Below are 47,604 nucleotides of genomic sequence, written 5' to 3' on the forward strand. Positions count from 1 at the left end.
GGCCGCCGAGGTGGCGGCGTTCGCCTTGTTCGCGCGGCCGGGCAGCTGGAGGTGGATGGGCCAGGCCGAGCCGTGCGGGTCCAGGACGTGGTCGCCGGAGAGCACCCAGCTCGGCGCCGGGCGGCGGAAACCGCACTCGCCGCAGAACCAGTCGTCCCCGGGGCGCTGCATGACGCCACCGCAGGACGGGCACGACCAGGCGTCGTCCTTCCACTCCTGGCCGGCGGCCACCCACACCACGTTCGGTGAGGAGGAGGCCGCCCAGACGACCAGCGGGTCGTCGGCGTTAGCGATGACGACGGCCTTGGAACCGGCCAGGCCCTCGCGCCACTTCTCGGCGAGCATGCGGGTCTCGGCCGCGCGGTCCAGCTGGTCGCGCGAGAGGTTCAGCAGGGCGATCGCTTTGGGGTCGACGTCACGGGCGACACCCGCGAGGTACTTCTCGTCGACCTCGATCACACCGAACCTGGCGTCGGACCCGCCGGCGAGCGCCGAGGTGATTCCGGCGGGCATGTTCGCACCCAGCGCGTTCGAGACGACCGGGCCGCTGGCCCGCAGCGCCTCGGCGATCAGCCGCGTGGTGGTCGTCTTGCCGTTGGTGGCCGACACGAGGACCACGTCCAGGTGCGTGGCGAGCCGCCCGAGCAGCTCGGGGTCGAGCTTGAGGGCGACCTTGCCGCCGATCACCGATCCGCTGCCGCGGCCTGCGGCCCGCGACACCGCCGCGGCCGCCTTGCCCGCCGTCACGGCCAGCTTGGCCCGCGGCGACAGCGGGTCCGTGTTGCCTGACATCTGTCGAGATCCTCCTTGCGTACGGCGCCGCGCCTGCCCCCGGCATCGTTTCGCTGCTCAGCCTATCGAGATCCACTGACAAGCCCGAATCACGGCTCCACCTCGGCACCTCGGCGGTGCCGCTCCGTCCCCTGGACCGTACTCTTGCCGCCATGCGACACGGCACGATCCCGGGCGCCTCGGGGCGCGTACGACCTCTGACCCTGCTCGGTGACCCCGTGCTGCACACGGCCTGCGAGGAGGTCACCGACTTCGGGCCCGAACTGGCGCGCCTCGTCGAGGACATGTTCGCGACGATGTACGCCGCGCGCGGCGTGGGACTGGCCGCGAACCAGATCGGCGTGGGCCGCCGGGTCTTCGTCTACGACTGCCCCGACGACGAGGACGTCCGGCACCTCGGGCACGTGGTCAACCCGAAGCTCGTCGAGGTGGACGGCGTGACGGTGCGCGGCCCGGAGGGCTGTCTGTCGCTGCCCGGCCTCGAAGCGGGCACACCGCGATTCGACCACGCCGTGGTCGAGGGTGTCGACGTGCGGGGAGAGCCGGTGCGGGTGCACGGGACCGGCTGGTTCGCGCGCTGCCTGCAGCACGAGTGCGACCACTTGGACGGCGGTGTCTACACCGACCGCGTCACGGGCTGGCGGCGCCGCAGGGTGCTGCGGGCCGCCGCGAAGGCACCCTGGAACTCCTGAGGAACTCGGGACCTGTCTCAGAACCCGGGCCCGCCGACACGGTTGCCCGCCGCGGCGAGCCGCCCCCACAGCAGGTCGGCGAGGCTGCGCACCAACTGGGCGCGGGAGCACGGCCGTTCGCCGAGCCACCAGTCGCCTGCCGCGTGCATCATGCCGACGATGCCGTGCCCCCACACCCGGGCGAGCTGGGCGCTCTCCGGGCCGAGGTCGACGCGCTCCTCGATGACCTCCGCGAGCTCCTCGCCGAGGCGGCGCAACAGCGGGGCCGAGTGCAGGCCGACGTCGAAGCCCTGCTCGCCGGGTGAGGGCGCCTCCGACGGATGCATGAGGAAGCGGTAGACCTGCGGGCGTGCCTCGATCGCCGAGAGGTAGGTGTCGAGCGTCGCCTCGACCCGCTCCCTGCGCTCGGCGGGCGCGTCGAGCGCGGCGCGCAGGGCTTCGAGGAGGGCGTCGGTGTGCCGCTTGGCGAGTGCGGCGTAGAGGCCGCCCTTGTCGCCGAAGTGGCGGTAGAGGATCGGCTTGGTGATGCCTGCCTCGGCGGCGATGGCGTTCATCGAGGCGCCGGGACCGTCGCGGAGCACGACCCGGTCCGCGGCCTCGAGCAGCTCCCGCCGACGCCGCTGATGATCCGCGGACCGTTGCTGATCGGTCCGCTGCGTGGTCTCCATCGTTTCTCCCCGCCCATGCTGAATCGGTGACGCACGCGCAACGTAACACCCGGCGGCCGGCGCCCATCGAACGGGCCATCGGGAGTTGACATGGCCTACTGGCCGGTAACAGACTGGGGTTACCGCAAGTAACGTCGCAGTCGATCGCACGCCGCAGTTGATCGCAGGTCCTGGAGGGGTCATGGCCGAGTTCACCATGGAGCTCAACGACGAACAGAAGGAAGTCCGGGACTGGCTCCACGGATTCGCCGCCGAGGTGATCCGCCCCGCGGCCGCCGAATGGGACGAGCGCGAAGAGACCCCGTGGCCCATCATCCAGGAAGCGGCGAAGATAGGGATCTACTCGCTCGATTTCTATGCCCAGCAGTTCTTCGACCCCTCGGGCCTCGGCATCCCGATGGCGACCGAGGAGATCTTCTGGGGCGACGCCGGCATCGGCCTGTCCATCATGGGCACCGGCCTGGCCGCCGTCGGCGTGCTCGCCAACGGCACCGAGGAGCAGATCGGCACCTGGATCCCGCAGATGTACGGCGACGTGAACGACGTCAAGGTCGCCGCCTTCTGCTCCTCCGAGCCCGACGCGGGATCCGACGTGGCGGCCATGCGGACCCGCGCGGTCTACGACGAGGCCAAGGACGAGTGGGTCCTCAACGGCACGAAGACCTGGGCGACCAACGGCGGCATCGCCAACGTCCACGTCGTCGTCGCGGTCGTCGACCCCGAACTCGGCTCGAAGGGCCACGCCTCCTTCATCGTCCCGCCGAACACGCCAGGCCTCTCCCAGGGCCAGAAGTTCAAGAAGCACGGCATCCGCGCCTCGCACACCGCCGAAGTCGTCCTCGAGGACGTCCGCGTCCCCGGCCACTGCCTCCTCGGCGGCAAGGAGAAGCTCGACGAGCGCCTCGCCCGCGCCCGCGAGCGCGCCAGGTCCGGCGGCGAGCGCGTCAAGAACGCCGCGATGGCCACCTTCGAGGCGTCCCGCCCGGCGGTCGGCGCCATGGCCGTGGGCACGGCCCGCGCCGCGTACGAGGAGGCCCTGGAGTACGCCAAGACGCGCACCCAGTTCGGCCGCCCCATCATCGACAACCAGGGCATCGCCTTCCAACTCGCCGACATGCGCACCCAGATCGACGCGGCCCGCCTCCTGGTGTGGCGCGCCTCCTGGATGGCCACCACCGGCAAGAAGTTCGAGTCGGCCGAAGGCTCCATGTCGAAGCTGTACGCGAGCGAGGTCGCCAAGAAGGTCACCGCCCAGGCCGTCCAGATCCTCGGCGGCAACGGCTACACCCGCGAGTACCCGGTGGAGCGCATGCACCGCGACGCCGCGATCTACACGATCTTCGAGGGCACGAGCGAGATCCAGCGGCTCGTGATCGCGCGGACGATTTCGGGGATGCCGATCCGCTAGCGCGACGTGACAGCAGGACGCGCGTAGAAAGGCGACGAAGAGGTGACGAAGAAGAAGCCCCTCGGCATAGTCAGCGAGGGGCTTCTTTGCTGTCCGAGACGAGGTCATCCGTCGCTTGGGAGATGTGCCGCACCGCCACCGAAGCCGCCGCGGGCAACCGTGACGACCGGCGACGAGCCGCTCCTGCCCGCCACCCAGAGGCGCGCCGCATAACCGACCCCTGTTGGGAAACGGACGCCTTCGCCAGACTCCCACCATGGGGGATTCCGCCATATGGATAGCCGTCCTGACCGCTGGCACCGCAATTGGGGCGAGCTGGGTCACCAGCCGTGGAAACGCCGACGCCGCGCGCGTGCAAGCGGAAGCCTCGGCCGCCGCGCAGCGAGCCGCTACGCACCAAGACAGGATGCGTGCAGCCCACCTCGCCTTCATCGAGCAGATCAACGCGATGGGTGACCTGTATCGCAAGGTGCCGACGATCCTCGGCATGAAATCTCTTACGGAACGAGAGGCTGCGTTGGCCCAGCACCTCGAGGAGATGCGGACTGGATACGGCGAGTTTCATCGACAGATCAACGTAGTCACACTCGACGGCAGAAGATCATCACAACCGGCAGCTGATGCCGTGCACGCCGCATCAACACACGTGTACAAAACACTCCAGGCCATAGCCGATGGAACACGAAACGCATCAGACTTCGGACCCGCGGTGTCCGCGTACTGGAAAACAGCGACAGCATTCATCCACGCTGCCCGAGAGTCTGGCCAGGAGCCCCCCGGCTAGCCCCGCGTCGGCCCGAGCAGGCAGATTCGACAGCAGCACGGCGGCGAGCTCCACATCCACCACGCCACCACGCATCACCGGGGCCGGCGGATCGTCGGCGGCAGGGGCAGCGGCGGAGAGATCCATGACCGGCGTAACGACGAGGGCGACAGCCGGGCGGGCACCGCTGCAGCTAATCTCATGTCACCCGCCCGCCCGCCCGCCCGGGCGGTACCATCCGACTGTCAGCCGGAATCACGATCCGTGAATCCCCAGCCGGGAGGACGGCATGAGCGACCAGCCGTGGACCATCGACGCCATCGCCCACGCGATCCCCGCCGCCGACACCCGGCAGACGTTCCTCCGCGAAGTCAACCTTACGCCGCTCCCCGACCTGCCCGACGTCCTCGCCCGCTGGCAGCGCTTCGTCGAGAACTGGCGCGACGAAGTCGCCCCCCGCCTCGACGACGTCCTCCAGTACGCCCAGACGCACGGCGGGCAGCTGCCGCCCGAGTACGCCGACGATGGCGGCACCGAAGACTTCCTCAACGAGCTGCGGGCGAACACACAGAAGCGGCAAAATAGCGCGGCGTGACCTACGAGCTCGTCGTCCCACGCGACATACGCCGCCAGATCGGCGCGCTACCCGTGGCCGACCAAGCCGAGCTCCTCGTCTTCTTCGACCGGCTGCAAGCCGACCCCGACCAGGCCACCGGAACCTTCGGCCTCGACATGCCTGCCCCCGTCCGCATGAAGACCGCCGGCCTCAGCCGCTTCATCGTCGCAGTCCTCATCGACGATCCCGCCGAACGAGTCACCGCGGTCAGGATCGAAGCCCCCTTCGCCGACTGATCCAGACAGACGCCTAACCCATGAGCGACACCGAAGAACCCCTGTACGACGGCCCCGACCCCTTCTTGCACGGAGTGGCGGCGAAATGGGGTCCCCTACCTACAGACACTGCCAGACGTCCCGCGGAGCCTCGACGCGATCCTCGCCAGAATCGACGATCACTGGAAAGCCAAAGCCTGGCTGGAGATCCAGGCCGCCGAGCACGGGCCCGCGCTCGACAAGGCCATGGCCCGCTGGTGGCGCGTCGCCCGGCAGTGGAAGAGCCCCGAAGAGCTGCGACAGATGATCGCCGACATCGAGAGCGGCAAAACCAAGGCGCTCCCCGCGTCTGAAGTGTTCCCCGGCTTCGACGAACGCGTCGCCGCTCTCGAAGCCCGGCCCGAAGCCGAAAAGCAAGCGGACCGCCTGCAGACTCAGGACGAGATGGCGCACCAGCACGACGAACGCGACGAACAATCCCACGCCTACCGGCCCCACCAACACGAAGACCAGCGCAAACGCGCCCTACGCGAACCGCCCTACGACAGTTGAGCCTCGCCGGCGTCGGAGGGCGATTGACGCCCTCGCGCGGCAGCAGGACGCTGCGGGCGCGCGGCGAAGGGCAACCTAGGTCATTTCGCCCGCGCCCAAAGGATCGGGGCAGCCGTGAAGAACTTCGTGATCCTGATGGTGATAGGGCTCGCCATACTCGCCCTGGAAGCCTGGATCGGCCAACACGTGGACTCAGGTTTCGGGACGCTCGTCCTGAAGCTCGTTGCGGGCGGCGTGATCCTCATGCTCGTAGGAGCCGCAGTCGGAATAGCACACGAAGCATCCAAGCCGCCACGAACACCACCACCGAAATACGGCGCACCACACAGCACCAGCCTCACGATCAACCATCTGCACTGAAGAGGCCAAAGCCCCCGCTCCGGGTCCGGAGCGGGGGCGACTTGCCGCCTGCGGCCAGCCGCGGGCGGGGCGCCGTCATCGGCTGCGGCTAGTCCAGGCGCTCGCCCAGCTTCGCCGACTGCCGCTCAGAGCCCTTCGTGTGCCACCACTCGTGGGAGTACAAGCACCTGGTGCACAAGTGTCGTTGGAGCGTCAGCTTCAGCAAAAAGATCAGCAGTACGGTCTGGGGCGGTAGCCCCCGGGCAAGTACGGGGCTGGGCTGATCCTCGTATCAAGCCGCAAGGGGTGATCACGGCGTACAAGCCGTCGGATGTCGCTGCAGCTTGTTAGGAAAGGAATGTCATGCCGTCAGCCGACGAGGCACGCGACCTGCTCGTTCCGCATCTCCTGGGGTGCTTGGACGATACGAGTGCCGAGCTTGAGGTGACGAGCCTCGATGTGGTGGAGCAGGGCCGATCGTTCACTCTGGTTGTGAACTGACGGCATACAAGCAGCGGTGGCGCGTTCGTCTGGGAAGCGACCGGTCGGCCATGGCGCTGTTCGATGGCGTGCCGGCTCACGATCTCGTTCGGAGTGTTGCGTCGGAGTTCCGCATCCGCTTGTTCGTCTTCGTCCCGCAGCGAAGGGGCACCATCGCGGGGCCTCGGTAGTACTTCTTCGCGATCTTCTTCTTCGGTTGTCCGGTGCAGGCGCCCGACGCGACACCCGCGACCGTTTCCGGGCCAGACGAGGCAGCGGCTGGCCCAACCGCCAGTGGTATCGCGAGGCAGGCCACAACGGCAACGAATTCCCCTCCGTGGTCATTGCTGCATGCACGTGAGTACCAGGAGGAACCCGCATAACAGGTTGCCCAACTGCACACATGACGTGAAGGCGATCAATGAATGACCGGCACGCCAACGAGACCCTCCGCCCTCGAGCAGGACTGGCGCTACACCAGGCTCCTCAACGCCAGCCTGCGGCCGCTGGAGGAACGCGTGCCCGCCTGCGGCAACTGTCAACGGGCAGATCGCCGTGCAGGAGGCAGACGGCAACGAAACCACCGTCGACTGCCTCGCGTGCGGCGGCGCCGGCCAAGTCGGGGCGCTTCAGGACAACGGGGACAGCGGGCGGTAGCGGGCGGCTAGCCGACCTCCGGCAGCCCTTCGTCCGGCTCGCTCGGCGGCTCAGGCCCACGCTCCGCCTTGCGGCCGTTCTCCTCCCGCATCGCCGTCAGCCACGGCCACAGATCCAGGGGCCCCTGCTTTGGGCAGGCCAGCGCGTGCTCGATCCGGCAGCGCTGGAACATGTCCGGCGGAGCCACCCCGTACAAGGCTGCCCGACCGTCCGACAGGACGATCCATCGATGGTCAGCCGGCACCGTGTGAGCCAGCGGTTCCATGTCCGGCTCCATCATCCGCCAGTCATCATCAAGCGTCCGTATCCGCTCCTGCGGGAGCCCGCAGTAGATGCAGTTGAACGTCTGCCCGTGGCCGATGCGCCGCGCCCCTTCAGCACTCCCCATACCGTGAGAGTGAGACTTCTGGCCGCATGCCGCACGGCTCGAACCAGACGGGGCGCCAGGGCCGCCGCAGGCGCGCGTCGGCAGACGAGGCACCTCGCCCTCCCTCTCGGCGCAAGCCACCCGCCCGCAGCGGCCGGACAGGCGTCCTAGACGCCACGATGCCCCCGCCCAGAACGGGCGGGGGCATCGCAAGACAGCCCGATCAGGCCGCGGTCGTGACGATCGGCGAACCCATCTTCGGCATGTCGACGTCGAAGACCTGCGCGAGCAGGTAGCGGGCTATCGTGTCGTGCTCGAAGTTGCTGCGGCCGGTCGGCATCGTCAGCACGATCTCCCCGGTCTTCCGCTGCACGGCGGCGCCGAGGAACCCGCGATCACTGATCGAGCTGGGGTAGACCTCAACTCCCGTCTCAGCGAGCAGGTCGGGCAACGGAGTGTCGAGCAGGTGGGCGGGCGAGAGGTCGGAGGCAGACTTTAAGCTCGACTGTGAATTCAGCGTAGGCTTCATGACTAAGTCCCTTCGATGGGATGGACTCATTGATCAGCTAGTTCACGCTAGCTGGTTCGGTGGCCCGGTGTTCGTGCACCGGGCCGCTTTGTGTTGCCGAGAAGCTAACAACCACTGCCTTCTCGCCGGTGCAGCCAGTACCGGGCAGTGACTCACGTGCGTCCTGCCCGGGCCCTCGGCAGCAACCGGAATGCATCCCCCGGGGCGGCTGTCGGCGGCAGGGAGGGCCCGCAACCTAGGAACGGTTCGAGGTCGAACTGCTGACGGCGAAGCCAGAATGAAGCTCCTTACGAGGAGGACTTCGACTAGGCGACCGCCTCTGACCTCATAACTCCTGACTGTCGGCACCTGCTTTTTCAATGTCCCCAGGAATCTACCGGCGCCAACAGGTATGAGGCACGGCGTTTGCGTACAATTCGGCCGGCGGCGAGAAGAGGTACACAGGCGCCCCGTGAAGCCTCTGAGTGACATATCTGGGGACCGGTCGGGGCGGGCACACGGGCATCGGCGTGATCGTGACGGGCTTCTTCACCTATCGGGGCACGCGTACAACTGCGGCGATTCAGGCAGCGCCAGCTGCGAAGGTTGGGGAGTTCGCGGTGTTGCAGGCGACGGTGGAGCGGGTCGATAGGAGAACGAGCAGCTTCGGGTACGGCAGCCACGGCTGGAGTCGATTGTGGGGCCTTCACTTGGTCCTTCGATGACCTGCGCTGTTGGTCCCGCCCCAGAGTCATCTCGTGTACGGCGTCCAAGGGCTAACCGCTGAGGGCACTGTTGATCGCCACCGAGCCGGCCTCACGCAGCCACTGATTGGCGATCGAATCCGGAGCCCTCACCAGGAGACCCATGACCGCGTCGTACGCCCGTCGCAGGGCTGTCGGATTCGGCTGCTGAGCCGATGCCTCGCCGTGCAGGGCTGCCGCTTCCTCGACGAGTTCCGCTTCGGCGATGTCGTCGAGCCCGAGTTCGGGAAGCCGTGTCAGCACGTCCCTTGCGAATCGCAGCAGCGAGTCCGGCTTCACGCCCCAGGTGTTGTTCATGGTGTTCTGCCGGCCTCCGATCTGGATGCCCTGGGCTCCGGACTCGACCGTCGTGTTGTACGTGTCGCCCGTCGGCGCGGGCCTGGGGTAGAGGAATTCTGACACTGTCATCCCACTTTCTGCGCAGTCGAGCCCGAGGCGGGTCAGGGAAATGCGGTGCGCCGTATGGATCTCCCGATAGCCGGGGTCCGTCCAGTGCGTCTTGTGGAACAGCTCCATCAGGTTTCGTTCAACCAGATACTGTGCGGCCTCGCGCAGGTCTTCGAGCGTCAGAGGAACGCTTTCGAACGACGCGTCAGGAGACCCCATGAAGTCGCCGCAGACCGGCATGCGGTCACCTGCTCGGTACAGTTGATGCGCCCAGCCCAGAAGCGCGTTACGTGTATGGACGGCACGGGCGGTCGGATCCTGAGCCGCCCGGGCCATGCGCAAGGCCTCACGCTCCGCAGCGACGGCTGTCATCCTGCCGCCAAGCCCTCGGAAAACACGGCGTAGTCCAGTCGCAGACCGCTCATCGGGACGATCCGTACTCAACGACCCCCTCCTCCCCCTCGATGCCCCTCACCTCGGACCGAACCGCAACGCGGGGAAACGTAACCTTGCTCTACCCCTGAACGAGCATCTTTCCCCTGATCCCACGCAGAGCGGTCCTTTTGTGCTAGAGATCTGCAATAGTTGCGAGTCCGGTCTTGGCGATGAGCCCCTAGATGAGTGGGGGCGGCACTGCATCCGTTTCAGGCGCGTCTTCACCAGCGCGGTGAGCTGGTCGAGGCTGTGTTTGGTGAGGTTGGCCAGGGACCTCTTCAGGTGCGACCACACGCCCTCGACCGGGTTGAACTCGGGAGCGTACGGCGGCAAACGGTAGGCGATCAGCCGCCGCATCGTGTGGCTGACATGCGTGTTCAAATTGTCCCAGACCAAGATGATCGGACCGCCGAGCTGCTGGTGAGCAGCGTCGAGCAGGCGGGTGTAGTCGGTTTCGGTGAAGCCCTTGCGCCCGGCCTTTGGCAGGGCCGCGATTTAGGTGGATGCGATAGATCGGCCGTGGCCGACGGCCGGCCTTGGTGCAGATCAGCGCCGCCATCGAGACCCGTTTGGTGCCCGCGGCGGTGACCTCCACGACTGGGGTGCGGCCTCGGCTGCCCAGGTGCGGCCCGTGGGCGGCTGTAGGCCCTGACCTGCCTCGCCCTCGAAGCAGACCCAGGCGCCCAAGTCCGCCGCCCTCCTTTTATGACGGGCCACCGCTTGTCCTTCCAGGCGGCGATCTTCGACTCGTCGGACGAGCCATCCAGGACAACCCGGTCCAACACCCAGAGAACCCGGCACAACGCCAGGCGGCACAGAGCCTTTGCCCAGGCGGACACGAACACGCAGCCCCGGTGGAGCGCATGCACCACGACGCCGCGATCTACACGATCTTCGAGGGCACGAGCGGGATCCAGCGGCTCGTCGTCGCGCGGACGATTTCGGGGATGCCGATCCGCTGGGCGCGCGCCGCGTCGGGACTCTTTTCCCCGACGGGCTTCGGGTGGCAGGCAGGCGCCCCAGCACTGGCGGGTCGTCGGCGCCGTCCTAGCAGGGGCGGCGAGGCGCGTCGTCCCTGTGCTTGGTGCGCCCGCTACGGCCGGTACACGTACGGCGTGGTCGTGCAGAGCGTGGTGAAGCCGAGGCGGTCCAGGATCGGGCGGCTGTCGTCGGAGGCGTCGACCTGGAGGTAGCGGTAGCCGCGCTCGATGGCGATTCGGGCGCGGTGGGCCACCATGGCGCGGTAGATGCCCTTGCCGCGCCATTGGGGGTCCGTGCCGCCGCCCCAGAGGCCGGCGAAGTCGGTGCCGGGGCGGAACTCCATCCGCGCGCCGCAGACCGGACGGTCGCCGGCCATCGCGACGACCGCGACGATCTCGTCGGGGGCCGTGGCGAGTTGGGCGAGCACCCGTCGGGCGAGGTGTTCGCTCAGTGCCGCGTCGTCCGCGCCGAAGGCGGCGAGGTGCGCCTCGGACATGAGCCGTACGCCCGCTTCGTCCGTGACCGGCAGCAGCCGTACGCCGTCGGGCAGTTGGGGTCCCGCGGGCAGGGACGCGGCCTCGGCGACCATCACGGTCTCCACCGGGTCGGCCTGGAACCCGGCCGCGAGGAGGCGGTCGGCGAGGTCGGCGGGCCGGTCGTAGGAGTGCAGCTTCCACTCGAACTCCCGCCCGGCGGCGGTGTAGTGGCGCACCTGTTCCGCTATCACGGCGTCCGCGGTCGACGCGTCGATGTCGGCCCACAGGACGCCGTTCCAGTCGTGTGCCGAGCCGGTCACGCGGACGACGTCACCGGTCCGTTCGACACGCGTGTCCCCGCCCTCGCCCTGTGAGTCGTGCCGAATCTGCCGGTCGTAAGCGGCCAGTACCGCTGCATGATCCATGGGGTCACCTCAGCAGGGCGGCCGGGTGGCGGCAAACGGTTTTCGGTGGGCCGCGGGCGGCGGCGGGGAGTCAGGCGTGCCATCGGCAGCGCACGGCCGCCGTGGCGAAGCCGGGGCCGAAGGCGATGGCCGCGCCGTGCGCGCCGTCGTCGGGCGGATCGGCGTGGGTGCGTTCCAGGACGCGGAGAATGCTCACGCCGCCGAGGTTGCCCTCCTGGCTGAGCGTGGCCGTGGCGTGCCGTGCGGCGTGTTCGTCCAGGCGCAGGGCCGCCACGGTGTCGGCGATGATGCGGGGGCTGCCCGGATGGATGACGGCGAAATCGGGCCGCCGCGGCCCGAGCCACTCCAGGAGACGGGGCATCACGTCGGTGACGGCGGCCAGCACCTGTTTCGTGGAGTCGAAGTGGATGCCGTCCGTGCCGATCCGGCCGCGCTGCCGTTCGAGACTGTCCGGCAGGACGTACTCGAAGGTGTCCTCGATGGCGACACCGGGGCCCAGCGGGGTGTCGGTGACGACCGTCGCGGCGGCCGCGTCACCGAACAGCGCCTTGTAGATCATCGATTCGATGGTGGTGTCGCTGTGGTGGTAGATGCTGGACAGCACCTCGGCGGCGACCACGAGGACCTTGCTGCCCGGTCGCGCGGCGACGAGGTCGGCGGCGCGGGCGAGCGCCTGGGTGCCGCCCGGGCAGGCCACGGTGGTGAGCGCGACGCGACGCAGGTCGGGGCGGAGTCCGAGCCGTGCGACCAGGCTGATGTCCAGGTTGGGGACGGCCCAGCTCGTGGTGTGTGTGGTGACGATCGCGTCGATGTCCCGCGCGGCGAGCCCCGCGCTGTCCAGAGCCGTGACCGCGGCCCTTTCCGCCATGACGAGCGCGTCGTCGAAGGCGGCGCGGGCACGCTCCCCGACGTCGGCGGTGCCGGAGACGGTGGGGGAGTCGAGCGGGCGCGTGAAGTAGCGGGTGTGGACACCGCTGTTGCCGATGACGCGGAGTATCGCGCGCAGGCGCGGGTGGTCGGCGTGGTGCGCGCGCACGTCGTCGGCTATCTCGGCCGTAGTGATCTTGTGGTCGCCGACGACGGTATGAGGTCGCAGTACGTGAGCAGTCACAAGGCGGCTCCCCGGAGGATCGGCAGAGCGGGTGGCGGTGTGGCCAAAGTACTGCAGTGTGGCCCGAGTGCCCTGTTGAGCGCCGACTGCTCCGTGGTCCGTCTGTGGTCCGTCCGTGGCCCGTCCGTGGCCCGGCGCGTCACTGCGAGCGGAGGATGGGCGCGCGCGAGTGCGTGCGCTGCGCGCCCCGGTGGAAGACCAGGATCATCAGCCGTGAGCCGGGCGCCGTCAGGGGCTGAGCCGCACACATGGTGACCCAGCCGGGGCCCTCCAGGGCGTGCAGCAGAGGGCGCTCGTCACCGTCGGGATGCGGGTGCGAGTTGCCCGCGGTGTAGAGATCGGCGATCTCGGGATCGGCGAGGATCTCCTTCTCGATCTGCCGCAGTATGTCGTCCTCGGGCCTGGTGGCGAGCGCCGCCCGCAGCTGCGGCAGCACCATCGGGGCCCAGGCGCTGTGCCAGTTCATGAGCGTCTCGCGGCCGTGCGGGTCGAGAAGCATCCAGCGGAGCGTGTTGCCCGGCACCTTGCCGCTCGGGAACATCCCCGCGAAGGCCGAGTTGTAGGCGAGCATCTCCCACGACGCGTCCGTCACGTAGGCCATGTGCCCGATCCCGTCGACCGCCTCCTGCCAGACGCCGGGCACCTCCTTGCCGGAGGAGAGGTGGAGCGGGCCCGGTGGGTCCTGGAGCAGCGCGTAGCGACAGAGGGACACCCACTCCTGTTCGTTGAGCCCGAAGAGGCGGGCCACGTCCCGGAGCAGCGAGGTCGGCGGATTGGGGTAATTGCCGGACTCGAGGCGGTGATACGTCCCGAACGTACGGTGGAGCAACTGGTCGACCTGGTGCTGCGACAGGCCGGGGGCGCGCCGGCCCTGGCCTGTCGGGCGGGCGAAGCCGTGCGATTCGGGAGCTATGAGGGCGCGTCGTTCGCGGAGCAGAGCGCGGAGCGCCGTCTTGTTCATGGTGGGTAATCCCTCTTGGTGCACGCCGAGTTGGAGCGTGATCAGTCTAAATATTCACATCGGCTTTGGTAGTAAACATTGCCCGAAGAAAACGATCAGTCGCTGCGGCATCATGGAGCGTGCGGGGTCACCGACCTGCAGGTTTGATCGTCGGATGACGCCCGTGCGCAACAGCGGGGCATCTTGTCCGGGGAGTTTGAGAATGGCTGAAATTCCCCGGCATTGGGTACCCCCTAGGCCTACTGGGCCGATGTGGGAAGCGTGTGGGACGCCTGTTCGTATTTCGACCCGAGCGGTTGGCGGTCTCGGAATCGGAGCAGCGCGGGACCGCGCGGCCCTACTTCCCGCGGTGGTTCCGTAGGATCCCGGCTGCGGTCGGTGCCGTCACTCGCCATTACGTAGCGGCCACGGTACCGGCCGCCCGTGGTTGTCCCCGGACGGCCGGTGTGACTCTCGATCACGTGGTCTCGGCGTGCTGCTCCTCCGCCTCGATGCGCTCTTCCGCCTGCGCCAGGATCTCCGTGACCCGCAGCCCGAACCGGACATCGCACGGATGCGCCGTGCCGCTGCCCGCGGACTCGATGAGCTCGTCGACCGCCGTCCGCAGCGCCTCTCCCGGCTCCTCCCACGGCGGCAGCACGACGGTGCCGCTCTCGCCGCGCAGCTCCACGGTCAGCCCCGCGCACTTCGCCGGCGCCGTCAGGCTCAGCGTCGCCGTGCTGGACGCGCCGCTGGTGTGCCGCAGGATGAGATGCGCGGTGTCCGCGGGGCCCGGCGCCGCCGTCACGGCGCTCACGTCGCCCAGTACGGGTATCAGCATCGACAGGGCGTGCGGGCCCACGTCCCACAGGCCGCCCCGGCTCGCACGCCACGGTGACGAGAACGGCGCGGTGCCGTCCGGGGCGTAGAACGAGCCGTACCAGTCGGCGCGGCCGGTGAACCAGCCACCCGTGGTGACCTGCTCGGACAGCCAGGCCGACGTGTCGGCGGCGAAGCGCAGCGTGAAGAAGACCACGGACGCCACCCCGGCGCGCTCGACCGCCGCGGCGAGGTGCTGTGCCCCGTCCGTCGTCGTGGCCACCGGCTTGTCCAGCAGCAGGTGGCAGCCCGCGGCCGCGGCCCGTGCGGCGAGCGGCGCCTGTACGTCGGGCGGTACGGCGAACGCCACGGCGTCGCTCGCGGCGAACAGCTCGTCCACGTCGGCGTACGCCGTGGTCTTGTGTGCGGCGGCGAGCGTGGCCGCCGCCTCGGGGCGGCGTCCCCAGACACCGCTGAGGTCGACGCCCGGGTGGCGGGCCAGTGCGGGGGCGTGGGTGGCGGAGGCCCAGGGGCCCGTGCCCACCAGGCCGATACGGAGTCGGTTCATGGGCGGCAGTATGACCGAAGCCGCCCGGCGCCGACCTGCCCCGGAGGCGCCGCCCCGTCCGTCGGGGCGGTTCACGGCCACCACGCGGGTGCCCCACGGCCCCACGTGTCCCGAGCCGGGCCCCGAGTCACGATTCGAGCCGCTTCGAGCCACTGCGACCCGTACTTCGGGAGCGCTTCGGCTCGCGCCTCGAGTGCGGAGTCTCCGCTTCCGCCGATCACCGGTGAAATCCCCGGCGGTGAATGGCCATTCACCCGCTATGGTGAATTCGAATTCACCTCAGCGGGCGGGGGGAGACGCCGTGGGGCCCGTCGAGAGACCGGGTGACGCGAGAGGCCCGCGGGCCCGGCCGGCCGTTCCCGTCCTGGCGTTCGGCGGCATCCTCATGGCCGTCACGCAGACGGTGGTCGTGCCGCTGCTGCCCGATCTGCCCCGGCTGACCGGCAGCTCCGCCGGGGCCGTGTCCTGGCTGGTCACGGCGACACTCCTGTCCGGGGCGGTCCTCACGCCCGTCCTCGGCCGTGCGGGTGACATGTACGGCAAGCGCCGCGTGCTGCTCTTCGCCCTCGGTCTGATGGCCGCGGGTTCGGTGCTCTGCGCGCTCACGTCCGACATCCGGCTGCTGATCGCGGCGCGTGCCCTGCAAGGCGGCTCCGCCGCGGTGGTGCCGCTGTCCATCAGCATCCTGCGCGACGAACTCCCGCCGCGCCGTACCGCTTCCGCGGTCGCCCTGATGAGCTCGACGGTCGGGATCGGCGCCGCGCTCGGTCTGCCGCTGGCCGCACTCATCGTGCAGTACGCGGACTGGCACGCCATGTTCTGGGCCACGGCGGCGCTGAGCACCCTCGGCCTCGTCCTCGTCCGGTGGGCCGTGCGGGAGTCGCCGGTACGGTCCCCGGGGCGCTTCGACACCCGGGGCGCGCTGGGCCTGGCGGCAGGGCTTGTCTGCCTGCTGCTCGCGGTGTCGCAGGGCGGCCAGTGGGGGTGGGGGAGCGGTCCGGTCCTCGGGCTGTTCGCGGGCGCCGCCGTCATCCTGCCTCTGTGGTGGCGCGTACAGCTGCGGACGGAACAGCCACTCGTGGACCTGCGTCTGGCGTCCGGGCGCCGTGTGGCGCTGCCGCACGTGACCGCGCTGCTGGCCGGATTCGCCTTCTACGCCAACTCGTTGCTGACCGCGCAACTGGTGCGGGCGCCCGCAGGGAGCGGTTACGGCCTGGAGCTCTCGATCGTGGCGGCCGGTCTGTGTCTGCTGCCCAACGGCATCGTCATGCTGGTCCTCTCGCCGGTCTCGGCCCGTGTCTCGACGGCACGCGGACCTCGGGTGACCCTCGCCGTCGGCGCCGCGATCATGGCGCTCGGCTATCTCGTACGGATCGTGGAGAGCCGGGAGTTGTGGGTGATCGTGGCGGGCGCCGCGGTCGTGGCGACCGGGACGACCTTCGCGTATTCGGCGCTGCCCACGCTGATCATGCGGGCGGTGCCGGTCGAGCAGACCGCGTCCGCGAACGGGGTGAACGTCCTGATGCGGACGATCGGCCAGAGCGTCTCCAGCGCGGCGGTCGCCGCCGTACTCGTCCGGTACGCGTCACCCGTCGACGGCGTCCAGGTCCCCACGCTCGGCGGCTACCACCTCGCGTTCACCCTGGCGGGGACGGTCGCGCTCGTCGCATGCGCGACCGCCCTGGCCATACCCTCGGAACCGGCACCGAAGGCGGACCCGGCAACCGCCCGGCACGGTGGGCCCGCCGAGGAGACGGCCCTGGACGGAAGGTGACGATGGCGGCCACTGCGGCAAGTGCGACGACGGCACGCGGGGCGGGTACGGAGGCTGCGGAGCACTCGGCCCCCGCCCCCACCGGCCGCAGAGACGCCGAAGCGACCAAGGGGGCCATCATCCGTGCCGCCCGGCACCTCCTCGCCCGGCATGCGCACGGTGACATCACCCTCAAGGCCGTGGCCGAACGCGCTGGGGTCAGCGCGCCGTTGGTCCTCAAGTACTTCGGCAACAAGGACGCGCTGTTCTCCCAGGTCATGTCCTTCGATGCCGACGCCGAGGGGTTCCTCGACGCACCCGTCGCAGAGCTCGGCCGGCACATGGTCCGCCACCTGCTCACCGGGCAGGCGGAGCGCGGCGCGGACCCGATCCTGCGCATCGTCTTCGCGCCGCTCCACGGGGAACAGGGCGACATCCTGCGCGCCAACTTCCGTGTGCAGGTGGCGCATCGGCTGAGCGAGCGGCTGCCGGGCCCGGACGCCGGGCTGCGCGCCGAACTCGCCGTGGGCATGCTGCTCGGCCTGGGCGTGATGTACGGCATCGCCCGCGGCCCGCACCTGCGCGCCGCGGAGATCGACGAGATCACCGACCGGTACGCGCCCGCGGTGCAGGCCTTCCTGACCCCGCGCTGACCCGCGCCTTCGGCTCCGCCGTGCCGGTCCGGCCCGCGCCCCGCCGTACGACGACCACCGCCGCGAGTCCCACGGCCAGGCCCGACGCCGTCTGCGGGCCGAAGGGCTCGCCGAACATGAGGGCGCCCCAGAGCGCGGTCACCGGCGCCATCAGGAACATCAGCGTGTTGACCTGGGTGACCCCGGAGCGCCGCAGGATCAGCCAGTACAGGCCGTACCCGCCGAACGTGGAGAGCGCCACCAGCCATCCGATGGCCGCCCAGAAGGACGCTTCGGCCGGCGGCGTCGCGGCTCCCGCCGCCAGCGCGAGCCCCGTGAAGATCACGGCACTGGTGACGCAGTGGACGGTCAGCGACACCGCGGGGCCGACCGTGCGGGACGCGCGCCGGTCCAGGAACGTCGCCGCCACCAGCGAGAACATGCCGAGAAACGGGACGAGGTAGGCCCACCACGGGGCGTCCCCGCCGCCGGCGAAGTCGGCCGCGGTGACGATGACGACTCCGGTCACGCCGAGCCCGAGCCCGATCCACTGGGTGCGGGAGACGTACTGGCCGAGCAGCGGCCCGGCGAGGGCGCCCGCGACCAGTGGCTGGGTGCCGTCGATCAGCGCGGTCGTCCCGCTGGAGACGCCGAGCTGGATGGCGTAGTACACGGTGAGCAGGTAGCCGCTCTGCGACAGGGCTCCGACAGCCGCCTGCCGCCCCAGGTCACGCGCCGTCAGACCCCGCCAGGAGGCCCGCGCCACGACGAGGGTGACGAGCCCGAGCACCACGGCCAGCGGCAGGAAGCGCCACATCAGGACCGTCACCGCGGACGCGCTGCCCGCGCCCAGCTTGGCGCCGATGAACCCGGAGCTCCAGGTCAGGACGAAAGCGGTCGACAGCAGGACGTTCATGGATTCCTCCCCGACGTGCGATGTACGGCCTGGTAGACCGACCTGTATACCTGAGATCGAGTATACAGATCGGTCTACTATGGGTTCATGAGCGACGACCAGCACGGAACGGAAGGCGGGCCGGCGGCCCCGCGGCGCATCGTCATGACGCCGGGCGCGCGCCGCGCCCTCGACGCCGCGGGGCGGCTCTTCTACGAGCGCGGCATCCATGCCGTCGGCGTGGACCTGATCGCCGCCGAGGCCGGGGTGACGAAGAAGACCCTCTACGACCGGTTCGGCTCCAAGGAGCAGATCGTCGTGGAGTACCTCGCCGACCGGGACGAGCGGTGGCGGGCGTTCCTCGCCCCGTATCTGGAGGCCGCGCCCGCGCCGCGCGCCCGGATCCTCGCCGTCTTCGAGGCCTCGCGCGACTGGGCCGACGAGTACTCGGGCAAGGGTTGCAGCATGGTCAACGCGCACGCGGAGATCAGTGACCCCGCCCATCCCGCGTACCCGATCATCATCGGGCAGAAGGCCTGGATGCTCGCACTCTTCACCGGTTTCGCCGAGGAGGTCGCGCCGCGCGGTGCGGTGCGCCTGGGGCGGACGCTGATGCTCTTGCACGAGGGCGCGCTCGTGGCGCACGGGCTGCAGGTGTTCCCTGCCGCGATCGACCAGGCGCGCGAGGACGCGGCCGGGTTGTTGAGCGGCACGGCGTAACGGCACGGCGTGACGGCGACGGCGTGACGGTAAAGGTTCGGGATCGTTGACAAGTCTTTGCCCGTGGCCGGAATGTTTCGTTCCGTCGTACGGGCCGCTCCCGTGGGAACGGGCCGATCGGGTAGAGCCATCGCCCGCCGCGGCTCTGGCCTTGGTAAAGAGCGGCCGGAACCGTCGGGGTCGGTGGGCCGGTCGCGCTCCGGGGTGCGTTGACCGTACGCAATCGGAGGCGCACGCTGCACACATAGGTGCTAACTACACCTAGTTAGCCGAGCGGAAGGAAAGCGCATGTGCGGCATCACCGGCTGGGTCTCCTTCGACCGTGATCTGACGGCCGAGTCCACCACCCTGGACGCCATGACGGAGACGATGTCCTGCCGTGGTCCCGACGACCGCGGCACGTGGACCGGCGGGCCCGCCGGGCTCGGACACCGCCGGCTCGCGATCATCGACCTGCCCGGTGGCCGCCAGCCCATGACGGTCGAGACGCCGACGGGCACCGTCGCCCTGGTCTACTCCGGCGAGACCTACAACTTCACCGAGCTCCGCCGTGAACTGACCGGCCGCGGCCACCGGTTCACCACCGAGTCCGACACCGAGGTCGTGCTGCGCGGCTATCTCGAATGGGGCGAGGCCCTCGCCGAGCGCCTGAACGGCATGTACGCCTTCGCGATCTGGGACGCGCGCCACGACAAGCTCGTCATGATCCGGGACCGCATGGGCATCAAGCCCTTCTACTACTACGAGACGCCCGACGGCGTCCTGTTCGGCTCCGAGCCCAAGGCGATCCTCGCCAACCCGCTGGCCCGCCGACGCGTCACCGTGGACGGCCTGCGCGAGGTCTTCGCCCTCGTCAAGACGCCCGGTCACGCCGTGTGGGACGGCATGCGCGAGGTCGAACCCGGCACCGTCGTGACGGTCGGCCGCTCGGGGCTGCGCCGGCACGTCTACTGGTCGCTGGAGACGCGCCCGCACACCGACGACCGCGACGCCTCCGTCGCGAAGGTCCGGGAGCTCCTCGACGACATCGTGCGCCGCCAGCTCGTCTCCGACGTGCCGCGCTGCACGCTGCTCTCCGGCGGCCTCGACTCGTCGGCGATGACGGCGCTCGCGGCGCGTCAGCTGGCCGAGGCGGGCGAGACGGTCCGCAGTTTCGCCGTCGACTTCGTCGGCCAGGCCGACAACTTCGTAGCCGACGAGCTGCGTGGCACGCCCGACATGCCCTTCGTGCACGACGTGGCGGAGTCGGCGGGCACCGAGCACCGCGACATCGTCCTGGACTCGCACGCGCTCGCCGACCCGGAGGTGCGCGCCAAGATGATCCGCGCGCGGGACATTCCCATGGGCTTCGGCGACATGGACGCCTCCCTCTACCTCCTCTTCCGCGCGATCCGCGAGCACTCCACGGTGGCGCTGTCGGGGGAGTCCGCGGACGAGGTCTTCGGGGGCTATCTGCAGTTCTTCGACGAGACGGCGCGGACGGCCGACACCTTCCCGTGGCTGGTGCGGTTCGCCGACCACTTCGGGGACGACGCCGGTGTCCTGCGCCCCGACCTGACCGCCGCGCTCGACCTTCCCGGCTACATCAAGGAGAGCTACGCGACGGCCGTCTCGGGCATCCGGCGCCTGGACGGCGAGAGCGACTTCGAGTACCGGATGCGGAAGATCTGCCATCTGCACCTGACGCGGTTCGTCCGCGTCCTGCTGGACCGCAAGGACCGGGCGAGCATGGCCGTCGGCCTGGAGGTGCGCGTCCCGTTCTGCGACCACCGGCTGGTCGAGTACGTGTACAACACCCCGTGGGCGCTGAAATCCTTCGACGGCAGGGAGAAGAGCCTGCTGCGCGAGGCGACGGCCGATGTGCTGCCGCGGTCGGTCTACGACCGGGTGAAGAGCCCGTACCCCTCCACGCAGGACCCCAAGTACGCGGTCGCACTCCAGGGACACGTCAAGGACCTGCTCGCCCGGCCGGGACACCCGGTCTTCGAGCTGGTGGACCGGGCCCGCGCGAAGCGGGCCGCCGAGCGGGAGGCGCCGCAGATCACGCAGGCCTCGCGGCGCGACCTGGAGCGGACGCTCGACCTGGCGCTCTGGCTGGACCTCTACAAGCCGGAGATCACCCTCACCTGACCCCCACACCCCTGCCCTTCACCGGTCCCGCTCGCCTCCCCTGGCCTTCGGCTCCGCCGAGGCGGCGAGCGTGTCGAGGAACCGCTTGAGCGCGGGCGTCCCGTCTCTGCCGAGCCCCCGCTGGACCGGCGGGACGGTCGCTCCGCGCCGGATGTCGGACGCCTGGCACGGACCGGCCCGCTCCTCGGTCCGGACGGTCACGGCGCGCCGGATGAACTCGGCCACCGGCATCCCGAGGCGATCCGCGTGACGCAGGATCGCGGCGTACTCGTCGGGCGTGAACAAGACCTGCACAGGCTTGGCACCGTCCATGGACGCATGATGCCGCCCGGGCGGGTGTGACGCGGTGCGGTTGGCATATTCGCCCTCGAAGGCGTGAAAACAGGGGAAGACACCGACAGGACACCGGCAAGGCACCGACAGGGCATCGGCATGAATGGGGTGTGGCCCCGACCGGACGGGGGAATCTCGGTCGGGGCCACACTATGTTCAATGGTAAACCATAGATCGTGGTTCCCAGGCCAGGGGCGCGCGGCTGTGATCCGCGTTACGGCGCCGCTACTGGATGATCATGATCACCGAGGCCGTCGTCCCCACGACCACGATGAACGTGCGCATCGCCAGTGGCGGAAGCTTCCGGCCGAAGCGGGCGCCGATCAGGCCGCCCACCGTGGAGCCGACGGCGATCAGGCCGGCTGCCGCCCAGTCGATGTCCGCGACCGCGATGAAGACGACGGCCGCGATGCCGTTGACGAGGGAGGCGAGGACGTTCTTCGCGGCGTTCAGGCGTTGCAGGTCGTCCGGGAGGAAGGTGCCGAACAGGGCCATGAGCAGCACGCCTTGGGCCGCGCCGAAGTAGCCGCCGTAGACGCCTGTGACGAGGACGCCGCACCACATGGGGGTGCCGCCGTCGCTGTTTCCGGCGCCCCGGCGGTCCTTGAGCCTGCGGTTCAGCCAGGGTTGCAGGAGGACCAGGAGGCACGCGGTCAGGATGAGGGCCGGGACCACCGCCTGGAAGGCGTCCGCGGGGAGGCGCAGGAGGAGCAGTGCGCCGATCAGGCCGCCGATGAGCGAGGCCGTGCCGAACCGCACCAGACGTCTGAACTGCCCCTTCATTTCCCGGCGGTAGCCGTAGGCTGCGCTCAGCGTGCCGGGCACCAGGCCGAGGTTGTTGGACACGTTGGCGAGCACCGGCGGGAGGCCGAACGCCAGCAGGGTGGGGAAGGTGATGAGGGTGCCGGACCCGACCACCGCGTTGAGCCCGCCGGCCGCGACACCGGCCGCCCCGACGGCCACCATTTCGAGCGCTTCCACACGTCACCTTTCCCGAATCGGAGGCCCGCGCCCCGGGGCGCGTTCCCTGAACCCCGGGTCGACGCCCGTCGCCGGGTCGCCGCCCGGGCCATCAACGATCTTGGTGCACGGTGAAAACCCAAGTCAATCCTCGGGTTTCCTTGTATCTCCCTAAGGGATAGCTTCACCCCCGTGACCCTCGACGACCTTCGCATCTTCATCGCCGTATGCCGTGCCGGCAGTCTCAGCGCAGTCTCCCGCGACCTCTCCTGTACGCAGTCGGCAGTGAGCCAGCACGTCAAACGCCTGGAGCGGGAGCTCGGTGTGAGTCTTCTGGAGCGGCACGCGCGGGGTGTCGTGCCCACCTCGGCCGGGCGGATCCTGCGGGCCGCGGCCTCCGACGGTATCGGCGGCATCGACCTCGCCGTGCGCCGGCTGCGGGAGCAGGCGCGGGGCGAGGGCGGGGCGGTGCGGATCACCACCGGGGCCACCTCCGTACGGCACTTCATGGCCGAGGCCGTCGTCGGCTTCCGGGACCGCTACCCGCGCGTCAGCCTGGAGTTTCAGACCGTGAGCTCCAGCCGCGGCTGCTTCGACGCGCTCGCCGCCGACGATCTGGACCTCGCCTGGATCACCCTCGGGGAGCCCGTGCGCGGCATCGAGCAGCGGCCCGTCGTCGAACTGCCCTGGGTCCTCGCCGTCCGCGCCGACGACCCGCTGGCCGGCCGGTCGCACGTCGAGCCCGCCGAGCTGGCCTCGGGACAGCTCATCACGCCCCCGGAGGGCTCGACGTCGCGCGGCCGGCTCGACGCGCACCTGGGGGAATTGGGCGTGGCGCTGCCGACCGGCACCAGCGTCGCCGACTGGGACACCGCCGTCCTCCTCGCCGAACTCGGGCTCGGGCAGGCCGTCGTGCCCGCGCTGCCCGGCCGGAGCGAGAGCGGCCCTGCCGGGCTCTGCCTCGTCCCGGTCCCGGAGCTGCCGCCGCTCTCGGTGGGCTGGGCCGTGCGCCGCTGGGACGCGCTGAGCCCGCTGGCCCGCGCCTTCGCCGACACCGTCGCCGAGCACTGCGCGCCGCTCGGCCCCCTTCCCGCTCAGGGCGCCAGTCCGGCGGCGCGCGTCTGAAGGTAGTGGGCCTCGGAGAAACTTTATCGGCGGGCAACCTTCCGTGCCCCCGGCGGCGACTGCTCAGCGGCCCGTTCCACCGGACACGGGCGTCCCCCCACGTACGTACAGATGGGAAGCGACGCATGACTGAGCTCCACGGCAAGGCGCGGCACCGCAGAAAGAGGACGTCCCTCCTGGTGGGCGCCCCGCTGGCGGTCGCCGCCGCCGGCGCGATGGCGTACGGCACGGCTTTCGGCGTGTTCGGCGAGGAGGCGCAGCCCCGCGCGGCGGCCGCGACCGCCGTGCAGGACTGGGCCGATGACACCGCCGACGGCTTCGCGTCGGTCCACGCGCTGGGGCAGAAGGGGACGTACGGCGGCCGGGACGGGAAGACCGTCACCGTGCGGACTCTCGCCGACCTGGAGAAGTACGCGACCGCGAAGGAGCCCTACGTCATCGTGGTGGCCGCCACGATCCCCATGGACCCGAAGGGCAAGGAGATCAAGGTCGCCTCGGACAAGACGATCGTGGGCGCGGGCACCTCGGGGCAGATCGTCGGCGGCGGCTTCTTCCTCGGCCAGGGCGTGCACAACGTCATCATCCGGAACCTCACGATCCGGGATTCCTACGAAGGGACCTGGAACGACAAGGAGCACGACTGGGACGCCATCCAGATGGACGGCGCGCACCACGTGTGGATCGACCACAACGATCTGCGGCACATGGCCGACGGCCTGATCGACAGCCGCAAGGACACCACCAACGTGACGGTGTCCTGGAACAGGCTGAGCGACAACAACAAGACGTTCGGCATCGGCTGGACCGAGAACGCCACCGCGGACCTCACGATTCACCACAACTGGTTCCGCGAGACCGAACAGCGCAACCCCTCGACCGACAACGTCGCCCACGCCCACCTCTACAACAACTACCTCCAGGACGACCCGGGCACCGACATCACCTCGTCGTACGGCAACTACTCGCGCGGCAGGACGAAGATGGTTCTGGAGAACAGCTACTTCCAGGGAATCAACAACCCGGTCATCAAGGACGCCACCGCCACCCTCGTGCAGCGCGGCAACGTCTTCTCGAAGACCGCAGGACGCAACGAGAGCGGCGGCACGGCGTTCGACCCGAAGGCGTACTACAAGTACACCCTCGACAAGGCGGCCGACGTGCCCCGGCTCCTCAAGTCCGGTACGGGCCCGCGCGGTTCCATCGGCACGACGGCCGACGCCGGAGCCGGCGCCCGCGCCGACCGCACCCTCACCGTCGCCAAGGACGGCAGCGGCCAGTACACGAGCGTGCAGAAGGCCGTCGACGCCGTCCCCGCGGGCAACACCTCGCGCGTCGTGATCCGGATCGCCCCCGGCACCTACCGCGAGACGGTGAAGATCCCGGCGAACAAGCCGCACGTCACGGTCGAGGGCACTGGCACCAGCCGCAAGGACACCGTCATCGTCTTCAACAACGCGTCAGGGACGCCGAAGCCGGACGGCTCCGGTAAGTACGGCACCAGCGGCAGCGCGACCTTCGCCGCCGAGGCCGACGACTTCCGGGCCCGCAACCTCACCATCTCCAACGACTTCGACGAGGCGCGGAACCAGAACCTGGACGGGCACCAGGCGGTGGCGCTGCGCACCGCGGCCGACCGGGTCCGCCTCGACTCGCTCATCGTCAGCGGCGACCAGGACACCCTGCTCCTCGACACGGCCGCCAAGGACAGGACCGGCCGGGTCTACATGACCAATTCCTACGTCGTCGGCAACACCGACTTCGTCTTCGGCCGCGCCACCGCGGTGATCGACAAGTCCGTTCTCACCCTGAAGAAGCGCTGGAACGGCACCTCGGCCGGATACGTCACCGCGCCCAGCACCACCGCCGGGCGCAAGGGCTTCCTCATCACCCGCTCGACGGTGAACGGAGACGTCTCCGCCGGCAGCTTCTACCTCGGCCGTCCCTGGCACGCGGGCGGTGACGCGAGCCTCGACCCGCAGACCACCATCCGCGACAGCAGCCTGAGCGCCGCCGTGAAGCCGGCGCCCTGGACCGACATGGGCGGCTTCTCCTGGAAGGACGACCGCTTCGCCGAGTACAGGAACACCGGCCCCGGCGCGGGCGGCCCCAGCGGAGACCGCCCGCACCTGACCGACGCCCAGGCCGCGGACCAGGAGACCGCCGACTGGCTCGGCGACTGGAAGCCCTAGCCGCCAACTGAGCACCTACGGGCGCGGATTCAGCCCATGTGTATGGGTGCCGCGCCCTCGGCCGTCTCCTGCTTCCGGGCGTTGATGGCGAGGGCCGTGACGGCGAGGCCCGCCAGGAACATCACGCCCGCGCCGACGAAGGCAAGCGTGTAGCCGTGCGTCAGCGCGTCGGCCGCCTCGGCGACCAGGCCGTGGTCCTTCGTGGCCACGCCCCGGTAGAACGAGGCGGCCGCGTCGGGCAGCCGGTCGTTGGCCGCCGAGGTGGAGATGGTCGCGAGGACGGCGAGGCCCAGGGCGCCGCCGATCTGCTGCGCCGTGTTCAGGAGCGCGGAGGCGATGCCCGTCTCCTGGTGGTCGACGCCGCTGACCGCGCCCAGCGTCATCGGGACGAAGCCCATGCCGAGGCCCAGCGCGGTCACGAACATCGCCGGCATCAGATGCCCGGTGTACGACGAGTCGGGGGTGAGCGTCGCGAACCAGAACATGCCGCCGGCCGCCACCAGCAGACCGGGCCCGGCGATCAGCCGGGGAGCGAGACGGGTGACCAGCTTGGCGCTGAGGGCCGCCGCGACGCCCATGCCGAGGCTGAACGGCAGGTTGGCGAAGCCGGTCTTGACCGCGCTGTAGCCGAGGATCAGCTGCATGTAGAGGGTGAGGAAGTAGAAGGTGGCCATCATGCCGGCGCCGATGAACAGCATGGTGGCGAAGGAACCGGAGCGGTTGCGGTCCCTGAAGAGCCGCAGCGGCATCATCGGGTGCGCAGTCCGGCTCTGGATGAGAAGGAAGGCGCTGAGCAGGACGGCGGCGACGGCGAAGCAGGACAGCGTCAGGCTGTCGGTCCAGCCGTGCTCACCGCCGCGGGTGATGCCGTAGACCAGGGCGATCAGGCCGCCCGTGCCGGTGACGGTGCCCGGCAGGTCGAGGCGGCCCGGGTGGCGTTCTGCCTCGACGAGGGTGCGGGTTCCGGCGAGCACGGCCAGGCCGATGGGGATGTTCACGAAGAACACCCACCGCCAGTCCAGGACGTCGGTGAGGACGCCGCCGAGCAGCAGGCCGACGGTGGCGCCGATGCCGGCCATCGCGGCGTAGACCCCCATCGCCTTGTTACGGGGCTTGCCCTCGGGGAACGTCGTGGCGATCAGCGAGAGGGCGCTGGGCGCCGCGACCGCCGCGCCGACGCCCTGGAGTATGCGCGCACCGATGAGCAGGCCCTCGTTCGGGGCGAGCCCGCCGAGCAGTGACGCCAGGGTGAACACGGCGATGCCCAGCTGGAACATCCGCCGCCGGCCGAACAGGTCGCCCGCGCGGCCGCCGAGCAGCAGCAGCCCGCCGAAGGCCAGCGCGTAGGAGTTGACGATCCAGGCGAGGTTCGCGTCGGACACCTCCAGCGCCGTCTGGATGCTGGGCAGCGCGATATTGGTGATGGTGCCGTCGAGCACCACCATCAGCTGGGCCGCGGCGATCACGAACAGGGCCAGGCCGAGGTGCCGGCCCGCGCCGGGCGGGGCACCGGCCGTGCCCGCCGGTGAGGGAGTGGTGACAGCCGTGCTGTCAGCAGACATGAAAGAGCTCCAGAACGAGGCGTGGACACATTCCGCCGGAACGGGAATCAGGCGTGGAAGGCCTTCTTCCATTCCGGTGTGAGGGGCGGCGGTGACCCCCTTGCAAAGGGGCGGAACACCGCTGCGCAAGCCGAGCGGTGCGCCGGTGATAATGCGGCTCGGCTCGGGACAAGTGAAAACCCTAACACCCCAAAGCCGCTGGTAGAGCCCGTGTGTGAGAAATGCGAGGGCGCTCGACGGCGGACTTGACTTTTCTCTTCCTTTCCTAGGCTACCGACTTTTGCGGGCTTTATTGATTTCACTTGCATTTTCGCTGGAGCTGTGAGCAATGAGTCCGTGGGGGCGTCTACGGCTGTGCTCACACTTTCCGTGAAATGGCAACTTGTACTAACGTTCGTGGCCGGGTCGACGGAGGGGAGGGGTAGTGGCCATTGACATCGGGGTGTTTCTGCCGGTGCTCGAAGCGGAAGGCCGGGGGCAGGCCGGGGAGTTCGCCGCGGCCGCGCGGCGGGCGGAGGAGCTCGGCTTCGAGTCGGTGTGGGCGAGCGGCCATCTGACGGGACGCGTCCCGATGCTGGACGCGACGGTCACGCTCGCCACGGCCGCCGCGGTCACCACCCGCGTCAAGGTCGGCTACGGAGTCCTGACGGTCCCCGTCCATCCGGTCGCCCACCTCGCCCAGCAGCTCGCGAGCCTCCAATTCCTCTCCGAGGGACGCCTGTTGGTGGGCGCGGACGCCGGGGGAGGCGCTTGGGCGCAGTGGCGTGGCGGCCTTGCCGACTCGCCCGTCTGGGCGGCGGCCGGCGTGCCGTACGAGGAGCGTGACGAGCGGACCGACCGCGCGCTGGAGCAGCTGGGGAGCCTGCTCGTGGCGCACCCGACGGAGGTCGGCGGCGCCGAACTGACCCTGAAGCCCCGCGTGAACCGGCCGCCCTTCCTCATCGGCGGTGAATCGGACGCCGACCTGCGGCGCGCGGTCCGGTACGGCAACTGGTTCCCGAACCTCGCCTCTCCCGCGTATCTCGCCCGGACGCTGCCCCGCCTGGCCGCACTGGGCGCCGAGACGGGCCGCGGCGTCCGGCCCGTGGTGAGCGTCGCCGTCCCGGCCGCGCTCGACGCCGACGGCGCGCGCGAGCGGCGCGACCCGCCGGCCGGGAACGTGCTGCGCCGCTACGGCATCGACGCCGAGCGCGCGAGCGCCATGGCGGTCGACGGGACACCGGAGCGGGCCGCCGAGAAGATCGTCGAGTTCGCGCGGTCCGGGGCCGACAGGATCGTCCTGAGCTTCCCCGGCGCCGACTGGCGTACGCAGTACGAACGGGCCGCGCGGGCAGCCGAGCTGGCCTGGCGCGTCCTGCCCTTCCGGCGGACCGCCACCGCCGGGAACCAGACCAACTGCGCCGGCTGGGCGCGGGTCACCCTCGACGTGGAGCGCGAGCCGGGAACGTACGCCTTCGTCAACCCGATCGGCACCGAGATCCTCGACGCCGGGCTCGCCGAAGCCCTGGAGGAGGGCGTGCGCGAAGGGCTCGCGGGGGAGGCCAGGACCGTGCGGGTGCACCGCGCCTGGGTGCACGAGGTCGACGCGAACGAGCGGGTCTTCCATCGGGCGGGACGCGAGGCGGTCGCCGCGGCGCTGGCCGCGGAACGCGCCGGTGCGCGCCGGTGACCGACCGCTCTCCGGCGGTCTCCCTGTGGAGGAATCGGAACTACCGCGTCTTCCTCCTCATCCAGACCCTCTCCGCCCTCGGCGACTCGTTCTCGTTCGTGGCGATACCGCTGCTCGTACTGCACAGCACCGGCTCGGTCGTCCAGATGGGCCTGGTCACGGGGATGACAGGCGTCGCGTCCATCGTCACGGGGCTCTTCGCCGGTGTGATCGCCGACCGGTTCGACCGGCGCCGCCTCCTGATGCTCGCCGACGTGGCGCGCTGTCTGCTGTACGCGCTGATCCCGCTGGTCTGGCTCTTCACGACGCCGATGTGGCTGATCTACACGGTGGTTCCGCTCACCGGCGGCTTCGCGATGCTCTTCCAGGTGACGTACGTGACCGTGGTGCCCGCCATCGTCGAACCCGACCAGATCACCAGGGCCAACGCCCACCTCTTCGGCTCCTACGCCGTGGCGACGGTCGGCGGGCCCACCCTCGCGGGCTTCGTCGCGGCGGCGTCCGGGCCCGTGGCCGCCATCGGGATCGACGCCGTCACCTTCGCCGTGTCCGCCGCCGGACTCCTCTTCGTCAAGCTGCGGCCGGCACCGCCGCCCGACGGCGCCGAACGGGCGGGCGTGCGCGGCGAGTTCCTCGCCGGAGTCCGTTTTCTGTGGGCGCACCCCGTCCTGCGGCCGCTGACCGTGCTGCTGTCCCTGTTCGTCTTCCTCACGCACGGCATGACCGACGTCATCATCTTCCGCGTCAAGAAGGACCTCGGGCACGGGGACGACACGGTGGGCTACGTGCTGAGCGCGGGCACCGTCGGCACGCTCCTCGCCTCGTTCGTGGTCACCCGGGTGCGCAAGGGGCTCGGTTTCGGGCGGAGTTGGGTCGGTGCCACCGCGCTCGGCGGCGTCGCCGTCGCCTGTCTCGGCCTCACCGACAGCGTGCCGACGATCGGCGCGCTCTCGGCGGGCATGCTGCTCGCCACCGGCGTCGCCGGCATCTGCTCCATGTCCCTGCGCCAGGAAGTGACACCGAGTCACCTGCTGGGGCGGGTCACGGCGGCGTTCTGGACCACGCACTACTCGCTCGGCCCGCTGGGGGCCGCCGCCGTCACCGCGGCGGCGGCCGGCTTCGGGGTCGCCCGGGTGTGCCTGGCCGTGGGGGCGGGCGTGGTGTGCGTGGCGCTGAGCGGGACGCTGACGGGGATCGTGCGTGCGGAAGCGTCCGCCTGACACCCGACCAGGTGTGCCTCCCTAGCGGCTGCGCGTCGCGCCTCCCACGTGTTTCGCGTCCGGGTCCGGCGGTGGCGCGGACCCACCGCGCCCGTTCCGCTTCTCGTCGCCGTGGCCGGGCCACCAGGCCGCGTGCCCGATCAGCGCGGTGAGCGCCGGGGTGAAGATCAGCGCCATGACGAACGCGGCGATGAGGATGCCGAAGGAGAGCGAGAAGCCCATCTGGGAGAGCGTCGAGTTGCCCGCGAGCATCAGCGTCGCGAACGTACCCGCGAGGATCACGCCCGCCGAGCCGATCGTCGGGCCCGAGTGGCGCACCGCAGTCCCCGCGGCGTCGTGCGGGCCGCGGCCCTCGCGGGCCTCCTCGCGCAGCCGCGACACCATGAGGATGTTGTAGTCCGTGCCGAGCGCCACCACGAACAAGTACATGATCACAGGCAGCATGAACATCAACCCGGGCTGGCTGCCGAGCTGCTGGAAGAGCAGGGAGGTCGCGCCGAGCGTCGCGCCGAAGCCGAGGGCGACGGACAGCATCAGGTACCAGGGCGCCACCAGGCTGCGCAGCAGCAGGCCGAGGATCACCATGATGGCGAGCGCCGCCACGGGGAACACCACCGAGTAGTCGCGGTCCACCGCCCTGTTGATGTCGACGTACACCGCCGTGGTGCCGCCGACGAGCGCCTGCGTGCCGGCCGGCGCGGACTCGTGGGCGGCAGGCCGCAGCCGGTCCTTGACGGTGGCGAGGGCCTTGTCGGAGGCCGGCGGGTCCGAGAGGATCACGGAGTACGAGGCCGTCGTACGGTCCGGACTCAGCCGCGGCGCGGCGACCTCGCCCACGCCCTCGATGTCGGAGAGCCGCTCGCGGAAGGCGTCGGCCTGCGGCTTCGGCACGGCCCTGTCGGCCGTGAGGTACACGGAGGTCGGGTCGGTGCTGCCCGCGGGGAAACCCTTCTCGAGGTTGTCCAGGGCGACCATCGACTCCTTGTCCTTGGGCAGCGAGGAGCCGGCCAGGTCGAAGTTGGCCTTGTAGCCGAGCGCGCCGAGCGTGAGCGCCCCCATGAACACCGCGGAGACCAGCGCCCACACGGCCGGCTTGCGGGCGATGGACGCGCCGAGCCTGGCGAACCCCGTCCCGTGCGGCTCCTGTTGCCACGACTTCGACGGCCAGAACACCTTCGTGCCGAGGAGCGACACCACCGCGGGGACGAGCGTGAGTCCGGCGAGCAGCGTCACGAACACCGCGATGGCGAGGGCCGGGCCCATGGACTGCAGCATGCCGAGCGAGGACAGCGTCAGCGCGGCGAAGGCGACGATGACGGCGCCCGCCGCCGACGTGATGGCCTCACCGACCCGCTCGACGGCGTGCACCATGCCGCTCTTGGGATCCTCACCCGCGCGCAGGGCCTCCCGGTAGCGGAAGAGCAGGAACAGGATGTAGTCCGTGCCCACGCCGAACAGGACGACGGTCAGGAGCTCCTGGATGGAGGAGTCCGCCTTCATGTCGAAGGCCTTGTTCGCGGAGGCGATCAGGCCCGTGGCCATCGGTGAGATCAGGCCGATGAGGACGACGGGCAGCAGCGCGATGATCGGGCTGCGGAAGATCACGAGGAGCAGCACGATGATGATCACGATGGTGCCGACGCCGACGAGCAGGCCCGCCCGCTCGGACGCGTCGCTCTCGTCGAGCGCCTGCGCCGCCGAGCCGGTGATCCCGGCCGACAGGTCCGTGCCCTTCAACTCCGGCTTGAGACCGTCCCGGAGCTCCTTCACGGCGTCCTGCTGCGAGGTGTCCTCGGGGTCGGTGATCTTCGGCATCGCGACGACGGACGTCTGCACCTTTTTGTTGGGCGAGACCTCGCCGGGCACGACGGCCTGCACCTCGGGGATCTTCCGGCTCCGCAGGTCCTCGGATATGCGCTTCACATCGGCGGAGTCGGCTGCCGTCAGCTTCTCGCCGTCGGAGCGCTGGAAGACGATGATCGCACCGATGTTCTGCTGCTTGGGGAATTCCTTTTCCTGCACGTCGGAGGCGCGAATGGACTCGTAGTGATCGGGAAGGAAACTCGCCTCGTCGCTGCTGGAGGTGAGCTTCGGCGCCAGCGAGATCACCGCGCCGGCCGCGACCACCCACGCCAGAATGATCCACCAGGGACGGCGCACCACGAATCGGCCCAGGCCAGAGAACATCGGCTACTGCCTCTCCTCGCCCCCGAGGCATAACAGTCGTGTTCCGCCCAGGATCGGCCGTACCGGGCGGCCCCGCCACTCGAACGAACCACTTTCGGTCACTCGCGTCGCGGCGGGGCGCCCGTGGGCTCCGGCGGGCCCGTCAGAAGTTGATCATGTGCCCGGCCAGGCCGTGCACCGCTTCCTTGACGGCCTCACCCAGGGTCGGGTGCGCGTGGACGTTGCGCGCCACCTCGTGGACGGTGAGATCCCACTGCTGGGCCAGGGTGAGCTCGGGCAGCAGCTCGGTGACGTCCGGGCCGATCAGGTGGGCACCGATGATCTCGCCGTACTTCGCGTCGCTGATGATCTTCACGAAGCCGACGGTGTCGCCGAGACCGTGCGCCTTGCCGTTGGCCTGGAACGGGAACTTCGCGACCTTGACGTCGAAGCCCTTCTCCTTGGCCTGCGCCTCCGTCCAGCCGAAGCTCGCGATCTGCGGCTGCGAGTACGTGGCACGCGGGATCATCGGGTAGTCGAGTTCCATCGTCTCGGCGTCCGCGAGGGTCTCCGCCGCCACGACGCCCATGGCCTCGGCGGTGTGCGCCAGCATCAGCTTCGCGGTGACGTCACCGATGGCGTAGATGTGCGGGACGTTCGTGCGGCAGCGGCCGTCGACGTCGATCGCGCCGCGCTCGGTGAGCGCCACGCCCGTCGCCTCCAGGCCGAAACCGGAGACGTTCGGCGCGAAACCGATGGCCTGCAGGACCTTGTCGGCCTCCAGGACCTGCTCCTTGCCGTCCTTGCCCGTGACGGTCACCCGGACCTGCTCGCCGGACTCGTCGATCGACTCGACGCGCGTCGAGGTCATGACGTCGATCCCGAGCTTGCGGTACTGCTTCGCCAGCTCCTTCGAGACGTCCGCGTCCTCCAGCGGCGCCACGCGGTCCAGGAACTCGACGATCGTGACCTTCACGCCGTAGTTGTGCAGGACGTACGCGAACTCGATGCCGATGGCGCCCGCGCCCGCGATCACGATGGACCGCGGCAGCGAGTCGGCGAGGATCTGCTCCTCGTACGTCACCACGCGCTCGCTGCGGCTCGTGCCGGGAAGGAGGCGGGGCGTGGCGCCGGTGGCGATGATGCAGTTGTCGAAGCCGATGGTGGCGGTCGTGCCGTCGGACTTCGCGACCTGCAGCGTGTTCGCGTCGAGGAAGGTGCCCCGGCCGTCGAACTCGGTGATGCCGTTCTTCTTCATCAGGAAGTGGACGCCCTTGACGCGGCCGTCCGCGACCGTGCGGCTGCGGTTGAACGCCTCGCCGTAGTCGAAGGAGACCTGCCCGTCGACCTTGATGCCGTACGTCTTCTGCTCGTGCGTGAAGAGGTGGGCCAGCTCGGCGTTGCGCAGCAGGGCCTTCGTCGGGATGCAGCCGACGTTGAGGCAGACACCGCCCCAGTACTTCTCCTCGACGACCGCTACCCGCTTGCCCAGCTGGGCGGCGCGGATGGCGGCGACATAGCCGCCGGGTCCTGCTCCGAGCACGACGACGTCGAAGCGGTCTTCCATGGGGAGGTCCTCTCTGGGTGGTACGGATCCGGTGGTGCGGATGGCTCTCTGCCACGATCATCCGCCATGCGGAGGCCCGGGCGGTCAGTGGGTGGGACACACCACAGCCCCCACGGCCGGTCCACCGTGCGAGTGCGCCCCGGTGGGACCGGCAACCACCGTGCTCCACAAGGCCGTTGAAGTTTGTGAAGTTCGTTCACTCGAACGTGGATCACCGGATAGTGTCGCGGCAAGGAACACGTTCCGTGAATCCCGCGGGAGAGGTGGAGAGCGCGCTGTGGCGAGTGACAACCAGTCCGAGACGGTGTCCGGGCCGTCCATTCCCTACGACGTCCCGACGTCGGCCCGCGGCTACGGCTGGATGCTGGGCGGCAAGGACAACTACGAGATCGACCGGAAGTTCGTCCTCTCCACCGTGCCCTCGTTCCCCGAGGTCGTCGACATCTGCCGGCAGAACCGCCAGTTCCTCTACCGTGCGGTGCGGCATCTGACGCGCGAGGAGGGCATCCGCCAGTTCATCGACATGGGCTGCGGGCTGCCCACCGACAACAACGTCCACCAGGTCGCCCAGCGCTTCGCCCCCGACGCGCGCGTCGTCTACGTGGACTGCGATCCGATCGTCCTCGCGCACGGCCGCGCGCTGCTCGCCGACGACTCCTCCACGACGGTCATCATGGGCGACATGCGGGACCAGGACGCGATCCTGGCCCACCCCGACGTGACGCGCCTCATCGACTTCGACGAGCCGGTCGCCGTGCTCTTCCTCTCCGTGGGACACCACCTCGTCGACGCCGACGACCCGCACCGGATCCTGCGCACGATCATCGACCGCGCGGCTCCCGGCAGCTTCGTGAGCTTCTCGCAGGTCGTCTGCGACGACCCCGAGCGCGGCGCGCGGATGACCGAGCACATCGCCGGCGGCGGCGTGCCCTGGCAGACCCGCACGCCCGCCGAGGTCGACGTGCTGCTCGAAGGCCTGGAGCCGGTGGAGCCCGGCGTGCTGAACCTCGTCGACTGGCGCCCCGACCCCGACCAGCCGGAACTCGCCCCTGTCGACCCCGATCTCGTGCCCTACCTCGGCGTGACCGCCGCCAACAAGGGGATCTACGAGTACGGGGGAGTGCTGCGCAAGCCGTAGCGGACGGTTGACCCGCAGGGATCCACGTCCCACAATGACGACCATGATCCAGCACCTGACCGCCGCCACCCGGACGTTCGGCGTCCCGTGGCGGCGCGGGTGCGAGCGATCGGGCCGCTAGCTGTACGGAGTCCGCTCCTCCGCTGTACGGAGTCCGCCCCGTGCGTACGCCAGCCCGTTCCCGCGTCCGAAGGATCAGACCCCATGACCGCCTCACCGCAGACCTCCGTGGCCCCCGCGACCCCCGTCCTGCGCGAAGCACGCGTACCCGCCGACGGCATGTACGAGGGCCGCCGCACCCTGCGCCGCCTGCCCGACGACTGGCAGGAGCGCCCCTACGAACTCTTCGACGTCGTGCCCCGGGGCCGCGTCATCGGCGCCGAGATCCGCGGCGTCGACCTCGCGCGGCCGCTGACGCCCGCCCTGCGCGAGGAGCTCAACCGCGCCCTCCTGGAGTGGAAGGTGCTGTTCTTCCGCGGCGCCCGCATCACCTCCGGGCAGCAGCGCGCCTTCGCCCTCAACTGGGGCGAACTGGAGACCAATCCGCTGCTCGCGCGCGGCTCCGCCGACGACGTCGTCCGCTTCGACAAGGGCGGCAGCGCCACACCCACGTACGAGAACGTCTGGCACGCCGACGTCACCTTCCGCGAACGCCCGGCGCTGGGCGCGGTGCTGCAGCTGCACGAGGTGCCGCCGTTCGGCGGCGACACGATGTGGGCGGACATGGCGGCCGCGTACGACAACCTCCCCGACACGGTGAAGGCGCGCATCGACGGCGCGTACGCCGTGCACGACTTCATCCCCGGCTTCGCCCGCTTCTACGGCCCCGAGAAGCTCGCCCCGCTCCAGGACGAGTTCCCGCCCGTCACCCACCCCGTGGTGCGCACGCACCCGGAGACCGGACGGCGGATGCTCTTCGTCAACACCTCCTTCACCACGCACATCGTCGGCATGGAGCGCGAGGAGAGCGACCGGCTGCTCGGCTACCTCGTGCGGCAGGCCCATGTGCCGGAGTACCAGGTGCGGTTCCACTGGCAGGCGGGCGACGTCGCCTTCTGGGACAACCGCGCCACGCAGCACTACGCCGTCGACGACTACGCCCCGCACCGGCGGGTCGCGGAGCGCGTCGCCATCGCGGGCGACCGGCCGTACTGATGACGAATCCGCCGCCCGCGCCCGGCACCTCTGAGGGCGCCCTCGCCGGGCTCAAGGTGCTCGACCTGTCCCGGGTCCTCGCCGGGCCCTACTGCGCGCAACTGCTCGCCGACCACGGGGCCGATGTCATCAAGGTCGAGCCCCCGGCCGGTGACGAGACCCGCGGCTGGGGCCCGCCGTTCGTCGCGCCGGACACCTCCGCCTACTACCGGAACCTCAACCGCGGCAAGAAGAACATCGTCGTCGACCTCTCCGTGCCCGAGGGCCGCGACATCCTCGGCACGCTGCTGCGCGGCACCGACGTCGTCATCGAGAACTTCAAGGCGGGCACCCTCGCCAAGTGGGGCTACTCCGACGAGGAGCTGCGGCGCCGCTTCCCCGCTCTCGTCCACTGCCGCGTCACCGGCTTCGGCACCGACGGACCGCTCGGCGGACAGCCCGGCTACGACGCGGTGCTGCAGGCCTACAGCGGTCTGATGAGCGTCAACGGCGAGCCGGACGGACCGCCACTGCGCGTCGGCGTGCCGGTCGTCGACCAGGTCACCGGCATCCTCGCCTTCTCCGGCGTCCTGCTGGCCCTCCACGAACGGCACCGCTCCGGACTCGGCCAGCTCGTCGACTGCACCCTCCTGGACACCGCGGTCAGCCTGCTCCACCCGCACTCGGCGACCTGGCTCGCCGACGGCACCGTCCCGCGCCGCACCGGCTCCGCGCACCCCACCATCGCCCCCTACGACTCGTTCGCCGCCGCCGACGGGCCGCTGTTCATCGCGGTCGGCAACGACCGGCAGTTCGCCGCGCTCACCGACGTACTGGGGCTCCCGGCGCTGGCCGGCGACCCGCGCTTCCGCACCAACCCCGACCGCGTACGCCACCAACAGGAGCTGCGTGCCGCCCTGGAGAAGGCCATCGCCGCCCGCCCCCGCGCGGACCTCACCGCGCTCCTCACGGCACGGGGCGTTCCGGCCTCACCCGTGCACGACGTCGCCGAGGCGCTGACCGCACCCCAGGTGCGCCACCGCGGCCTGGTCGTCGAGGACGGCGACTACCGCGGGCTCGCCTCGCCCGTCTCCCTGTCCCGCACGCCGGGCGCGGGTCCGGGGCGTGGTGCGGGAGGCGGGCGCGGACACGCGCGAGGTGCTGGCGGCCCACGAGGCCGACGACGCGTGATTGTCAGTGGCGGGTGCGAGGGTGCCCTCATGACACGCACGACATGCGCGACACCACTGAGACTCACCGACATCGAGGCGGCGCTGCGGGACAGTTGGGGTCCGGACACCGCCGACCCGAGATCCGGCGACCCATGGTCGCCGGACAACCCCGAGCGGGACCAGTGCGGCGTCACGGCGCTCGTCCTGAACGACCTGCTGGGCGGGGAGCTGGTACTGGGCGAGGTCCACGCCGAAGGCGAGCGGACGGGATATCACTGGTGGAACCGGCTGTCCTCCGGGGTCGAGATAGACCTCACCCGTGGCCAGTTCCTGCCCGGCGAGACCGTCACTGAGGGCGCCGTCGTCGTGCGCCCGCCCGAGATCCGCCAGTGCCGCGAGGAGTACGAGCTGCTGCGCGCCAGGGTCCTGCGGAGGCTGGACGAGCGGGCCCGGGCCGGGCAGACGGCGAGCGCTCACGCCACGTCGTAGACGTCGAGCCACCCGCGCGTCGGCGGCGCCGTGCCCGGGCGGCCGAGGACACACTACGGCCCCCGGTGTCACCCGACACCGGGGGCCGCCCCGCGTCCCGGCCGCCTTCCCCCACGAAAGGTCACCGGGACTCCCCTGAGTGTGGTTCAGGGATCCCGTCAGAAGGACAGTGCCGCGCCCTCCCCGAGACCAGCCTTCATCTCACACCGGTTCGCGAAGGTCGTGGACCAGTTGACGTGCTTGCCGTTCCAGACGCCGGCGACCGTCACGGTGAACGGCTGCCACTCCTTGGTGCAGACGGCGTCGGAGTTGGTCCCGACCAGGTGGTTGAACTCGCCGCCGACCTTGGCGAGTTCGGCGCACGCGGCGGCCGGCGCAGGGTGGGTCCCCGCGGGGCGCGGCGCGCAGGTGAGTGTCACGGCGCGCTCCACCGCGGCGGAGCCGGCGTCCTCGCCCTGGCCGACCGTCAACACCAGGGCCGTCGGCGCGTAGAGGCTCTTGCTCTTCGGGGCCTCGGCCTGCGCGGTGCCTGCTGTCGCGGCGAGGACGCAGGTGGCCGCGGCTGCGGCTGCTCCCACGGCCTTGAGGGTGCGACGCATGGTGGACTCTCCTTCGATCGATGCGGTTGGTGACTGCGGTGAGGAGTCTTGCCGGTGCGGAGAGTGAGTGCCATCCGGATGGTCGATTTCCGGATGTGTCGCTCCGGTGAGCGGTGACCGTACGATCGTTCGGGCAGCTCAGGGGTGGTGGGAGCGGTTCCGTACGGCGTGTCCAACATGTGGACGAACGGTGTTGGTATAACGGAGAACCACCGCCTGACCTGCGGAAATGAAAAATTGGTTCTGCTTTAGACGATCTGTATCGTCCGGAAATCATCGTTGAACGGCGCCATCACCTTTCGAATCGATGGTGCGCCGGGGTTGATTCCCTCATGATCGACGAAGCGGCGTGGCGGGTCAGCCGCGCGAGAACGCCAACACGGCGGCCAGGTTCATCGGCTGACGCGTCGACACATACACGTAGGGCGCGCCTCCCCATGAGTTGCGCAACTCGATGCGCAGTGCGGTGGGGATGTAGGACCGCAGGAGCAGCAGCGCGTACGGGTTCGCCCTGACCGTGCGCCATTCGAAGGCCTCCCGCTCGTCGAGGATCTCCGTCGCGCCGAGCGCCTCGATGGGGATGACGCGCTTGCCGACGACGAGGGAGCCCGGCGTCACGAGGATGCGCACGCTGCCGTGCAGGTGCACGAGCGCGGCGGACACCGCGATACCGACCGTGGCCGCCGTCACCGCGGCGAGCACGCCGAAGGGAATGGCCGCCACGGCCAGTCCGGCTCCGCCGAGCGCCACCAGTCCCCACCAGGAGCGGGGGACGCTCAGCCGCTCTTCGTAGATGTGCATGACCGCATCCTGGCAGGCAGGCGCGCGGCCGGGGGCGGGGGGCCCGCCTCTTGTCACCCGTGCGTACCGCGAGGCAACTCGTGGCCATTGATTCCCGTCATCGAAAGCGTAAGCGGGGCACGTGAGTTCGGATACGTGCTCCGGCGCGAGTGATGACGAGGAGAACCACGTTGAGACGTGTCGCACGAGTGGCGACCGCGGCATTGGCGGTGCTCGCCCTGGCGGCGGTGTCGCCGGGCGCCGCGCAGGCCCTGCCGTCCGCCGACCCTCCGGTGCCCGGGCCGCCCCCGGCGCCCGCGTCGGCCGGAGCCGACGGCAAGGGCCTGCGGGAAGGCTGGCGGCTGGCCGGGGAAGGCGCAGGGAAGGAGCTCGTCTGGGCCTCGCCCGACCCGGTCCCCATGGGTGACGCGCGGGTCGAGTTCTACGCCGGGGACAAGCTCCTCGGCCGGCCCGTGGCGGCGCAGGACCGGCGCTCCTTCCGGCTGCCGCTGCACGGCGCGCGCATCGGCCCCGCGAAGCGGCTGAAGGTGCTGGCCGCCGGCCGCCGCCTGGACGAGGCCGGGACCGACGCGGAGTCGCGCGGCCCGCGCCGCAACCCGTCCGCACGGCCCGCGACACCCCCGCCCGCGAACGCCGTCGACCCCGGAAAGCCGGGCCGCTACCGCACCGTCACCGGCACCTACTCCCTCAACTCGGTACGGCTGCCCGGCTTTCCCGCACCGGTGGAGATGAAGGCCGACGTGATCGGCCCCGCCGACGCACCCGGGAAGCGGCCGCTGGCCCTGTTCCTGCACGGCCGCCACTACACCTGCTACGGCGCAGGCGACGGACAGGGCATGGGATGGCCCTGCACGGCCGGCACGAAGCCGGTGCCGAGCCACAAGGGCTATCACCGCGCCCAGAAGCTCCTGGCCTCCCAGGGGTACGTCACCGTCTCCATCGCCGCCAACGGCATCAACGGCCAGGACGACGTCGCCGAGGACGGCGGCGCGCAGGCCCGCTCGTCGCTGGTGCGGCTGCACCTCGCCCGCTGGGCGGACTGGGCCGAGAAGCGGTCCACCGCCCCCGCCGCGGTGCGCGCCGTCGCGCCCGCCGACCTCTCCCGCGTGCTCCTCGTCGGACACTCCCGGGGCGGCGAGGGCGTCAACCGCGCCGCGCTGGACAGCCTCGCCCGCCCGCCCGCCGACCAGGACGGCTACGGCGGCCCGGTCCGCTGGAAGATCCGCGGCAACGTGCTGATAGGCCCCACCGTCTTCGGCCAGAACCCGGCCCCCGACGTGCCCTCCACGACGATCCTGCCGGGCTGCGACGGAGACGTGTCCGACCTCCAGGGCGAGATCTACGTCGACGGAACCCGCGGCATCAGCCGCGGCACCGCCCTGCACAGCGCGGTCTACATGGTCGGCGCGAATCACAACTTCTTCAACAGCGAGTGGACCCCGGGCCAGGCGACCGCACCCGCGGACGACGACTTCTCGTCCGACGGCACCACCGACCCCGTCTGCTCGAAGGGCACCGGGACCCGGCTGACCGCCTCGCAGCAGCAGGCCGCCGGAGCCACGTACATAGCCGCCTCGGCCCGCCTGTTCGTCGCGGGCGACGACCGGGTGCGGCCCCTCCTCGACGGTTCGGACCGGCGCGCTCCCTCCGCGGACCCCGCGCGGGTGCTCACCCACGCCGTCGGCGCGCACCGCACGCAGGCCCTGCTCCCGGGCGCCTCGACCACCGTCAAGGGCGGACGCCTGTGCGCCCAGGTGGCAGCCACCGACTCCGACGCCTGCCTGCCCTCCTCGACGTCCGGGAACTCCCCGCACTTCGCGCGCTGGGAGATCGCACCGGAACCCGGCCGGAACGCGGTGGCGATGCGCTGGTCCAGGGCGGGGGAGCCGGTGCGGATCAGCCCCGCGCGGCCCGTCTCCCTGGCGGGCGCCAAGGACGTGGCACTCCGCCTGATCGTGCCGCCCAACACCACGGGCACCCGGCTCGACGTCACCCTCGTCGACGCGTCGGGACACCGGGCGAAGCTCGGCCGGGTGAGCGTCGACGGACTGCCGGGCACCGACCGGACCGCCTCCTACTGGGGGCGCGAAGTGCGCGTACCGCTGTCCGCGGCGGCCCGTGACACCCTCGACCTCAAGCACGTGAAGACCCTGGAACTCACCCCGCGCACCCGCTCCGGCAAGGCGTGGCTGGTGGACGCCTGGGGCTGGCGCCCGGGCACCCCGGCGGTGCGGGCGGCCCAGCTGCCGCGCGTCGACGTCGGCCGGCTGACCGTCGAGGAAGGCGACTCCGGAGTGCGCACGTACAGCGTTCCGGTGCGCGTCTCGGGTGAGGGCAGCGGCAAGGTCAGGTTCTCCGTGCCCAAGCCCGGCACGGACGGGATCACGCACCGGACGGTGACGGTACGGCCGGGCGAACGCGTCGATGTGCCGGTCGAGGTGCGCGGCGACACCCGCTACGGTCACGACATCGCGCACGACGCGTTGGTCAAGGCGGTGCGCGGCGCGGTGGTCGGCTCCTACCGCGGTGGGGTGACGGCACGCAACGACGATCCGATGCCGAAGATCACGCTCGAACCCGTCAAGGACCGGGTCACCGAGGGCAAACCGCTGACGTGGCGGATGACGCTCTCGGAGCCCGTCGACGTGGACATGATGGCCGTGCTCTCCTTCCAGCCCGCCGACGGCGGCAAGGAACTGTCCACCCTGGACGTGGACCCGCGCTGGCTGGAGAACGAGTTCGGCGCGAAGCCCCGCCCGGAGCGGCCGCTGTCCAAGGTGACGGAGGAGCCGGGACAAGGCCTGTTCGTCATCGTGCCCGCGGGTGAGAAGAGCGCCGAAGTGCGGGTGCCCACCGTCAAGGACGCCGTGAGCGAGCAGGAGGAATCCCTGAAGGCCCAGCTCTACGTCTACGACGAGAACTGGGAGCCGCAGCCGGGCCCGAAGGTCACCGGCAGGGTCCGCGACGCCTCGTAGCGCGGAACGTAGCGCGGAATGCGGTCAACTCGGCGGTGCTTCCGCCGCGTTGGCCGTCCGTGTGTGCGGCTCGGCGGTCCCTCCGTCGAGCCGCGCCAGCGCCAGTGCGTGCGCCCGGTCGAGGGCGTCGGACGCGGCGCAGGGCACGTCGGGGTGCACGCCCGTGCCCTCCCAGTTGGTGCCCGACACGGGATTGACGGCCCTGCCCACCGGGATGGTCGCCTCCAAGTGCGTGTGCACGGTCCAGCCCTCGCGGGGATGCGCCCCGCCGCTGGTCGTCTCGCCGACGACGACCGCCCGCCCCAACTGCTGGAGGTCGTACGCGAGTTCCTCGCCGGCCGAGAAGGTGCGCCCGCTCGTCAGTACGTAGAGCGGCTTGTCGCCGCCGAACCGGGCGCCCGGCACATGGGCGGGGCTCCAGGACTGTTCGAGACGTTCGCCGTCGCGCCAGTACATGGAGTTGAGGTGGGTGCTCCGGTCCAGGAGGTGCCCGCAGACGAACGCGACCGCGTCGGGGTCGCCGCCGGTGTTGGCGCGCAGATCGAGGATCAGGGCGTCGGCCGGGGCGGCCAGGGTGAGCGCGGCCCCCAGCGGCTCGGCGGACCATGGCAGCGGGAACAGGGCCGGCGCCAGCTCGAGCAGCGCCACCCCGCCCGCCAGCAGCTCCAACCGGGGCACGCCGCCCAGCGAGGTGTCGAACTCCTCGCGCATCGCGGCCAGGACGGCCGCGCCCCGCTCGGCGGGCACCGGCTGGCCGTGGTGCTTGAGGCGCAGGTGGAGGTCGCCGTTGAGGGACTGGAGGTCCGTGGTGACCACGCGGGCCAGGTCGGCGGGCTCCTCCACGTCGTACGCGCCGTCGGCGAGGCGCAGCCGCAGCAGAGCGGCGAGACGTCCGGCCGGTTCGGGGAACACATAGTGCTCTTCGACGAGTTGGGCGGTCGCCTCGATGACGGAGGCGACGCTGAGATGCTGCGTGACGGTGGTCATGGCAGGGGAGTAGAACAGCCCTCTTCCCAAAGCGTCAAGAACATTGGACACTTGGCGCATGCCCGACCAGCCCCAGCCGTGCCCGCCGCCCCAACAGCCCCCGCCCCGCGGCGTCGTCGACATCGAGTCCCCGGAGCAGCACGCCGCCCTGGCGCACCCCCTCCGCCAGCGCCTGCTCTTCTCGCTGGGACACGAGCCCGCCACCATCAGCCAGCTGGCGGTGCGCCTCGACACGGCCAAGGGCAACGTGGCCCATCACCTGAAGGTGCTGCGCACCGCCGGGCTTGTCCGGATCGCCGAGACCCGCAAGGTCAGGGGCGGCACCGAGCAGTACTACCAGCGGGTGGCCGACCGCATGGCCGTCGCCGAGCCGCGTACCGAGGGGACCGCCGCGATGCTCGGCGCCGTCGCCCAGGAGCTGGGGCGCTCGCCGCAAACCACGCTGTCCCTGCGCCACGTGCGCCTCAGCCCCGACAAGGCGCGGGAACTCGCCGAGACGCTCGCCCGGCTGGTCGACGAGGCCGAGGAAGGAGAGCCGGTGCACGGCGTGCTGGTGGCGCTGTACGAGCAGGTGCGGCCGGGTGAGGACACTGCCGACGCCACGGACACTGCCACTCGCACTCCTACGGGCACTGCGTAGAGTCCTCGCATGTCCGCACCCATAACCACCCCTGAACCAGAGCTTCTTCGCGCCGACCACGCCCCCGCGCTGCTCGCCTTCGAGGAGGCGAACCGCGCCTACTTCGCCGCGTCGGTCCCCGACCGCGGAGACGCCTACTTCCGCGACTTCGACACGCGGCACCGCGCCCTCCTGGCCGAGCAGGCGACGGGGGCCTGCTTCTTCCACGTGCTGGTGGACGACGACGGCGCGATCCTCGGACGCGTCAACCTCGTCGACGTCGCGGACGGCAGCGCCGAACTCGGCTACCGCGTCGCGGAGAAGGCCGCGGGACAGGGCCTCGCCACCCGGGCCGTCCGGCAGATCCGCGACCTCGCCCGCACCGCGTACGGCCTGACCGAGCTGCGTGCCGCGACGACGCTGGACAACCCGGGCTCGCGGGCCGTGCTCACCCGCGTCGGCTTCGTGCCCACCGGGGACGTCCGGCTCGACGGCCGTCCGGGGACGAGCTACGTCCTGACGCTCTGACGCGACTCGTGCAGCCGCGTGTGATAGCGGCCCTCCGACTCGTACCCGGCGGGATCCTCGCCCGCCAGCCTCACCTGCCGGATCGCGTCGCGACGCTCCTCGGGGCTGGTGAAGAGCCGCTGCGTATAGGTCCGTGAGGAGTCCGTCACCGTGTCGAGGCCGTGCGCGGCCAGCGTCTCGACGATGCGTCCGTACGGCACCGTCCGCAGCACGAACGCGCTCACCCAGACCGGCAGCCGGGCGCAGTCGAGCAGCGCGTCGAAGGTGCGGTGCGAGATGTAGCCGATGCCCCCGGTGACCGTGATCAGACCGGTGCGGGCGACCGCGTCGCGCAGCTGCGGGCTGGGCGGATGCCGCTCCAGGTTCTCCGCGTACGCCTCGTCGAGGAGGCCCGCGTCCAGCGCGTAGCGGGTGGCGTTCTCCGCCAGGTCGAGGCCGATGACCGGGGTGGCGTCGGGGCGCCGCCGCGAGGCGTAGAACTCCTTGTCGCGCTCGACGAGTTCGTCCGGCGTGAGCGCGGCGGCCTCGGCCGAGGTGTAGTGGGCGTACAGGTCGGCGAGGGTGAGGTCGTGGTTGAGCAGTGCCGCGTTGATGCCGTACGAGCAGCACAGGTCCAGGACCGTCACGGGACCCTCGTCGCCGGGCAGCTGGGCGCGCAGGTCGCGGGTGCGGCGGAACACCGCCTGGGCGTGCTGCGGTATCTCGTACTCGTAGGGCGCCAGCGTCCGGAAGTAGGCGCGCGGGTCCGGCTGGTCGTAGATGTCGTCGAACCGGGTCTTGCCCGACGCGGTCCTTGTCCTGTGCCGGTCTGTGGCCATGGAGCACCTCCGGGAGCGGGGAACGGGGCTGGGGCAGACGTGCACCTCTACCCGACCCCTGCCGCCCCCCGGTAGACCTCGTGGCGGTATCCGGCCACGGCGACGCTCCACCGCGGACCCGGTCGGCGGCCCCGCTGACTACCCTGGAGCCGATGTTCTCCTCCCAGGGTCCCACGCTGCGTGAGCTCGCCGTTCAGGCGTTCTCGTCCACCGAGCACGGGTACGACCTGCTCGCCCCGAAATTCGACCGCACGCCGTTCCGCACGCCTGGCCGATTCCTGCGGGCGACAGCCGACACGCTGCGCCCCCTCGGCCCCTTCGGCGCGGGCCTCGACGTGTGCTGCGGAACCGGCGCGGGCGTCGGGACGCTGCTGCCGCTGTGCCGCGAGCGGGTCACCGGCGTGGACTTCAGCGCGGGGATGCTCGCGACCGCCGCGGAGACGGTGCGGGGACCGGGCCCCGGCGCGCCCGCGGTCGAGTGGGTACGGGCCGACGCGCGCGCCCTGCCGTTCTGCGAAGGCTTCGACCTCGCCGTCAGCTTCGGGGCGTTCGGCCACTTCCTGCCCTCCGAACGGCCCGCCCTCTTCGCCGGCGTCCACCGGGCCCTGCGCCCCGGCGGCCTCTTCGCCTTCCCGATCGGCGCCCCGCAGCCCCTCACCTCCCCCTGGTACTGGGCGCTGCTCGGCTTCGACGGCGTGATGCGGGCACGGAACCGCCTGTGGCGGCCGCCCTTCGTCATGTACTACCGGACCTTCCCGCTCGGCGCGGTGCGCGACGACCTCGCCGACGCGGGCTTCGACGTGCGGCTGCACCCTCTGGAGGAGTTCGGGCGCCGCGCCGACGGCAGCCCGCACTGGCGCCTGGTGGTGGCGAGTAAGGCGTAGCCGCGCGACCCGCTACGCCTTGTCGTCGGCCGCCGCGTGCAGCGCCGCCACATCGAGCTTCCCCATGCCGAGCATCGCCCGCATGGCGCGCTGCGCCCGCTCCGCGTCCGGGTCGGAGAGGAGCTCGCCGAGCGCGGCGGGCACGACCTGCCAGGACAGGCCGTACTTGTCCTTGAGCCACCCGCAGGGACCCTCCTGGCCGCCCTCGGAGAGCTTCGTCCAGTAGTAGTCGACCTCTGCCTGGTCGGCGCAGTCGATCTGGAAGGAGACGGCCTCGTCGAAGGTGAACTCCGGGCCGCCGTTGATCGCCGTGTACGGCTGGCCGTCGAGTGAGAACTCCACGGTCAGGACGGTGCCGGCGGGGCGCGGGCCGGCCTCTCCGTAGTACGAGATGTTGCTGATCCCGGAGTTCGGGAAGACCGACACGTAGAACTTCGCCGCCTCCTCGCTCTGCTGGTCGAACCAGAGGTTGGGCGTGATCCTGGGCATGGCGTTCTCCTGTCGGTACGCGGCGGTCCTGCCCGCTCCTGATGTCTGCCTATGTGGACCGTCGCACCGCCCGGAACTCATCGCCATCCGCCGAGATCATGTCCTCTCCGGCCGGCGCAGCTGCGGCTCCCGCTCCAGCACGATCCCGAAATGCCGGTCGTACGCCGCGAGCACCTCCGCCTCCGTGGCCAGCTCGGCCGTCCGCCGCTCGCCGTCCACGGTCGTGGTGAGGGTGCGCCCGCTCAGGGTGACCCGGCCACCGCTCCCGGTGACGCGGGAGCAGACCAGGGAGCGCGTGAAGTGGGAGTCGGGCGAGGTGCGGTGGTACCAGGCACCCGCCGTGAAGTCGGCCAGCGCGCGCGGCCGCAGGTCGACCAGGTACTGCGGCTTGCCGTCCTTGACGACCTGGAGGTCATCCTCCGGAGCCCCGGCGATGCGGAACGTCCCGCCGGGGTCGGCCTGCTCGCCCCGGTCCCCGAAGGCGAGCGGCAGGTGGCTGTGGGCACCGAAGCCGACGTCGGCCAGCCAGTCCCCGCTGTCCTCGGTCCGCACGCGCAGGGCGAGGTGGTCGTAGGGGATGCCGGGCTGCCCGGCGTCGTCGTACACCCGTGCCTGCAGCAGCGTGACGTCGAAGCCGAGAGCCGTCAGGAGGGCGGCGAAGGCGCCGTTGAGCTCGTAGCAGAATCCGCCTCTGCGCGCGTCGACGACCTTCGTCACCAGCGCCTTGCCGGTCAGCTCGATGTCCTCGCCGAGGTGGACCGAGAGGTTCTCGAAGGGAACGCTGCGCAGATGCGCCAGGTGCAGGTCGCGGAGTGCTTGCGTCGTGGGGGCCGCCGGGCGTCCGGTGCCGATGCGCCGCAGGTAGGCGTCGATCTGTTCGGTGTCCATGGGCACCAGTGTGGTGCGGCGGACGCCGCCGGGGCCACGACCTTCGGACGGCGCCGGGACCGTCCGTCGGACCTAGGACTTCCGGATGATGCCGGCGCCGGGGGGGGGGGGGGCCCCCCCCCCCCGGGCCCCCCCCGCCCCCCCCCCGGCCGGGGGGGGGGGGGGGGGGCGCCCCGCCGCGCCCGCGGGGGCGCGCCCC

The 47,604-nt window shown here is 70.7% G+C and carries 44 protein-coding genes and 1 pseudogene (1 of these 45 running past the window's edge); 22 read left to right on the top strand and 23 right to left on the bottom strand.

The features are described from left to right. Positions 1–792, bottom strand: the 5' portion of a protein-coding gene (locus tag ACI2L3_RS28315) for a MurT ligase domain-containing protein (protein WP_362990478.1). Its footprint begins 447 nt before the window's first position; only the first 792 of its 1,239 coding nucleotides appear in the window; the start codon lies at positions 790–792; the stop codon falls past the left edge of the window. A 152-nt stretch (positions 793–944) separates the two neighbouring features. On the opposite strand from ACI2L3_RS28315, the gene def reads away from it, so the two are divergent. Further along, positions 945–1,484 carry a peptide deformylase gene (gene def, locus ACI2L3_RS28320; protein WP_404755212.1) on the top strand — a complete coding sequence of 180 codons (540 nt, stop codon included), beginning with the start codon at positions 945–947 and terminating at the stop codon, positions 1,482–1,484. Between the two features lie 17 nt (positions 1,485–1,501). Here the strand turns inward: def and ACI2L3_RS28325 are convergent, their stop codons facing one another. Continuing rightward, entirely contained in the window at positions 1,502–2,152 is a 651-nt protein-coding gene (locus ACI2L3_RS28325) for a TetR family transcriptional regulator (protein ID WP_404755213.1), read from the bottom strand. Positions 2,153–2,333: 181 nt separating this feature from the next. Here ACI2L3_RS28325 and ACI2L3_RS28330 point away from each other — a divergent pair, with 181 nt between their 5' ends. The 4 genes from ACI2L3_RS28330 (at position 2,334) to ACI2L3_RS28345 (ending at position 5,175) form a co-directional block, all read left to right on the top strand. Continuing rightward, positions 2,334–3,560 carry an acyl-CoA dehydrogenase family protein gene (locus tag ACI2L3_RS28330; protein ID WP_404755214.1) on the top strand — a complete coding sequence of 409 codons (1,227 nt, stop codon included), beginning with the start codon at positions 2,334–2,336 and terminating at the stop codon, positions 3,558–3,560. Between the two features lie 256 nt (positions 3,561–3,816). Next, the gene (locus ACI2L3_RS28335) at positions 3,817–4,344 is read left to right on the top strand and encodes a hypothetical protein (protein WP_404755215.1); all 528 of its coding nucleotides are present in this window, start codon (positions 3,817–3,819) and stop codon (positions 4,342–4,344) included. A 268-nt stretch (positions 4,345–4,612) separates the two neighbouring features. Further along, positions 4,613–4,918 (top strand): hypothetical protein, encoded by a 306-nt coding sequence (locus ACI2L3_RS28340; RefSeq protein WP_404755216.1) that lies wholly within the window; start codon positions 4,613–4,615, stop codon positions 4,916–4,918. Then, a complete protein-coding gene (locus tag ACI2L3_RS28345) occupies positions 4,915–5,175 on the top strand; it encodes a hypothetical protein (RefSeq protein WP_404755217.1) in 261 nt (86 codons plus the stop codon). Before ACI2L3_RS28340 ends, ACI2L3_RS28345 begins: the two co-directional genes overlap by 4 nt. A 99-nt stretch (positions 5,176–5,274) precedes the next feature. On the opposite strand, the gene ACI2L3_RS28350 is transcribed toward ACI2L3_RS28345, so the two are convergent. Continuing rightward, the gene (locus tag ACI2L3_RS28350; RefSeq protein ID WP_404755218.1) at positions 5,275–5,637 is read right to left on the bottom strand and encodes a hypothetical protein; all 363 of its coding nucleotides are present in this window, start codon (positions 5,635–5,637) and stop codon (positions 5,275–5,277) included. Positions 5,638–5,820: 183 nt separating this feature from the next. Here ACI2L3_RS28350 and ACI2L3_RS28355 point away from each other — a divergent pair, with 183 nt between their 5' ends. Continuing rightward, complete coding sequence (locus ACI2L3_RS28355) at positions 5,821–6,066, top strand: hypothetical protein (RefSeq protein ID WP_404755219.1); 246 nt, start codon at positions 5,821–5,823, stop codon at positions 6,064–6,066. A gap of 1,123 nt (positions 6,067–7,189) precedes the next feature. Here the strand turns inward: ACI2L3_RS28355 and ACI2L3_RS28360 are convergent. The 4 genes from ACI2L3_RS28360 to ACI2L3_RS28375 form a co-directional block, all read right to left on the bottom strand. Continuing rightward, the gene (locus ACI2L3_RS28360) at positions 7,190–7,570 is read right to left on the bottom strand and encodes a DUF6083 domain-containing protein (protein ID WP_404755220.1); all 381 of its coding nucleotides are present in this window, start codon (positions 7,568–7,570) and stop codon (positions 7,190–7,192) included. Positions 7,571–7,772: 202 nt separating this feature from the next. Beyond that, positions 7,773–8,078, bottom strand: coding sequence for a hypothetical protein (locus ACI2L3_RS28365; RefSeq protein WP_404755221.1), 306 nt, complete (start codon positions 8,076–8,078; stop codon positions 7,773–7,775). Positions 8,079–8,833: 755 nt separating this feature from the next. Then, entirely contained in the window at positions 8,834–9,580 is a 747-nt protein-coding gene (locus tag ACI2L3_RS28370; protein ID WP_404755222.1) for a hypothetical protein, read from the bottom strand. Positions 9,581–9,679: 99 nt separating this feature from the next. Further along, positions 9,680–10,039, bottom strand: a complete 360-nt coding sequence (locus tag ACI2L3_RS28375; protein WP_404755223.1) for a transposase — start codon at positions 10,037–10,039, stop codon at positions 9,680–9,682. Between the two features lie 206 nt (positions 10,040–10,245). On the opposite strand from ACI2L3_RS28375, the pseudogene ACI2L3_RS28380 reads away from it, so the two are divergent. Next, a pseudogene (locus ACI2L3_RS28380) lies at positions 10,246–10,602 on the top strand (acyl-CoA dehydrogenase family protein); the annotation flags it as partial. 134 nt (positions 10,603–10,736) lie between these two features. Here the strand turns inward: ACI2L3_RS28380 and ACI2L3_RS28385 are convergent. The 4 genes from ACI2L3_RS28385 to ACI2L3_RS28400 all read right to left on the bottom strand — a co-directional run bounded on the left by ACI2L3_RS28385 (position 10,737) and on the right by ACI2L3_RS28400 (position 14,963). Then, entirely contained in the window at positions 10,737–11,525 is a 789-nt protein-coding gene (locus ACI2L3_RS28385; RefSeq protein ID WP_404755224.1) for a GNAT family N-acetyltransferase, read from the bottom strand. A gap of 70 nt (positions 11,526–11,595) precedes the next feature. Beyond that, the gene (locus tag ACI2L3_RS28390) at positions 11,596–12,636 is read right to left on the bottom strand and encodes a PhlD (protein ID WP_404755225.1); all 1,041 of its coding nucleotides are present in this window, start codon (positions 12,634–12,636) and stop codon (positions 11,596–11,598) included. 139 nt (positions 12,637–12,775) lie between these two features. Beyond that, positions 12,776–13,597 carry a helix-turn-helix domain-containing protein gene (locus ACI2L3_RS28395; RefSeq protein ID WP_404755226.1) on the bottom strand — a complete coding sequence of 274 codons (822 nt, stop codon included), beginning with the start codon at positions 13,595–13,597 and terminating at the stop codon, positions 12,776–12,778. Positions 13,598–14,054: 457 nt separating this feature from the next. Further along, positions 14,055–14,963, bottom strand: a complete 909-nt coding sequence (locus ACI2L3_RS28400; RefSeq protein WP_404755227.1) for a Gfo/Idh/MocA family protein — start codon at positions 14,961–14,963, stop codon at positions 14,055–14,057. A 259-nt stretch (positions 14,964–15,222) separates the two neighbouring features. Between ACI2L3_RS28400 and ACI2L3_RS28405 the strand changes: the two genes are divergently transcribed. Then, positions 15,223–16,737, top strand: coding sequence for an MFS transporter (locus tag ACI2L3_RS28405; RefSeq protein WP_404755228.1), 1,515 nt, complete (start codon positions 15,223–15,225; stop codon positions 16,735–16,737). Positions 16,738–16,739: 2 nt separating this feature from the next. After that, positions 16,740–17,369, top strand: a complete 630-nt coding sequence (locus tag ACI2L3_RS28410; RefSeq protein ID WP_404755229.1) for a TetR family transcriptional regulator — start codon at positions 16,740–16,742, stop codon at positions 17,367–17,369. On the opposite strand, the gene ACI2L3_RS28415 is transcribed toward ACI2L3_RS28410, so the two are convergent. Continuing rightward, positions 17,320–18,264 carry a DMT family transporter gene (locus ACI2L3_RS28415; protein WP_404755230.1) on the bottom strand — a complete coding sequence of 315 codons (945 nt, stop codon included), beginning with the start codon at positions 18,262–18,264 and terminating at the stop codon, positions 17,320–17,322. The two genes, ACI2L3_RS28410 and ACI2L3_RS28415, sit on opposite strands and share 50 nt — an antisense overlap. Positions 18,265–18,408: 144 nt before the next feature. On the opposite strand from ACI2L3_RS28415, the gene ACI2L3_RS28420 reads away from it, so the two are divergent. Then, complete coding sequence (locus ACI2L3_RS28420; RefSeq protein WP_404755397.1) at positions 18,409–18,963, top strand: TetR/AcrR family transcriptional regulator; 555 nt, start codon at positions 18,409–18,411, stop codon at positions 18,961–18,963. A 288-nt stretch (positions 18,964–19,251) separates the two neighbouring features. Continuing rightward, on the top strand, positions 19,252–21,093 hold the full coding sequence (asnB, locus tag ACI2L3_RS28425) for an asparagine synthase (glutamine-hydrolyzing) (protein ID WP_404755231.1): 1,842 nt from the start codon (positions 19,252–19,254) through the stop codon (positions 21,091–21,093). 18 nt (positions 21,094–21,111) lie between these two features. Here asnB and ACI2L3_RS28430 read toward each other — a convergent pair whose 3' ends face one another. Both ACI2L3_RS28430 and ACI2L3_RS28435 read right to left on the bottom strand, forming a co-directional pair. Continuing rightward, positions 21,112–21,405: a plasmid mobilization protein gene (locus tag ACI2L3_RS28430; RefSeq protein ID WP_404755232.1), complete on the bottom strand. Its 294-nt coding sequence runs from the start codon at positions 21,403–21,405 to the stop codon at positions 21,112–21,114. Between the two features lie 246 nt (positions 21,406–21,651). Next, positions 21,652–22,407 carry a sulfite exporter TauE/SafE family protein gene (locus ACI2L3_RS28435; protein ID WP_404755233.1) on the bottom strand — a complete coding sequence of 252 codons (756 nt, stop codon included), beginning with the start codon at positions 22,405–22,407 and terminating at the stop codon, positions 21,652–21,654. Positions 22,408–22,578: 171 nt separating this feature from the next. Here ACI2L3_RS28435 and ACI2L3_RS28440 point away from each other — a divergent pair, with 171 nt between their 5' ends. Both ACI2L3_RS28440 and ACI2L3_RS28445 read left to right on the top strand, forming a co-directional pair. Next, positions 22,579–23,511, top strand: a complete 933-nt coding sequence (locus tag ACI2L3_RS28440) for a LysR family transcriptional regulator (RefSeq protein WP_404755234.1) — start codon at positions 22,579–22,581, stop codon at positions 23,509–23,511. A gap of 125 nt (positions 23,512–23,636) precedes the next feature. Next, on the top strand, positions 23,637–25,700 hold the full coding sequence (locus tag ACI2L3_RS28445; RefSeq protein WP_404755235.1) for a pectinesterase family protein: 2,064 nt from the start codon (positions 23,637–23,639) through the stop codon (positions 25,698–25,700). Between the two features lie 29 nt (positions 25,701–25,729). Here the strand turns inward: ACI2L3_RS28445 and ACI2L3_RS28450 are convergent, their stop codons facing one another. Then, positions 25,730–27,262 (bottom strand): MFS transporter, encoded by a 1,533-nt coding sequence (locus ACI2L3_RS28450; protein WP_404755236.1) that lies wholly within the window; start codon positions 27,260–27,262, stop codon positions 25,730–25,732. Positions 27,263–27,686: 424 nt separating this feature from the next. On the opposite strand from ACI2L3_RS28450, the gene ACI2L3_RS28455 reads away from it, so the two are divergent. After that, the gene (locus ACI2L3_RS28455; protein WP_404755237.1) at positions 27,687–28,931 is read left to right on the top strand and encodes an LLM class flavin-dependent oxidoreductase; all 1,245 of its coding nucleotides are present in this window, start codon (positions 27,687–27,689) and stop codon (positions 28,929–28,931) included. Next, complete coding sequence (locus tag ACI2L3_RS28460; RefSeq protein WP_404755238.1) at positions 28,928–30,151, top strand: MFS transporter; 1,224 nt, start codon at positions 28,928–28,930, stop codon at positions 30,149–30,151. Before ACI2L3_RS28455 ends, ACI2L3_RS28460 begins: the two co-directional genes overlap by 4 nt. Before the next feature lie 21 nt (positions 30,152–30,172). On the opposite strand, the gene ACI2L3_RS28465 is transcribed toward ACI2L3_RS28460, so the two are convergent. Then, entirely contained in the window at positions 30,173–32,338 is a 2,166-nt protein-coding gene (locus ACI2L3_RS28465; protein WP_404755239.1) for an MMPL family transporter, read from the bottom strand. A 142-nt stretch (positions 32,339–32,480) separates the two neighbouring features. After that, complete coding sequence (lpdA, locus tag ACI2L3_RS28470; protein ID WP_404755240.1) at positions 32,481–33,884, bottom strand: dihydrolipoyl dehydrogenase; 1,404 nt, start codon at positions 33,882–33,884, stop codon at positions 32,481–32,483. Between the two features lie 277 nt (positions 33,885–34,161). Here lpdA and ACI2L3_RS28475 point away from each other — a divergent pair, with 277 nt between their 5' ends. The 3 genes from ACI2L3_RS28475 to ACI2L3_RS28485 all read left to right on the top strand — a co-directional run bounded on the left by ACI2L3_RS28475 (position 34,162) and on the right by ACI2L3_RS28485 (position 37,817). After that, a complete protein-coding gene (locus ACI2L3_RS28475) occupies positions 34,162–35,022 on the top strand; it encodes an SAM-dependent methyltransferase (RefSeq protein ID WP_404755241.1) in 861 nt (286 codons plus the stop codon). Between the two features lie 204 nt (positions 35,023–35,226). Then, positions 35,227–36,177, top strand: coding sequence for a TauD/TfdA dioxygenase family protein (locus ACI2L3_RS28480; protein ID WP_404755242.1), 951 nt, complete (start codon positions 35,227–35,229; stop codon positions 36,175–36,177). After that, a complete protein-coding gene (locus tag ACI2L3_RS28485; protein ID WP_404755243.1) occupies positions 36,177–37,817 on the top strand; it encodes a CaiB/BaiF CoA transferase family protein in 1,641 nt (546 codons plus the stop codon). Before ACI2L3_RS28480 ends, ACI2L3_RS28485 begins: the two co-directional genes overlap by 1 nt. A gap of 158 nt (positions 37,818–37,975) precedes the next feature. On the opposite strand, the gene ACI2L3_RS28490 is transcribed toward ACI2L3_RS28485, so the two are convergent. Both ACI2L3_RS28490 and ACI2L3_RS28495 read right to left on the bottom strand, forming a co-directional pair. After that, positions 37,976–38,416, bottom strand: coding sequence for an SSI family serine proteinase inhibitor (locus ACI2L3_RS28490; RefSeq protein WP_404755244.1), 441 nt, complete (start codon positions 38,414–38,416; stop codon positions 37,976–37,978). 357 nt (positions 38,417–38,773) lie between these two features. Continuing rightward, positions 38,774–39,217 (bottom strand): DUF3093 domain-containing protein, encoded by a 444-nt coding sequence (locus ACI2L3_RS28495; protein WP_404755245.1) that lies wholly within the window; start codon positions 39,215–39,217, stop codon positions 38,774–38,776. 170 nt (positions 39,218–39,387) lie between these two features. Here ACI2L3_RS28495 and ACI2L3_RS28500 point away from each other — a divergent pair, with 170 nt between their 5' ends. Then, positions 39,388–42,192 carry a hypothetical protein gene (locus ACI2L3_RS28500; RefSeq protein WP_404755246.1) on the top strand — a complete coding sequence of 935 codons (2,805 nt, stop codon included), beginning with the start codon at positions 39,388–39,390 and terminating at the stop codon, positions 42,190–42,192. Positions 42,193–42,216: 24 nt separating this feature from the next. Here ACI2L3_RS28500 and ACI2L3_RS28505 read toward each other — a convergent pair whose 3' ends face one another. Further along, positions 42,217–43,179 carry a S41 family peptidase gene (locus ACI2L3_RS28505; RefSeq protein WP_404755247.1) on the bottom strand — a complete coding sequence of 321 codons (963 nt, stop codon included), beginning with the start codon at positions 43,177–43,179 and terminating at the stop codon, positions 42,217–42,219. 58 nt (positions 43,180–43,237) lie between these two features. Here ACI2L3_RS28505 and ACI2L3_RS28510 point away from each other — a divergent pair, with 58 nt between their 5' ends. Further along, the gene (locus ACI2L3_RS28510; protein ID WP_404755248.1) at positions 43,238–43,819 is read left to right on the top strand and encodes an ArsR/SmtB family transcription factor; all 582 of its coding nucleotides are present in this window, start codon (positions 43,238–43,240) and stop codon (positions 43,817–43,819) included. A gap of 9 nt (positions 43,820–43,828) precedes the next feature. After that, positions 43,829–44,326, top strand: a complete 498-nt coding sequence (locus tag ACI2L3_RS28515) for a GNAT family N-acetyltransferase (protein WP_404755249.1) — start codon at positions 43,829–43,831, stop codon at positions 44,324–44,326. Here the strand turns inward: ACI2L3_RS28515 and ACI2L3_RS28520 are convergent. Then, positions 44,308–45,144: a hypothetical protein gene (locus tag ACI2L3_RS28520; RefSeq protein WP_404755250.1), complete on the bottom strand. Its 837-nt coding sequence runs from the start codon at positions 45,142–45,144 to the stop codon at positions 44,308–44,310. The genes ACI2L3_RS28515 and ACI2L3_RS28520 overlap by 19 nt on opposite strands. Before the next feature lie 152 nt (positions 45,145–45,296). On the opposite strand from ACI2L3_RS28520, the gene ACI2L3_RS28525 reads away from it, so the two are divergent. Further along, a complete protein-coding gene (locus tag ACI2L3_RS28525) occupies positions 45,297–46,028 on the top strand; it encodes a class I SAM-dependent methyltransferase (RefSeq protein WP_404755251.1) in 732 nt (243 codons plus the stop codon). A gap of 12 nt (positions 46,029–46,040) precedes the next feature. On the opposite strand, the gene ACI2L3_RS28530 is transcribed toward ACI2L3_RS28525, so the two are convergent. Together ACI2L3_RS28530 and ACI2L3_RS28535 are read right to left on the bottom strand one after the other, a co-directional pair. Next, positions 46,041–46,517, bottom strand: a complete 477-nt coding sequence (locus ACI2L3_RS28530; protein ID WP_404755252.1) for a VOC family protein — start codon at positions 46,515–46,517, stop codon at positions 46,041–46,043. 96 nt (positions 46,518–46,613) lie between these two features. Further along, on the bottom strand, positions 46,614–47,405 hold the full coding sequence (locus ACI2L3_RS28535; protein WP_404755253.1) for an arylamine N-acetyltransferase: 792 nt from the start codon (positions 47,403–47,405) through the stop codon (positions 46,614–46,616). Positions 47,406–47,604: the final 199 nt, after the last annotated feature.

It is taken from the genome of Streptomyces sp. NPDC029674, from assembly GCF_044903205.1.
Classification (GTDB): Bacteria; Actinomycetota; Actinomycetes; order Streptomycetales; family Streptomycetaceae; genus Streptomyces.

Excerpts from the sequence above, each read along its gene's own strand:
- ACI2L3_RS28525 (WP_404755251.1), top strand. The coding sequence starts at position 45,297 with ATGTTCTCCTCCCAGGGTCCCACGCTGCGTGAGCTCGCCGTTCAGGCG.
- ACI2L3_RS28445 (WP_404755235.1), top strand. The coding sequence starts at position 23,637 with ATGACTGAGCTCCACGGCAAGGCGCGGCACCGCAGAAAGAGGACGTCC.
- ACI2L3_RS28325 (WP_404755213.1), bottom strand. The coding sequence starts at position 2,152 with ATGGAGACCACGCAGCGGACCGATCAGCAACGGTCCGCGGATCATCAG.
- ACI2L3_RS28400 (WP_404755227.1), bottom strand. The coding sequence starts at position 14,963 with ATGAACCGACTCCGTATCGGCCTGGTGGGCACGGGCCCCTGGGCCTCC.
- ACI2L3_RS28340 (WP_404755216.1), top strand. The coding sequence starts at position 4,613 with ATGAGCGACCAGCCGTGGACCATCGACGCCATCGCCCACGCGATCCCC.
- lpdA (WP_404755240.1), bottom strand. The coding sequence starts at position 33,884 with ATGGAAGACCGCTTCGACGTCGTCGTGCTCGGAGCAGGACCCGGCGGC.
- ACI2L3_RS28495 (WP_404755245.1), bottom strand. The coding sequence starts at position 39,217 with ATGCACATCTACGAAGAGCGGCTGAGCGTCCCCCGCTCCTGGTGGGGA.
- ACI2L3_RS28415 (WP_404755230.1), bottom strand. The coding sequence starts at position 18,264 with ATGAACGTCCTGCTGTCGACCGCTTTCGTCCTGACCTGGAGCTCCGGG.
- ACI2L3_RS28385 (WP_404755224.1), bottom strand. The coding sequence starts at position 11,525 with ATGGATCATGCAGCGGTACTGGCCGCTTACGACCGGCAGATTCGGCAC.
- ACI2L3_RS28330 (WP_404755214.1), top strand. The coding sequence starts at position 2,334 with ATGGCCGAGTTCACCATGGAGCTCAACGACGAACAGAAGGAAGTCCGG.
- ACI2L3_RS28480 (WP_404755242.1), top strand. The coding sequence starts at position 35,227 with ATGACCGCCTCACCGCAGACCTCCGTGGCCCCCGCGACCCCCGTCCTG.
- ACI2L3_RS28395 (WP_404755226.1), bottom strand. The coding sequence starts at position 13,597 with ATGAACAAGACGGCGCTCCGCGCTCTGCTCCGCGAACGACGCGCCCTC.
- ACI2L3_RS28335 (WP_404755215.1), top strand. The coding sequence starts at position 3,817 with ATGGGGGATTCCGCCATATGGATAGCCGTCCTGACCGCTGGCACCGCA.
- def (WP_404755212.1), top strand. The coding sequence starts at position 945 with ATGCGACACGGCACGATCCCGGGCGCCTCGGGGCGCGTACGACCTCTG.
- ACI2L3_RS28465 (WP_404755239.1), bottom strand. The coding sequence starts at position 32,338 with ATGTTCTCTGGCCTGGGCCGATTCGTGGTGCGCCGTCCCTGGTGGATC.
- ACI2L3_RS28520 (WP_404755250.1), bottom strand. The coding sequence starts at position 45,144 with ATGGCCACAGACCGGCACAGGACAAGGACCGCGTCGGGCAAGACCCGG.
- ACI2L3_RS28430 (WP_404755232.1), bottom strand. The coding sequence starts at position 21,405 with ATGGACGGTGCCAAGCCTGTGCAGGTCTTGTTCACGCCCGACGAGTAC.
- ACI2L3_RS28365 (WP_404755221.1), bottom strand. The coding sequence starts at position 8,078 with ATGAAGCCTACGCTGAATTCACAGTCGAGCTTAAAGTCTGCCTCCGAC.
- ACI2L3_RS28510 (WP_404755248.1), top strand. The coding sequence starts at position 43,238 with ATGCCCGACCAGCCCCAGCCGTGCCCGCCGCCCCAACAGCCCCCGCCC.
- ACI2L3_RS28360 (WP_404755220.1), bottom strand. The coding sequence starts at position 7,570 with ATGGGGAGTGCTGAAGGGGCGCGGCGCATCGGCCACGGGCAGACGTTC.
- ACI2L3_RS28370 (WP_404755222.1), bottom strand. The coding sequence starts at position 9,580 with ATGACAGCCGTCGCTGCGGAGCGTGAGGCCTTGCGCATGGCCCGGGCG.
- ACI2L3_RS28485 (WP_404755243.1), top strand. The coding sequence starts at position 36,177 with ATGACGAATCCGCCGCCCGCGCCCGGCACCTCTGAGGGCGCCCTCGCC.
- ACI2L3_RS28505 (WP_404755247.1), bottom strand. The coding sequence starts at position 43,179 with ATGACCACCGTCACGCAGCATCTCAGCGTCGCCTCCGTCATCGAGGCG.
- ACI2L3_RS28410 (WP_404755229.1), top strand. The coding sequence starts at position 16,740 with ATGGCGGCCACTGCGGCAAGTGCGACGACGGCACGCGGGGCGGGTACG.
- asnB (WP_404755231.1), top strand. The coding sequence starts at position 19,252 with ATGTGCGGCATCACCGGCTGGGTCTCCTTCGACCGTGATCTGACGGCC.
- ACI2L3_RS28420 (WP_404755397.1), top strand. The coding sequence starts at position 18,409 with ATGACGCCGGGCGCGCGCCGCGCCCTCGACGCCGCGGGGCGGCTCTTC.
- ACI2L3_RS28530 (WP_404755252.1), bottom strand. The coding sequence starts at position 46,517 with ATGCCCAGGATCACGCCCAACCTCTGGTTCGACCAGCAGAGCGAGGAG.
- ACI2L3_RS28515 (WP_404755249.1), top strand. The coding sequence starts at position 43,829 with ATGTCCGCACCCATAACCACCCCTGAACCAGAGCTTCTTCGCGCCGAC.
- ACI2L3_RS28405 (WP_404755228.1), top strand. The coding sequence starts at position 15,223 with ATGGTGAATTCGAATTCACCTCAGCGGGCGGGGGGAGACGCCGTGGGG.
- ACI2L3_RS28490 (WP_404755244.1), bottom strand. The coding sequence starts at position 38,416 with ATGCGTCGCACCCTCAAGGCCGTGGGAGCAGCCGCAGCCGCGGCCACC.
- ACI2L3_RS28450 (WP_404755236.1), bottom strand. The coding sequence starts at position 27,262 with ATGTCTGCTGACAGCACGGCTGTCACCACTCCCTCACCGGCGGGCACG.
- ACI2L3_RS28535 (WP_404755253.1), bottom strand. The coding sequence starts at position 47,405 with ATGGACACCGAACAGATCGACGCCTACCTGCGGCGCATCGGCACCGGA.